The 57,671-nt window shown below is 35.4% G+C and carries 50 protein-coding genes and 1 tRNA gene (2 of these 51 only partly in view); 24 read left to right on the top strand and 27 right to left on the bottom strand.

Annotated elements, in window-relative coordinates:
- From I600_RS11280 to cobA, 3 genes are all read right to left on the bottom strand, one after another.
- Positions 1-595, bottom strand: the 5' portion of a protein-coding gene (locus I600_RS11280; protein WP_058104635.1) for a Crp/Fnr family transcriptional regulator. The gene continues 164 nt to the left of window position 1, outside the view; only the first 595 of its 759 coding nucleotides appear in the window; its start codon is at positions 593-595; the stop codon falls past the left edge of the window.
- A gap of 12 nt (positions 596-607) precedes the next feature.
- Positions 608-2,035: an MFS transporter gene (locus I600_RS11275; protein WP_058104634.1), complete on the bottom strand. Its 1,428-nt coding sequence runs from the start codon at positions 2,033-2,035 to the stop codon at positions 608-610.
- Positions 2,036-2,280: 245 nt separating this feature from the next.
- Complete coding sequence (cobA, locus tag I600_RS11270; RefSeq protein ID WP_317038731.1) at positions 2,281-3,054, bottom strand: uroporphyrinogen-III C-methyltransferase; 774 nt, start codon at positions 3,052-3,054, stop codon at positions 2,281-2,283.
- Positions 3,055-3,177: 123 nt separating this feature from the next.
- Here cobA and nirB point away from each other — a divergent pair, with 123 nt between their 5' ends.
- The 5 genes from nirB (at position 3,178) to I600_RS11245 (ending at position 9,221) form a co-directional block, all read left to right on the top strand.
- Positions 3,178-5,694 carry a nitrite reductase large subunit NirB gene (gene nirB, locus I600_RS11265; RefSeq protein ID WP_058105121.1) on the top strand — a complete coding sequence of 839 codons (2,517 nt, stop codon included), beginning with the start codon at positions 3,178-3,180 and terminating at the stop codon, positions 5,692-5,694.
- 91 nt (positions 5,695-5,785) lie between these two features.
- Positions 5,786-6,166, top strand: coding sequence for a nitrite reductase small subunit NirD (nirD, locus tag I600_RS11260; RefSeq protein ID WP_058104632.1), 381 nt, complete (start codon positions 5,786-5,788; stop codon positions 6,164-6,166).
- 20 nt (positions 6,167-6,186) lie between these two features.
- Positions 6,187-6,777: a DUF4202 domain-containing protein gene (locus I600_RS11255; RefSeq protein ID WP_058104631.1), complete on the top strand. Its 591-nt coding sequence runs from the start codon at positions 6,187-6,189 to the stop codon at positions 6,775-6,777.
- 22 nt (positions 6,778-6,799) lie between these two features.
- Entirely contained in the window at positions 6,800-8,650 is a 1,851-nt protein-coding gene (locus I600_RS11250; RefSeq protein ID WP_058104630.1) for a sensor histidine kinase, read from the top strand.
- Positions 8,637-9,221 carry a precorrin-2 dehydrogenase/sirohydrochlorin ferrochelatase family protein gene (locus I600_RS11245; RefSeq protein WP_058104629.1) on the top strand — a complete coding sequence of 195 codons (585 nt, stop codon included), beginning with the start codon at positions 8,637-8,639 and terminating at the stop codon, positions 9,219-9,221. Before I600_RS11250 ends, I600_RS11245 begins: the two co-directional genes overlap by 14 nt.
- Positions 9,222-9,223: 2 nt before the next feature.
- Here I600_RS11245 and I600_RS11240 read toward each other — a convergent pair whose 3' ends face one another.
- Complete coding sequence (locus I600_RS11240; RefSeq protein ID WP_058104628.1) at positions 9,224-9,778, bottom strand: hypothetical protein; 555 nt, start codon at positions 9,776-9,778, stop codon at positions 9,224-9,226.
- 191 nt (positions 9,779-9,969) lie between these two features.
- Here I600_RS11240 and I600_RS11235 point away from each other — a divergent pair, with 191 nt between their 5' ends.
- A complete protein-coding gene (locus I600_RS11235) occupies positions 9,970-11,022 on the top strand; it encodes a phosphotransferase enzyme family protein (RefSeq protein ID WP_058104627.1) in 1,053 nt (350 codons plus the stop codon).
- On the opposite strand, the gene I600_RS11230 is transcribed toward I600_RS11235, so the two are convergent.
- The 4 genes from I600_RS11230 to I600_RS11215 form a co-directional block, all read right to left on the bottom strand.
- Positions 11,003-11,728: a TVP38/TMEM64 family protein gene (locus tag I600_RS11230; protein ID WP_058104626.1), complete on the bottom strand. Its 726-nt coding sequence runs from the start codon at positions 11,726-11,728 to the stop codon at positions 11,003-11,005. The genes I600_RS11235 and I600_RS11230 overlap by 20 nt on opposite strands.
- A 4-nt stretch (positions 11,729-11,732) precedes the next feature.
- The gene (locus tag I600_RS11225) at positions 11,733-12,617 is read right to left on the bottom strand and encodes an SdiA-regulated domain-containing protein (protein ID WP_058104625.1); all 885 of its coding nucleotides are present in this window, start codon (positions 12,615-12,617) and stop codon (positions 11,733-11,735) included.
- Between the two features lie 94 nt (positions 12,618-12,711).
- Positions 12,712-13,986, bottom strand: a complete 1,275-nt coding sequence (gene porY, locus I600_RS11220) for a PorY family sensor histidine kinase (RefSeq protein ID WP_058104624.1) — start codon at positions 13,984-13,986, stop codon at positions 12,712-12,714.
- Between the two features lie 12 nt (positions 13,987-13,998).
- Positions 13,999-14,676, bottom strand: coding sequence for a response regulator transcription factor (locus tag I600_RS11215; RefSeq protein ID WP_058104623.1), 678 nt, complete (start codon positions 14,674-14,676; stop codon positions 13,999-14,001).
- 160 nt (positions 14,677-14,836) lie between these two features.
- Between I600_RS11215 and I600_RS11210 the strand changes: the two genes are divergently transcribed.
- Positions 14,837-15,283: a PepSY-like domain-containing protein gene (locus I600_RS11210; RefSeq protein ID WP_058104622.1), complete on the top strand. Its 447-nt coding sequence runs from the start codon at positions 14,837-14,839 to the stop codon at positions 15,281-15,283.
- A 67-nt stretch (positions 15,284-15,350) separates the two neighbouring features.
- On the opposite strand, the gene I600_RS11205 is transcribed toward I600_RS11210, so the two are convergent.
- The 10 genes from I600_RS11205 to mce all read right to left on the bottom strand — a co-directional run bounded on the left by I600_RS11205 (position 15,351) and on the right by mce (position 22,669).
- A complete protein-coding gene (locus I600_RS11205; protein ID WP_058104621.1) occupies positions 15,351-15,917 on the bottom strand; it encodes a TlpA family protein disulfide reductase in 567 nt (188 codons plus the stop codon).
- A gap of 107 nt (positions 15,918-16,024) precedes the next feature.
- A complete protein-coding gene (locus I600_RS11200; RefSeq protein ID WP_058104620.1) occupies positions 16,025-16,213 on the bottom strand; it encodes a hypothetical protein in 189 nt (62 codons plus the stop codon).
- 106 nt (positions 16,214-16,319) lie between these two features.
- On the bottom strand, positions 16,320-16,562 hold the full coding sequence (locus I600_RS11195) for a hypothetical protein (RefSeq protein ID WP_058104619.1): 243 nt from the start codon (positions 16,560-16,562) through the stop codon (positions 16,320-16,322).
- 41 nt (positions 16,563-16,603) lie between these two features.
- Entirely contained in the window at positions 16,604-16,873 is a 270-nt protein-coding gene (locus I600_RS11190; protein WP_058104618.1) for a hypothetical protein, read from the bottom strand.
- An 8-nt stretch (positions 16,874-16,881) separates the two neighbouring features.
- On the bottom strand, positions 16,882-17,058 hold the full coding sequence (locus I600_RS19205; protein ID WP_156894545.1) for a hypothetical protein: 177 nt from the start codon (positions 17,056-17,058) through the stop codon (positions 16,882-16,884).
- A gap of 438 nt (positions 17,059-17,496) precedes the next feature.
- Positions 17,497-18,258: a hypothetical protein gene (locus tag I600_RS11185; protein WP_058104617.1), complete on the bottom strand. Its 762-nt coding sequence runs from the start codon at positions 18,256-18,258 to the stop codon at positions 17,497-17,499.
- A gap of 255 nt (positions 18,259-18,513) precedes the next feature.
- Positions 18,514-21,129: a M14 family metallopeptidase gene (locus I600_RS11180; RefSeq protein WP_058104616.1), complete on the bottom strand. Its 2,616-nt coding sequence runs from the start codon at positions 21,127-21,129 to the stop codon at positions 18,514-18,516.
- Positions 21,130-21,511: 382 nt separating this feature from the next.
- Positions 21,512-21,811: a GIY-YIG nuclease family protein gene (locus I600_RS11175; protein ID WP_058104615.1), complete on the bottom strand. Its 300-nt coding sequence runs from the start codon at positions 21,809-21,811 to the stop codon at positions 21,512-21,514.
- A gap of 55 nt (positions 21,812-21,866) precedes the next feature.
- Positions 21,867-21,940, bottom strand: a tRNA-Ile gene (locus tag I600_RS11170).
- A gap of 324 nt (positions 21,941-22,264) precedes the next feature.
- Entirely contained in the window at positions 22,265-22,669 is a 405-nt protein-coding gene (gene mce / locus I600_RS11165) for a methylmalonyl-CoA epimerase (protein WP_058104614.1), read from the bottom strand.
- Positions 22,670-22,734: 65 nt separating this feature from the next.
- On the opposite strand from mce, the gene rbfA reads away from it, so the two are divergent.
- Together rbfA and I600_RS11155 are read left to right on the top strand one after the other, a co-directional pair.
- The gene (gene rbfA, locus I600_RS11160; protein WP_058104613.1) at positions 22,735-23,127 is read left to right on the top strand and encodes a 30S ribosome-binding factor RbfA; all 393 of its coding nucleotides are present in this window, start codon (positions 22,735-22,737) and stop codon (positions 23,125-23,127) included.
- Between the two features lie 4 nt (positions 23,128-23,131).
- The gene (locus tag I600_RS11155) at positions 23,132-24,337 is read left to right on the top strand and encodes an ABC transporter permease (RefSeq protein ID WP_058104612.1); all 1,206 of its coding nucleotides are present in this window, start codon (positions 23,132-23,134) and stop codon (positions 24,335-24,337) included.
- Here the strand turns inward: I600_RS11155 and dusB are convergent.
- Positions 24,334-25,332, bottom strand: coding sequence for a tRNA dihydrouridine synthase DusB (gene dusB, locus I600_RS11150; protein ID WP_058104611.1), 999 nt, complete (start codon positions 25,330-25,332; stop codon positions 24,334-24,336). The two genes, I600_RS11155 and dusB, sit on opposite strands and share 4 nt — an antisense overlap.
- A gap of 210 nt (positions 25,333-25,542) precedes the next feature.
- Here dusB and I600_RS11145 point away from each other — a divergent pair, with 210 nt between their 5' ends.
- Genes I600_RS11145 through I600_RS11135 form a run of 3 tightly spaced genes read left to right on the top strand, consistent with a single transcriptional unit; the run spans position 25,543 to position 27,885 of the window.
- Complete coding sequence (locus I600_RS11145) at positions 25,543-26,325, top strand: prolipoprotein diacylglyceryl transferase family protein (protein WP_082642956.1); 783 nt, start codon at positions 25,543-25,545, stop codon at positions 26,323-26,325.
- Entirely contained in the window at positions 26,297-27,691 is a 1,395-nt protein-coding gene (locus tag I600_RS11140) for a radical SAM protein (protein WP_058104610.1), read from the top strand. The genes I600_RS11145 and I600_RS11140 overlap by 29 nt, the downstream gene beginning before the upstream one ends.
- Complete coding sequence (locus I600_RS11135) at positions 27,688-27,885, top strand: hypothetical protein (protein WP_058104609.1); 198 nt, start codon at positions 27,688-27,690, stop codon at positions 27,883-27,885. The genes I600_RS11140 and I600_RS11135 overlap by 4 nt, the downstream gene beginning before the upstream one ends.
- Before the next feature lie 6 nt (positions 27,886-27,891).
- Here the strand turns inward: I600_RS11135 and I600_RS11130 are convergent, their stop codons facing one another.
- A complete protein-coding gene (locus I600_RS11130; protein ID WP_058104608.1) occupies positions 27,892-30,291 on the bottom strand; it encodes a TonB-dependent receptor in 2,400 nt (799 codons plus the stop codon).
- 111 nt (positions 30,292-30,402) lie between these two features.
- The gene (locus I600_RS11125) at positions 30,403-32,805 is read right to left on the bottom strand and encodes an outer membrane beta-barrel family protein (RefSeq protein WP_082642974.1); all 2,403 of its coding nucleotides are present in this window, start codon (positions 32,803-32,805) and stop codon (positions 30,403-30,405) included.
- A 203-nt stretch (positions 32,806-33,008) separates the two neighbouring features.
- Here I600_RS11125 and lepA point away from each other — a divergent pair, with 203 nt between their 5' ends.
- The gene (gene lepA / locus I600_RS11120) at positions 33,009-34,805 is read left to right on the top strand and encodes a translation elongation factor 4 (protein ID WP_058104607.1); all 1,797 of its coding nucleotides are present in this window, start codon (positions 33,009-33,011) and stop codon (positions 34,803-34,805) included.
- A gap of 121 nt (positions 34,806-34,926) precedes the next feature.
- Here the strand turns inward: lepA and I600_RS11115 are convergent, their stop codons facing one another.
- Entirely contained in the window at positions 34,927-36,792 is a 1,866-nt protein-coding gene (locus I600_RS11115; protein WP_058104606.1) for a cation:proton antiporter, read from the bottom strand.
- Between the two features lie 636 nt (positions 36,793-37,428).
- Between I600_RS11115 and I600_RS11110 the strand changes: the two genes are divergently transcribed.
- The 7 genes from I600_RS11110 (at position 37,429) to I600_RS11080 (ending at position 49,029) form a co-directional block, all read left to right on the top strand.
- Positions 37,429-41,997, top strand: a complete 4,569-nt coding sequence (locus tag I600_RS11110; protein ID WP_058104605.1) for a PAS domain S-box protein — start codon at positions 37,429-37,431, stop codon at positions 41,995-41,997.
- Complete coding sequence (locus I600_RS11105; protein ID WP_058104604.1) at positions 41,978-42,397, top strand: response regulator; 420 nt, start codon at positions 41,978-41,980, stop codon at positions 42,395-42,397. Before I600_RS11110 ends, I600_RS11105 begins: the two co-directional genes overlap by 20 nt.
- 135 nt (positions 42,398-42,532) lie before the next feature.
- Positions 42,533-43,393 (top strand): MBL fold metallo-hydrolase, encoded by an 861-nt coding sequence (locus I600_RS11100; RefSeq protein WP_058104603.1) that lies wholly within the window; start codon positions 42,533-42,535, stop codon positions 43,391-43,393.
- Positions 43,394-43,444: 51 nt separating this feature from the next.
- Entirely contained in the window at positions 43,445-45,094 is a 1,650-nt protein-coding gene (locus I600_RS11095; RefSeq protein WP_058104602.1) for a S8 family peptidase, read from the top strand.
- A gap of 15 nt (positions 45,095-45,109) precedes the next feature.
- Positions 45,110-46,963: a M1 family metallopeptidase gene (locus I600_RS11090; RefSeq protein ID WP_058104601.1), complete on the top strand. Its 1,854-nt coding sequence runs from the start codon at positions 45,110-45,112 to the stop codon at positions 46,961-46,963.
- Positions 46,964-47,036: 73 nt separating this feature from the next.
- Positions 47,037-47,420 (top strand): ribonuclease P protein component, encoded by a 384-nt coding sequence (gene rnpA / locus I600_RS11085; RefSeq protein WP_058104600.1) that lies wholly within the window; start codon positions 47,037-47,039, stop codon positions 47,418-47,420.
- Complete coding sequence (locus I600_RS11080) at positions 47,401-49,029, top strand: S41 family peptidase (protein WP_058104599.1); 1,629 nt, start codon at positions 47,401-47,403, stop codon at positions 49,027-49,029. The genes rnpA and I600_RS11080 overlap by 20 nt, the downstream gene beginning before the upstream one ends.
- A 2-nt stretch (positions 49,030-49,031) precedes the next feature.
- Here the strand turns inward: I600_RS11080 and I600_RS11075 are convergent, their stop codons facing one another.
- Positions 49,032-49,907 (bottom strand): 3-keto-disaccharide hydrolase, encoded by an 876-nt coding sequence (locus tag I600_RS11075; RefSeq protein ID WP_058104598.1) that lies wholly within the window; start codon positions 49,905-49,907, stop codon positions 49,032-49,034.
- 180 nt (positions 49,908-50,087) lie between these two features.
- Here I600_RS11075 and I600_RS11070 point away from each other — a divergent pair, with 180 nt between their 5' ends.
- Positions 50,088-51,593: a S10 family peptidase gene (locus I600_RS11070; protein ID WP_058105118.1), complete on the top strand. Its 1,506-nt coding sequence runs from the start codon at positions 50,088-50,090 to the stop codon at positions 51,591-51,593.
- A 105-nt stretch (positions 51,594-51,698) separates the two neighbouring features.
- Here I600_RS11070 and I600_RS11065 read toward each other — a convergent pair whose 3' ends face one another.
- Complete coding sequence (locus I600_RS11065) at positions 51,699-52,340, bottom strand: hypothetical protein (protein ID WP_157490889.1); 642 nt, start codon at positions 52,338-52,340, stop codon at positions 51,699-51,701.
- A gap of 109 nt (positions 52,341-52,449) precedes the next feature.
- Positions 52,450-53,643 carry a C40 family peptidase gene (locus tag I600_RS11060; protein WP_058104596.1) on the bottom strand — a complete coding sequence of 398 codons (1,194 nt, stop codon included), beginning with the start codon at positions 53,641-53,643 and terminating at the stop codon, positions 52,450-52,452.
- Positions 53,644-53,698: 55 nt separating this feature from the next.
- Here I600_RS11060 and dcm point away from each other — a divergent pair, with 55 nt between their 5' ends.
- Both dcm and I600_RS11050 read left to right on the top strand, forming a co-directional pair.
- Entirely contained in the window at positions 53,699-54,928 is a 1,230-nt protein-coding gene (gene dcm / locus I600_RS11055; protein WP_058104595.1) for a DNA (cytosine-5-)-methyltransferase, read from the top strand.
- Between the two features lie 159 nt (positions 54,929-55,087).
- On the top strand, positions 55,088-55,462 hold the full coding sequence (locus I600_RS11050; RefSeq protein ID WP_058104594.1) for a hypothetical protein: 375 nt from the start codon (positions 55,088-55,090) through the stop codon (positions 55,460-55,462).
- Positions 55,463-55,509: 47 nt separating this feature from the next.
- Here I600_RS11050 and I600_RS11045 read toward each other — a convergent pair whose 3' ends face one another.
- Positions 55,510-55,953, bottom strand: a complete 444-nt coding sequence (locus I600_RS11045) for a GNAT family N-acetyltransferase (RefSeq protein WP_058104593.1) — start codon at positions 55,951-55,953, stop codon at positions 55,510-55,512.
- A 109-nt stretch (positions 55,954-56,062) separates the two neighbouring features.
- Complete coding sequence (gene rpiB / locus I600_RS11040) at positions 56,063-56,494, bottom strand: ribose 5-phosphate isomerase B (RefSeq protein ID WP_058105117.1); 432 nt, start codon at positions 56,492-56,494, stop codon at positions 56,063-56,065.
- Between the two features lie 647 nt (positions 56,495-57,141).
- Between rpiB and rnr the strand changes: the two genes are divergently transcribed.
- A protein-coding gene (gene rnr, locus I600_RS11035) for a ribonuclease R (RefSeq protein WP_058104592.1) crosses the window boundary here: on the top strand, positions 57,142-57,671 show its start. The gene runs 1,663 nt beyond the window's last position; only the first 530 of its 2,193 coding nucleotides appear in the window; it begins with the start codon at positions 57,142-57,144; its stop codon lies off the right edge, out of view.

Here is a 57,671-nt window from a genome sequence, read left to right as displayed (position 1 = left end):
CCCTCCTACTTAATAAAAGTGAAGAATACCCATTTACCTGTCCAAATTTGCGGTTAATATATAATAGTGTGTCTATAACCCGTTCACGAACCGTCATTTGAGATAAGGATTTTACCCTTATTTCACTACGATTAAGTTCATTGGCATAAAACAACATAAAATCATACGTAAGCCCAGGTGTTTCCCTTAATGTTTCTTGAAGTAACTCTTTTGAAAAATAACATAAGGTGCAATCTACCAAAGCAATGGCACTAATAGGATAGGTCTCTTCTGTGCCAAAACCTCTATGCCCAATGATTTCACCTGGAGATGCAAAACGAACAATTTGTTCTTTACCATGTAGCCCGGTCCTTAAAACTTTAACCTTACCACTTAAAAGAAAGAAGAGTCCGGTTACCGAAGCTCCTTCCATAATAAATTGCTGTCCTTTTTTACACTTTATTTCTTTTCTTGCCTTTACTAGTTTGCCAATACTAGAAGTGTGAATGTTCTTTTGAATAAGACAATTTTCATTGGAGCATAATCCACAGGCACTATCTAGCAGCTCCGATCGATCGGATATACGTGTTGATATATGATTAGCACCTGCTCGCATAGCTACATGAATTTAGATACTACTTGGCGATAAATTGATAACGGACTTATCTGCCTTTTGTAATTCTTCCTTAACTAGTTTTTCATCTTCGGCGGAGAATTTAATGGCCAGCGTAACAAGTGCCGTGACTATAACAAAGCCACCTATAAGTAAATATCCACTTGAAACAGCCCCCGATGCCGCAGCAGATTGAGCCGCCTTCATTGCTTCTTCACCTAAATTAGCGTTAGCTGCCAAGGCATTGGTTTCTGCCAAAGCGGATTTTGATTTTAATAATAATGCCGCCAAAAAAGCACCTACATTACCACCTGCACCAACAATACCAGAGATAGAACCAATAGCTTTTTTATTTATAAAAGGCACTACCGAAAACGTTGCCCCTTCTGCCATTTGTACCGTTAAACTAAAGGTAATTAAAAATATAATTCCCATGGCAAAGCTTGTTGCCATTGAAAAAACGGAGAGCATAACTCCTTCTAAAGCCAATATGACCGTTAAGAAAAGTACCCTACCGCGCAAGCCTTTTAATCTACCGAAACGATCTCCGAAAAAGCCGCCCAAGGTTCGGGCAAATATATTCATCAGGGCAAAAGAAAGTACTAAATTACCCGCAGTGGACCTTGTTAACCCAAAGGTGTTTTGCAAGTAATCATCCATGGTACCATACACCGTAAGTTCCATTCCAAAAGATGCTGCGTATACAATGAAAAGAATCCACACCCTATAATCTTTTAAAACACTTAAAAACGATTCCTCATCTTTTTTTAGCTTCGGCATTTTACCTGCCTCCTTTAATTCCTTAAAATTACCTTCTGGTGTGTCTTGGGTAAAGAAATAATATACAAGCCCCATTAGCATGGCAATGATACCTGCAATGATCATTGAATATCTCCATGCAATTTCATCGGCAACCCCAAAGCTTACCACTGCAGCAGCAATTAATGGCATACCTAAACGGTTGGCACCACCACCCAAATTACCCCATCCGGCAGAAGTTGCATTTGCGGTACCAACAATATTGGGTGCAAACATGATAGATGTATGAAACTGGGTGATTACGAATGAAGCACCTATAAAACCAATAAACAATCTGCAAATTAAAAATTGAAGCGGCGTTTGCACAAAACCGATAAGGATTACAGGAATGGCACCTAGTATCAATAAATAGGTATAACATAACCTAGGACCATATTTATCACAAAGCTTTCCTATTAATAGTCTAGCGAAAACGGTTCCTGTAACCGCCAATATAATTGAGTTCCATTTTTGATCGGGAGTCAACCCTAAATCTTTAACAACATCTGGCATGAAGGGCACAATACCGAACCATGCAAAAAAGCAAATGAAAAATGCAATTGAAGTTATCCAAAAAGTACGAATGGGTAAACTCTTTATATTCGTTAAATTTAAGGTGGTGGACTTTTTAGATTGATTTTCCATAATATAGCAGATTGCGTTATTGAATGCATACAAACCTACTATAAATAATACGTAATTATACGTAGTTTTTAATATAATTTTAAATTACTACGTATTTTTGAGGAATTAAGGAAATGAGCCTGTTACAATTATTCGATTCTAAATAAATGCTCAAAAAAATTGAAATAGTGTAATTTCTGTCACTAAAATACCTTGCCGTTTACCTTTTATTAGACTACTATAAAGGTGAAATCTCCTTTATTTGATTAAATAGCATGGTGTAGAATACGCTGTACTTCTTCTTCAAAAAATGATGGATGATCAGCTACCACGTCTCCAATGACAATAATTCCCGGTTTGGTAACATCAACCTCCCTTATACTATTGTTCAATGTATCTAAAGTAGCTACATAACATTTTTCATGTTGGGTAGTTCCGTTTTGAATTACCGCAATAGGCGTCATTGAACCCCTATATTTACTAACTTCTTTCACTATTTCATCAAGTTTTCTAATGCCCATTAAAACAACCATAGTGGCAGAAGATTTTGCTGCATATTGCAAATCTTGCGAAAACGTACCATCTCTTTTAGTTGCCGTCATCACCCAAAAACTACTACTTATTCCTCTTTTGGTCATCGGTATGCCTTGACTAGATGGTACAGCTATAGCACTGGAAATTCCAGGAACTACACTAACAGGTATGCCAAATGACTCTACATATTCTATTTCCTCATTTGCCCTGCCAAATACAAAAGGATCGCCACCTTTTAAACGTACCACATGACCGTATTCAAAGGCATATTTTACTATTAATTCATTGATTTCATCTTGGGAATGCGAATGTTGACCACATCTTTTACCCGTAAATATCTTAGGTATATCAGTACGTATTTCAGATAATAGATCATCACTGATCAATGCATCGTACAAAATAATATCGGCTTGGTTCAAAACCTTCAAACCCCTTATAGTTATTAGGTCTTTAGCTCCTGGACCCGCACCTACTAAACTTACTTTTGCCGTTTTTTCTAATTCCATCTTCATAGTATTTAGCATTATTAATTATCGATTCTTCAACAAGAATACGTAATTATTTTCATAAAATCAGTATTTATATACGTATTTATACGTAATATTGCTAAGTAGCTAAACAATATGGGTATGAAAACAATAATTGTTGTCGGTAACGGAATGGTAGGATACAAATTCTGTGAAAAATTTGCCGCAAGGGAAGAAAGCAAACATTTTAAACTAATTGTTTTTGGTGAAGAACCACGCGCAGCCTATGATAGGGTTCACTTAAGCGAATTCTTTGAAAATAGAGATGCCAAAGCTCTAGAAATGGCTCCCTTGGAATGGTACGCGGACAATGATATAGAATTAGTGGTCAATGAAAGGGTCACCGATATCCACAGAAGTAAAAAGACCATTACTACCGCCAGTGAAAAAGAATTTAAATATGACTACCTGGTATTGGCTACGGGTTCTGCTCCATTTGTTCCTCCAATACAAGGCGTAGAGAAAAAAGGTGTCTTTGTTTATAGAACCATAGAAGACCTAGAGGCAATGCTAGCATATGCCGAAGAAATTAAAAAAGCTAAACCTAACGGTAAAGCGGCTATTCTTGGTGGCGGACTACTTGGCCTAGAGGCAGGAAAAGCTGTCATGGACATGGGGCTAGAACCGCATGTGGTTGAATTTGCTCCAAAATTAATGCCTAGACAACTAGATTCCAGAAGTAGTAACGTACTACAATTAACATTGGAATCCATAGGTATTGCCATACATACAGGAAAAGCTACCAATAGTATTATGGGCAATGGCGCCATTACAGGTATGGACTTTGGCGAAGATGATAAACTAGATGTAGATATGTTGGTCATTTCCGCCGGTATACGTCCAAGAGATGAATTGGGCAAAACCTGTAATCTAGAAATGGGCGTGCGTGGCGGTATAGTGGTCAACGATAAAATGCAAACCTCTGACCCAACTATATTTGCCATTGGTGAAGTAGCGTTATACAACCAAATGATCTACGGTTTAGTGGCTCCGGGCTATGAAATGGCCGAGGTGGCCGTAAATCAAATTCTTGAGCAAAACGAGGTTGTCATGAAACCGGAAATAGATATGTCTACCAAACTGAAATTAATAGGTGTTGATGTTGCCAGTTTCGGTATTCCTTATATGCCTGCGGAAAAGGGACTTTCCATTATCTACGAGAACAAAACAAAGGGTATCTATAAAAGAATAAACGTAAGCCATGACGGTAAAACCCTTTTAGGGGGAATAATGGTGGGCGATGCAGAAGATTATAGCATTTTACACCAAATGTATTTGAACAATATGCCACTGCCCGATAACGCTGAAGAACTGATCTTTGGTTCTAGAGGTGAAGGCGGCTCTGCTTTTGGTAGTGCCATGGACCTGCCCGATACAGCAGTTATTTGTTCTTGTGAAGCGGTTACCAAAGGCCAAGTTTGCTGTTCTGTATTAGAAGATGGCAATGAAACCATGAAAGATGTAGCCAAAGCCACAAAGGCAACAACAGGTTGTGGCGGGTGTAAACCTATGGTGGCAGATTTAATCAAGGAGAGCTTAAAGACTTTAGGGAAAACGGTAAAAGAGCGCTTGTGCGAACATTTTGATTATTCTCGCCAAGAGCTTTTTGATCTTGCCAAATTAAAGGGAATTACTGATTATGATACCCTATTAGATGAAGTAGGTACCGGGCATGGTTGCGAGGTATGTAAGCCTGCAGTTGCCGCAATATTTGCTAGTCTATATAATGAAACCGCCAACAGGCAAGAAACCATACAGGATAGTAATGACCGTTATTTGGCCAATATACAACGTAACGGTACCTACTCTGTTGTACCTAGGGTTGCTGGCGGAGAGATTACACCTAAACAATTAATGGCCATTGGAAGAATAGCTCAAAAATATGACCTCTACACCAAAATTACCGGTGGCCAGCGCATAGATATGTTTGGAGCAAAACTGCACGAATTACCTCCTATTTGGGAAGAATTGATTGCCGAAGGATTTGAAACAGGCCAAGCTTATGGAAAATCTTTACGTACAGTGAAAAGTTGTGTGGGATCTACATGGTGCCGCTATGGTATGGATGAAAGCGTAAGTTTTGCTATTGAAATAGAACACCGATACAAAGGCATACGATCACCTCATAAATTTAAAGGTGGCGTTTCGGGTTGTATTCGTGAATGTGCAGAAGCAAGGGGCAAAGACTTCGGATTCATTGCCGTTGAAGGCGGATGGAATGTTTATGTAGGCGGTAATGGCGGTGCTACGCCTAAACATGCCCTTTTACTTGCTGAAAAAGTTGACAAGGAAACCGCCATCAAATACGTAGATCGTTTTATTATGTTCTACATAAAAACAGCGCAACCTTTACAAAGAACCGCACCTTGGTTAGAGAAATTAGAAGGTGGTATTACCTATTTACAAAACGTTGTTATCAACGACTCTTTGGGCATTGTTGATGAATTGGATGCTGAAATGCAAGCCTTGGTAGATTCTTATGTATGTGAATGGAAAGAAGCGGTAGAAACTCCAGAAATAAGAGAGCGCTATACACACTTTGTCAATTCTGAAGAAACGGATAACAATATTGAATTTGTGTCTTTAAGAGAACAAAAAATGCCAAAGGAGTGGGCGTAAAGGTTGATGGTTGACAGTTGTTGGTTATTTATAAACCATTATTGCAATCATCTAAGTGTAGAAATTTATTAAAAATCAAAAAAACGAAATTATGTCTTTATCTGTTTTGAATACGTATGCAAGTGTAGCTGCCAGTGATGTTAAGGTTTGGTTCAAGGCCGCGCCAATTTCCAAATTTCCTAAGAATGGCGGAGCTTGTATAAAATATAAGGACAAACAGATCGCCGTATTTAATTTTACAAGAGAAGGTACTTGGTACGCCTGCCAAAACCTTTGTCCTCATAAAATGGAAATGGTACTTTCCAGAGGTATGATCGGTGAAGAAAATATGGAAGCTAAAGTGGCCTGCCCACTTCACAAGAATACATTTTCCTTAAAAACCGGAGAAAATTTAAATGGGACTTTAGATCCCATTGCTACATATCCTGTAAAAATAGAGTCGGACTTTGTGTATGTTGGCTTTTCTGAATAGCTTTGAGTAAATAAAAGACTATGGCGACCACAGATAAATTACTACTAGCATTTCAACAATTTGACGAAGCCAATAAGCAAGATCCTAATACCGAAGTTTTTGAAGGTGCTACCTACCCAAAAGAAGTTTTGTACGGTATACGTATGACAGAAAGGCTAAATGCCTTTGACCCCAATGCATCTGAAGCATTACGCCTAACCGCAAGATGTCAACATATCTGTAGATGGGAAATTCCTAGGGAGTCTTACGAGATGAACCGTGAAGGGTATTTGAGATGGAGACAAGAATTAAAAAAATTTCATGCCACAAAAGCCGCTTCTATTTTAGAAGATATAGGCTATGACAAGGAAACCATTAACAATGTCAAATTTCTTTTACAAAAAAAACAACTAAAGAAAAACGAAGAAACCCAAACTTTGGAAGATGTTATTTGTTTGGTCTTTTTAGAGTTCTATTTTGAACCCTTTGCCCATAAACACCCAGAGGACAAAACTATTGATATTCTTCAAAAAACATGGAGAAAAATGTCAACCAAGGGTCAAGAAGCAGCTCTAAAACTTCCCCTTTCTAAATTCTCTTTAGACTTAATTACCAAGGCCCTACACGCCTAGTTTAATATACGATTGCTTTTTTATGGACCATAACGAGCGTAACATACCATTGGACACCGCTACGTTTATACGTATACGTAAATGGTACCTATTGGCATTGGCAGCTATTGCGCTTACGGTAATTATTGCCCAAGTACTTATTCAACTACATTTAAAGGCACAATCTGGAGATTCTCAACTTATAAACATTGCGGGTAGGCAACGTGCCTTTAGTCAAAAATTGACTAAAGAGACTTTGCTATTAAAAGCACTGAACAACCCTGAGGAGAAAAAATTAGTGCTTTCAGAAATTGCAAAAACCCTAGAAATTTGGAAAGTTTCCCATATGGGCCTTCACTTAGGCGATGCCTCCTTTAACCTGCCTTATGAAGATGACCCCAAAGTACAATCATTGTTCAAAAAACTTGATCCGCATCATAATGCCATGGTCAATGCCATAGAACATGTATTATTCACTCATCAACAAAATATTAATGCACCGGTAGAGCAAGCAGATTTAGACACCTTATTAAATAATGAGCGTCAGTTTTTAAACCTCATGGACCAAATTGTTAATGAGTATGATGCACGAAGTAACGAACAGCTTCAAAAATTAAAACGAAAAGAATATTGGCTGCTTGCTTTTTCGCTACTGATTCTTCTACTTGAAATCTTTGTTATTTTCAGGCCCTTATCCATCCAAATCAAAAATACCATTGGCCATTTAATAGGAAAAGATGCGGAGTCTAAAAATCAGCTCGAAAAAATACAAACCCTCTATGACGAAAAAGAACGCTCGCTAAAAGAACTACAAGAGCTGAATTTCGTAATTGACAATGCCGCCCTTTTTGCCAGTATACGTAAAGACGGTAGCATTGTATTTATCAGTAAAAAATTTCTTGACCTATTAGGGCACACGAACACCCCGGTAAACAAGCCGATTTCAGAAATTCTAACGGTAGAAGAGGGTCAGCAATCGTATCTAAAAGAGGTTCTAAAAATCAACAGAAAAAATATCATTAGAAAAGAGGAGTTGCAGGTAGTGACCACTAAAGGCACAACCATATGGTTGGACATGTCTATTGTTCCCATGCACCATTCTACTCTAGAACAGGATATTTTAATTCTATGTTCAGATATCACAGAACGAAAAGAAAACCAGCTAAAAGTACAAGAATTGACCCAGCAGAATTTTGAGGAGCGTATGCAACAGAAAAAACTGCAGGCAAGTCAAATCGTAGAGGGACAAGAAGAAGAACGCAAACGTATTGCAAAAGATATTCATGATGGTATTGGACAAATGTTGACCGCTCTAAAGTTCAATATTGAGTCCATTGACACTGAGGATAAGACCAAGACAAAAGAAAAAATCGCCTATTTAAAGGCACTGACATCAGATTTAATTAAAGGGGTGAGAACCGCTACTTTTAACCTTACCCCACCAGAACTTGGTGATCATGGTATTTTTCCCGCTTTACAGAAAATGACTGCCGAACTGTCTAAATTGACCGGTAAGACCATTCTCTTCAAAAATAAGACAGATGCCAACATTAGATTTGACTCTTTGGCAGAAACCAACATTTATAGAGTAACACAAGAAGCGGTGAACAATGCTATAAAGTATGCCGAATCTAATTATATTTTGGTTACCTTAAATTACTCTTATCCTATATTAAGTGTGGTTATTGATGATGATGGAAAAGGTTTTGATGACACTTTATTAGCTCAATTGCCAAAGAACAATAGTGAGGGTGGCATGGGGCTTTTCTTTATGAAAGAACGTATAGATTATATCAACGGACGCCTTTTTATAAATTCAGAAATAGGTAGGGGCACACGTGTTACTATCAATTACAAAACAGAAGAAAACAAAATTTCATATGGAACGGAATGAGCTATATCCCATATTTTTAAAAGTATCTAACCTGCATATCTTAATAATTGGTGGGGGCAATGTGGCTCTAGAGAAACTCACTTTTCTTCTAAAGTCTAGCCCTAATGCACAAGTAGAAATGGTGGCACCTATGTTTAGGGACGAAACCATTGAACTTGCCAATAAATTCAATATTAAGATGCACAATGCTACTTACGATGCATCATTTTTAAAAGGAAAACACATTGCCATTGCCACTACCGATAACGTACCCGTAAATGAACAGGTATATCATGATTGTAGAGAAAGGCAAATTTTAGTAAATGTTGCGGACAACCCACCATACTGTGATTTTTACATGGGCGGTATTGTTACCAAAGGGAATGTGAAAGTGGCGATTTCAACAAACGGTAAATCCCCAACCACGGCCAAAAGGCTACGACAGTTTTTTGAAGATGTTATACCGGAAAATATTGATGACCTGGTTAAAAACCTCAACGAATTTAGAAAAACCATAAAGGGCGATTTTGAAGAAAAAGTTGAAACCCTAAATGAATTTACCAAAGGTCTGGTCAACAAAAAAGAGAAGTAAAATTACTTCTCTAAACTTGCGTGATCCTGATCATGGCTACAACTGTAATGTGCATTATCCGCAGCGTAAACAGAAGCATCTGCAGACTCTTGCGCCTCTTTTATTAAGCGTTGCGCAATGCGCATATGATATTGTAAATTTCCTAGGTTACGCGCTTTTGCGGCACTCTTTACATTTTCAAAAGCTTCTGCAGAAAAGTCTCTCGTATCTATAGCATGCTTTTCAGCATCTATGGTATAGCTAATGGCTTCTGCCAAACCGCAACTTTCAGAATCGTATTGCGCTTCAGATGCTAAAATTACTGCCTCATCCGCAGCGTTCACCGCTTGTCCCATTAAAAGCATTACAGTTTTGGTGTTCTTTCTTGCTTTGGTCAAAGAAGCATCAAAAGCGGCAATTTCCGCAGAAGTACTGAGCGAATCCGAAAGCTGACTCACTTGCTGCATATAATGCTGTACATCGCTAATTTCACTCTTAAAAACTTCACATTGGGCGTGTACATATGTAGAAGTAATACATAATACAGCCACCTTTAAACAGGTTTTAATCTTGTTCATTCTTGGGGGAATTATAATTGGTTATGATACTAACTACTTTATTTTCAAAATCGTATTATTATTAGGCCAACTGCATAAATTATAGAATATTCTTACTAAATATTCGCGCCTCATCATCAAACAAGTATATTTATTATACCGCAAAAGCCCCTTTTTCTATACCTTTAAATGCTTAAACTTGTTTCATATAAATGACTTCGGCATCTATCAAAAAAATACTGGTTGAATTCAACCTCAACGGAAATTCTACCCAGTGGACACCGCTAAATAACGGACTTATCAATGACACTTATTTAGTAAAAGAAGATGATGGTGAGCAGTATATCCTTCAGAAAATCAACACACAGGTATTTAAAAATGCCGGTATTTTAATGGCAAATATTCAATTTACATTGCCCGTTCTAAATGCTGATGACTATGAACAAATAACTTTTCTAAAAACGAGAAGCGACAAAAATTATCTTGTTCAAAACGATGAGTTTTGGCGAATGATGACCTTTATTCCCAACAGTACTACGTATAATACCACTACCAACCCAACTACCGCATTTGAGGCGGGTCGTATTATTGGTAAGTTTCATCAACTATTACAACATATTGATACAACTCTTATTGAAGACACGTTGCCAAATTTTCATAAGCTATCTCACAGAAAAGATGAGTTTAAACAAGCCTTGCAAAATGCTACCAAAGAAAAGCTTAATGTTGCCGATAAAGCTATCAAAAAATCACAGCATTTTATAACCGAGCTTGCCCATTTAAATACAGGTAGCCTACCCACTAGAGTTTGCCATAATGATACAAAGCTTAATAATATTCTCTTCTCAAAAACATCTGAAAAAGCATTGTGCCTAATTGATTTGGACACTATAATGCAGGGATTTTTCTTTTATGATTTTGGTGATGCCATTAGAACCATTGTCAATACTGCTGCCGAAGATGAGCAAGATCATAGCTTAATTACATTTAACGAAGCATTGTTTACTTCATTTGTAGACGGCCTGGCATCTAACGGACCCATTTTATCATCAGCCGAAAAGGAAAGTCTTCCGCTTGGTGCTGTATTTATGCCCTTTATTCATGGCTTACGGGCGTTGACCGACTATTTGAACAACAATACATATTACAAAGTCAGCTACGAAAATCAGAATTTAGACCGTTGTCTTAGTCTCTTTAATTTTGCGGAAAAAGCACTGGACCGTAAACACTATATGGCTAGGTACATTAAGAATGCTCTTGGCTAAATTTCTTGCTTTTCGGTTTTTTCTTTTTATCATACCAAATGTAAGCTATAAAACACAGCAAGCTCACTAATGAACCCCATAGCAACCCCATTTTTAAGTTGTCTATATTTTTACCAAAAACGGCTATGAATATGGTCAATGGCAATATACCTGCCAACGTTGCCCCCATGAACCTCCAGTACCCCATACTTAGAACTCCACCAACAAAACTTATGGCATCATTTGACAAAAAGGGATTCAACCTGGTAATAATTACGGCCCAAAACCCATAGTCATCTAAAAATGATACTACTTTTTTTTCAGATTTCTTTCCTATAATTTTCTTCACGAATGCATCGCCAAAATAACTACCTATAAAGTAACCTACCGTAGAAGCGGCAAATACGGAAACAATGATGATTACACTGCCCCAAACGGGACCATATGCCAATACCGAAACAACCATTAGCAAAATACTGGGCACTACCAAAAGAAACAGTTGGGCTACCATGGCCAACACCAGTACTACCGGACCAAACCATCCAAATCCAGATACCCATTGCTGAATGCGCTCTTCATTATCACTTGTTAAAACAGACCATGCTTCATTTAAAAAATCTTGTACACTGGGCACTACAAAATAAGCTATTACCAACGCCACCAAAATACCTATAGAGATATATAATGGTAGCTTACTTTTAGATGTATCGGCTTCTTTGTTTGGCATATAATTAAAGCAACAATTTTAATTTTGTGATGGTGCCCACACCATCTTTTTTTCCTTCACTTGAGATATACAGGTCTCCATCTGGGCTAAAAGTAATGCCTTCTGGTTGCGGAAATACTTTCTTGCTTAAACTATACCCATTCTTAGCCACTCCGTTTTTATCCAATATCAACAGTTTGGGTTTAGCCCCTTCTAGCATGTATATTTCTTTTGTTTGCGGATGAATTGCAATATCAGATGGTCTAAAATTATTATAAATCTTTTTCTCCCTAAAGTGTTTTAATACCTCATCATCCATATCTAGTTGCATTACTGGATTATAACCCATAGTGAACTCGCTTAATGAGAAGGCATAAACACCTTTTGTATTATCAGCATCTATATCACGGTCTTTGGGGATCATCAATAGTTGATTTGCGGATAAATCCAACCAAAGACTTTCCATGTTGTTCTTTTCATTAAACCTGGTTTTATACTCGGTAACCTTCCTATCATTATTTTGAAAATTCTCAATAATGGTTATTGTACCATCACTTTCAAGCGCATAGGCATTGTTTCCTTTTACGGCAAGGCCTTCATAATCACCTGCGTTGCCAAATTCAATTTCCTCTACTACTTTTCTCTGCTCAAGATCATAGATATAAATAATACCGTCTTCATCTTGTATTGCAGCTATTTGATGTTCACTTACCCATGAAATACCTGAAACTTCCCGTAATTCTGCCGGCAACTCCCATCTTTCTGAAATTTCATATACTGCCTTATTAGCACTATCATAGGGTAACCAATCTCTAAAGTTCATAAAAAGGAAACCCATACCTAAAACAATGGCTGCAATGGTCCAAAATTTTACTTTAGCCATATTCAATGTTGCATTCTTAGTTGTCATAATTCCTTTATTTAAAACTATTTATATAAAAATAGCCTTCAAATCTGTAAAGAAATAGGAACTAATGCGCTTTGATCCGTTTTTTATAAAAACCTTAACCCTTTACCTTAAATAGAATCCTAAAATGGTGTTGCCGGCTATAGCTATACCTTAATTGTAGGTTGTATTTATCAGCTATAGCTTTACTAATGGCAAGACCCAACCCTGTAGAACGGCTATCTGCAGAAACCTTTTTAAATCGTGAAAATAATTCGCCGGAATCCAATGCTTTCTCTTTACCATAATTTTTGATGGTTACACTATTTTCATCAATTACAATGGCTACTTCCTTACCTTCTTCGCCATGGATTATGGCATTTTTAATGAGGTTGGTGACCATTATAATTGCCAAATCGGTATTCATGGTATACCGGATTTTGGCATTAGATATTACATTGACCTGCATGTTCTTATGGGTGGCAAAATCTAAAAAATCTGCCGCGACTTTCTCTATAAGTGCATTAAAATCAATATCCTCCTCTTCCAAATACTGACGGTTATCTATTTTAGACAGTAATAATAGCGACTTGTTCAGGCGTGTTAAACGGGTGAGGTTATCAAGAACTCCTCCTATTTCTTGGGTCTGATGCCCTGTAAGTTCATTTTTCTCCAATAGAAGTTCTAGTTTATTCATTGCAATGGCCAACGGGGTCTGTAACTCATGTGCGGCATTTTCAATGAACTCCTTTTGTGCAATATAACTATCGCGAGATTTCTTGGTTAACTTTTCTACACTTTGGTTCAGTAGGTTAAACTCATCTATATCCGTGGGCTCTTGTTGGATTGGTTCGTCTTTTTCAATTCTAAATCCTTTTAATTTATCAATTAAGGAATAGAATGGTTTCCACACCTTTTTCAAGACCAAATTATTAAGGACCACAATACTCAATACCAACGCCAAATACAGCCCCACTAAATAAGTAAACAGGTTCTCTATCTGATCATCTTCTTCCACCATTGACGTTATAAGCTTGATCTTATAATAGGTGTCATCTTGCACAAAAGTACTTTCAAGCATTCTAATGGGCTCAAACTCATCTTCATTCTGCATGTACATTAAAGTATCGCGATAACTATCCTTATTGATGTCGTGACTAACTGGAGCTACCCTTTTAATGGTATAGTTGTTTACCCCAAACTCCGTATCCTGCAATAAACTGGGATCTATTTTTACCGCATCAATAATTAGTTCTTTTTGGTTTTCCAAGCCATCATCTAAACTGTCGTACACCTCATCTATCATGGCAAAATAGAAGATAACCGCCCAAACGGAAATAAGAACTATGAGTAGTAAGGCAAAATATTTTGTGGTGTGGTTTAGAAGTTTCATAGTACCTGCTGATTATAAGACCAGTAATTTGTAACCCACACCATAAACCGCCTCAATTTCAATTGTGGCAGCTGCATCTGACAGCTTTTTACGTAAATTCTTTATTTGCGAATAAATAAAGTCGAAACTATCGGTTTGGTCAATATGATCGCCCCAAACATGTTCTGCCAATGCGGTCTTGGTCACCAGCCTTGTTTTATTAGCTACCATATACCATAGTACATCATATTCCTTTCTGTTAAGTACTACTTCATTTTCATTGATATGTACACTTCTACTGTCTGGATCAATGTTTATATTGCCTATCTCTATAAATTTATTACCGTCAAAAGTTCTTCGACGAACTATGGCGTTTACACGTGCATGTAACTCAGCCATATGAAAAGGTTTTGGCAAATAATCATCCGCTCCTAAATTAAGGCCCTTAATACGATCATCTAAAGAATCTTTTGCCGAAACAATGATTACACCATCATCTTTGCCAAGTTGTTTTACAAGTTTTAACAATTCTAGTCCGTTCCCATCGGGCAAGGTGATATCCAACAAAATACAATCATAATCGTAAATGCCAATTTTAGATTTTGCCGTTTCATAATCAGAAGCCGTTTCTACAGTATACTGTTCACGCTCTAACGTTTGGCGCATATTCTGTAGCATTTGGGGTTCATCTTCTATAATTAGAATTTTCATGGCATCATTATTTGCATCAATAATATAAAAGAATTCTAGAAAGATATGGGAATAATGTTGCAGTACTAAATAGTTGTTAAAATTGAGCACATCAATTCCATTCCCAATTTCTTCTAGATTTGGTTCTTTTCTTTGAACTGAATTTAAAAATTATCTGATTATGAAGAATAGAAATATAATAACTGCAGCTTTTACATTACTTGGTGCATTCTCAATATTTGCGCAGGATATGAACCCTAGTAATGTACCATCAAATTTAAAACAGAATTTTCAGAAAAGTTTTCCTCAGGCTACCGATGTGGAGTGGGAAATGGACGGACAGTCTTATAAAGTAGAATTCGATATGAATAAAAATGAACATGAAATATGGTACGCTACAGATGGTACTACTACGAGAACGGAACAAGAATTGACCGAGGCAGAATTACCACAAACGATTAAAACGGCCATAAGCGGAAGCTATGCCGGGTATAAAGTAGATTCCATTGAAAAAACTACGGTAAACGGAAGTTCAACATATGAAGTAGAACTTGAAAAAGGATGGAACAACGAAAAGGACGTTGTTTTCAATGAAGATGGAAAAGTACTTAGTGAAATGATTGATTGATGTTTCTTTGATTGGGAAATGTGGGAAAGGCCGGAATTCAGTTTTCGGCTTTTTTTATTTTAAACTATTACTTTGCCATCAACTCATTCAGCAAATTTCTCACTTTAGAACTGTTCCAATCCGCTGCTCCGGTCTCCTTAATGATGATGGTACCTTGAGCATCAATTACATAATTGGTAGGTATACTGTTTTCTTGTAAAATTGCCGGAGTCTGCATTTGTGGAAAATAGATAGGTAGCTCATAACCTTTCTTACGAACAAACCGCTCCACTTTTTCTGGTTCTTCTTGGGTCAATAGTATAAAATTGACTTTGTCCCCGTAGTCTTTATACAACTCTTGAATTCCTGGTAATTCTGCAATACAGGGCGGACACCAAGTTGCCCAATAACTAATGAAGGTAACCTTGCCTTCACCAACGGCAATATTTCTTGAAGCGCCTTGCAAATCTGTAACCGCGTATTGAAATGGCGCCACTTGATCTTGGTCATTGGCGTCTTCTAAACTGGGCGACCAAACCGCTACTTTTAGTTTATTGACCGCTACTTGAATAGGTGTTCTGGTCTGTGGTATTAATAGTAAAACAATAAACCCCACAAATATGACATCACTAATTTTGAACTTCCTCTTTTTCATATGGGTGTGAGTCGAAAAACATAGTGTTTGCTAACAGTTAAACGTAATTACCTCTTTGCGTCAGATTAAACTATAATTAGGTTAAATTTGTACAAATTCTTAAGGAGTTATCCATTCTTGCTTTCCTTAAGATACCCGTTAAATACCACACCAAATAGGGCAACCCAAATTAAACGGAAAATCCAGATATTCATGTCAATTCCAAAAAACTGACCTGTTTCACTGTTGCTAACAAAGCTATAGGCTATTTCAATTATTGCTATAACCATACCAATAATAAAAATTGCTTTTCTCATATTACTTTATTTATTGGCACCGCCAAAGGGTATAATATCCCGAGGCTTGCCTCGAATTTAATAGTTTGTTTCCTTTGAATGCCTCATGGGCTTGCTCTGAGGTGTTTTACAATCTGGAATCCAATTCCTTTTTAAAGGTATTCATATGCTTTACATTCAATGGAATAATTGCCGACAATGCAAACGGAACTGCCAATAACGGAGTTAAGCCATCTTGTATAGATACGTAGATCAAAAAGAGTAAAATTCCGAACAATACAATTGCCAAGAGCCATACCATAGTTTTGGCTGCTGTATGCTTTTTAAGCAGTTCTTGGGTACTTAATTTAGCTAAGGCTTCTTTGGTCATTTCATTTCTTTTTTGGCAAGTCCATGATTTAGGTATAACCGCTATTCTTCAACATCGTCCTTAGACTTGTTGTATTTGGTAAACTCTACTTTTTTATCTTCCAATATTTTATAAAACCTACGATGACTTATTTTAAGGTCTTTGGTAATTTGCGCCACCTTTTTAGTTTTCTTTTTGTAGTGTTTTATTTCTGCCGTAACGGCTTTATTGAAGTAGTATTTATGTAGAGCATCAACCACTTCTAACTCGGTCTTATTGCTATTGTTCGCCAGCTGATCTATTTCAGATTTAATTTGTTGTAAGCCTTTCATATCTTATCCTAATTTTCTGGCACTGGGTCAGAGAACCTTGATTTTAAATGCGCATACTTATCTAAATCTTCTAAAGAGTGGTTTCCGTAATCATTGACAATATCAAATTTTACGTTATTGTTTGCCAAGAAAGTGGCTACTCTTTCTAGCTCTTCGGGGGAACCTTTAATTTCAATTTTTGCCATTGTTTACAAATGCATTTATTTTAGTGTTTGCCTAAATTTAGGAATATTCTTTTGAATTTGGGAATTGAAATACCTTACCCAACACATATACCTATTAAAGTTAATTGAAAAATTATTTATTACGCCAATGAATTGTCAATGCTAAACCTCTGCTATATTTACTTCTAGCAGCATTTTCTTTATTGAGGTAAAGGTGAAAAGATTATGCTAAAAAGTTTTTGTGCAATCAAAGGGTAAAAAAAGCCCATTAATAAAGAGCAACACTAATAGATTCTGGGGGAACTTTAGTATACTAATATTAAGGGCAGCCTCAATTTAACATTTAATTAGGAAATACAAAAATTGGATATAAATTCTATGTGATTTTAGTCCCAATAATTATAAAAACAAAAAAAGCAGCCTTATCGGCTGCTTTTTAATTTATCCAATTTATTTTATTTATTCACCTATATAAGAAAATGTGGTTACGTAAGTTTCATTCTCATCTGAATGCTCAGATACTGTTGAAACCGTTGCAGTTGTAGGGTAATCACCGTCATAAGTATATGACATGTTGATGGTGTACTCTATTTCACCTTCCTCATTTTTATATAGTACTTGTGACGGATTGTTGTTTGGGAACAATGCTTTGGCCCTTACAATTTCTTCTGCTTGTGGTGCTGCCGCAAAATTTAATCTAATTTGATCCATAACATCGATCAAACCTGCTGCTTCTGCAGTTTTATAAAATGGGTTTGGCTTATCATCATAAGAGATTTCAGCGGTGTAATACACTACTTCTTCTTCACCGGTCATGTAATCATAGTCATATTCTATAAACTTGATCACTGATGGATTGCCATTTTCATCATATTCCTCAACTTGGCCAGTTTCAAAAGCATCATACGGTGATTCGTATAATTCTTCTACATTACCATTGTCTACATTACCGGAAACATTGGCTAAATTTCCATCTTCGTAAATGAAATTAGTGGTTTCTGTTCCATCAAAAATAGAATTCAACTGTAGCTCGCTATTATAAGAAAATATAATACTGCTGCTATCATCTGAATTTTCGGCAGACGCCACATCTATTGAGCTTATTAGCTTTGTTTCTACTTTACCGTTTACTTCTTCAAACTCGTCTGAGGTAGAATCATCACAACTAAAGTTAAGGATTGCAACAGATGAAAATAATAATAAGTTTTTAATTGATCTCATGCTTAAATTTTGATTTTATTTATTGTTAGGTCTATACTTAACCATTAGCTTTTAAAAATATTGTAATGGATTTATTACGGAAATCCGTAATAATTTAACAAGGTCAACTACCACGGTGTTTGTAGGAATATTTTGATTCAAAAAAAAATTAAATAAAAAATGCCCACCGAAATTCGATGGGCATTTTTGGTACTTAACCTTTCTGTTATTGAAAGATTATATCACTTTATCCTATGTTAATTCATATACTTAATACTATTCTGCGGCTCCTTCAAAAATAGTATTGAATATTAGTTTATAGGTACCTCTTGGTTGTGCTCTAAATTGTGGCCTAAATGCGAACAACACAACAGAACCCTTACCGTATGTTGCTTTGACCATAGCTGGTTTTTTAGCAATGTACTTTTTCTCGCCCATTGCCCAGCCACTCATTAAAAGGTCTTTCTCCGCATAGGTGGCAATTACCTCAACTTCTGGAGCAGGTGCATCTTTTATATCTTCTGTACCACCTTCGCCTTTTTTACTTTGCTTATCAATAACAAAGGCACGACTTTTATTGAAGGAAACAGCAACGGTATCTTGCATACCAAATGCCAACGGATGCGTGGTATCTATACCTGTCTTGATCAATGAACCTGGTATAAAAAATTCTTTGCTATCTGTGTCTTCGGTAGCGTCTTTTAGGGGTAAACCAAATTGCTCTATCACATAATTACTGGCAGCATCAAAAGCCATTAAAGTCCCGCCATTTTCTACATATTTGCTCAAGGCAAGCGAACCTTCTAAACCGATACCACCTGTAAACTTCTCTGGCATTTTTAATGGTGAGTTACCATGTAAAATTGATTTTGCGCGTTGTGATGGTATGATCAGTACATCATACTGCGACAAATCTTTTGTTTGTATGTCTGTATCGTGAAGCGTATCGGTCTCGAACGAATATTCATCCATGATAAAGCGTGTCCACCCTTCATCCATATTGGAAACCCAAGATTTATACAATCCTACTTTTGGCGTATGTACCTTGGTCATTTCCACTTTTGGTTCGGCAGATAACCCAACAACTTCTAAACCATATTCTGCCGCTAAGTCATCTATAGATGCACTACCACCCGAAACAATATATGACCCAGCAGGATACTCAGTTTTACCCGATTTAAACGCTGCTTTGGTTTTATGTGCCGTCCCGCCTGCTTTTAATACTTTATTGGTCACAGCAACAGATGCATTACTATTGGCACTTAATAGATATCCAAAGGAAGCATTCCCCTTTACACCACCTTCATAATACGGTGCAGATACAAGCACTTTTTCTGTACTTACCTTGAACGGTTCTGCAATTTTATCTACTGCAATACCCATTTGCATGGGCAATGTCCAACCGGCTAGATCATAAGGAGTGTCCGGTGGACCACCTGGATATTGAAAACGCGTTGGGTAATTCTGCTTTTCCATCAAATCCATTAAATACGGTCTAAAGGCTTGTGCAGTGTAAATTACATACGAACCTTTCTCATATTTTTTTCCGTTGATCTCAAAATTCTTAGTGGCTTTTTCAATTTCAATTCCGCCTTTTAACAATACGTTTACCAGGTTTACAGATTCAAAAGCATCCCACTGCTCTTTTGCTATTACATATGCGAACGGACCTTCCTCTTTTGATTTCTCAATTGTCGAAGCTCCCATTTTATAGATATTGTACAAGTAGTTGCTCTTACGATCAGCTGCTAAATCCAGAGTTGCCCAAGTTGCGGTCAGCATATAGTCTACGGCATCTCGAAAATGAGATTCGCCACCTTTCCAAGGGTCTGGATACATAATATCGGTACCATCTGTTGGTGTGCCACCGGCAACGGTTTTAGGTAATTTTTCAGGATCGTAAAATCGCGGCGTCGGACTCGTATGACCAACTTCAGTTAAAATACCGATCATATTGTGATAGTAAGGCACGGTACGCCCACCGCCGTTCCAGAACATGGTATAAAAATTATCGGCAATGGCACCTGGCATATTCTCCAATGAAAACCTTTTGGTCATTGCAGAGCCTACTTCACTTACACCGGCAGTGATTGCTGGATGTATTCTTGGGTTTACAGGATCTGCATATGGTGGTAAAGATATTTTTGTCCAAGATGGTGAAGATTGATGGTGGTTATATACTATCTGTGGATACCATTCATTGTACAAAATCTTAGTTACGTTATAGGTTTCTGGCATGGTATTCATAAACCAATCCCTATTATTATCATGCCCCATGTAGTAGTGATATAAAATTGGAGGTCTTGATGTCTCATATGCCGTACCCAAATTCTTCTTGTACCAGTCTACAACAATATCCAACCCATCAGGATTCATTACCGGCATTAATATGGTAATCACATTGTCCCTAATTTTTTTAATCTCGGTAGTTTCTGCAGTAGCCAAGGTATATGCAAACTCAGATGTCATTTGTCCGTGTGCCAACTCAGTAGAGTGCATACCGCCGTCTATCCAAACTACAGCTTTTCCTTCCTCAGATAATTTCATGGCTTCTTCGTCAGAAACCTGAACACGGGCAAGTTTTGTACTAATGTCTTTCCATTTATCTAAATCTTTTAGGTTTTCCTCACTAGAAATAAACAGAATGTACATTTTTCTACCTAGTACCGTAGTTCCAATTTCTACTTTTTTGACACGATTAGATGAAGCGTCTAGTTTAGAAAGATAGTCTTCAATTTGGCTGTAGTCTGCCAATTTATAATCGGCACCGACTTTAAAACCAAAAACGTCTTCAGGTGAAGGTACGGTTTGCGCCATGGTCATGGGCATACACGAAATGGCCAGTACAAGGGTCAGCAATGCCGCCTTGTACCATGAGTTTTTTGTAGTCATTTTTTGAATTAGTTTGTTTGAACTAGGAAATTAAGAAATAGAAAAGAGTTGCGTAAATCTTACAAACAAAGATTATGTTAAAAGAAATGTTAATTTCAGAGTTCGTGATTTGATGGGGGTGTTTTTGAGGAAATGGTTTATCCAAAGATAAAATCTACTTACATGTGGGAAGATTGATATTGTTAAAATCACTTTATTTCAACAATTCTTCTCAACAAGAACCGAAACAATGCACCTATTAGTAGTAGCTCTAAGTGTAATTTATGTTTGTGATTTGTCCATAAATGAAAAAACTCCATTAGATCATTTGATTTAATGGAGTTTTATATGTGGTCCCACCTTTCCAAAAGTTGACCACCTGTCCCGATAGCTATCGGGAGCGTCAGCTGCTCTTGGTTTCATTAAATATCTTGTCTCGTAGCTCGGCATATGTATTCAAGTTCCGAATGTAAACACCGCTCCTCATTGATTTTATTTTTCGTTCTAGGCGAATTGCATGGGCATAATCATCACAATCAAACTTCAAGAATAAGACCCAATCATTTGTATTCGAGGTAAAGCTTTTTGAACCATAAGCACCTGCGTTGTGATTTTCAATACGTTGGTCTAAATCTTCATGACACGCACCAATATAGAATTTGTTAAGTGTTGTGCTGTATAGAATGTAAGTATGTGAAGACATGGTTGGAAATAAAAAAACTCCTTTAAATCTAGTGATTTTAAAGGAGTTTTATATGTGGTCCCACCTGGACTCGAACCAGGGACCACCTGATTATGAGTCAGGTGCTCTAACCAGCTGAGCTATAGGACCGGTTATAATTCAATATTTCAATTCTTAATCTTTTCACCACCTGTCCCGATAGCTATCGGGAGAGTCAGGTGCTCTAACCAGCTGAGCTATAGGACCGGTTATAATTCAATATTTCAATTCTTAATCTTTTCACCACCTGTCCCGATAGCTATCGGGAGAGTCAGGTGCTCTAACCAGCTGAGCTATAGGACCGGTTATCATTTTGTAAGGCGTAACCCGAATTTAATCGGTTAAACTAGTGCTCAAACCAGTTGCATTACAAAACCCGCAAATTGCGGATGCAATATTACTACTTATTTTTAACCAACACAAACAATTTCATCGCTACTTGACAATTTCTTGGCACAACTCTACCAACACCCCATTTGCAGTCTTTGGGTGTACAAAGGCAACTAGCTTATTATCTGCCCCTTTCTTGGGTTTTTCATTCAGTAAAGTAAAGCCTTCAGCTTTTAAACGTTCCATTTCAGCAAAAATATCTTCCACTTCAAAAGCTACATGGTGTATGCCTTCTCCCTTTTTTTCCAAAAACTTGGCAATGGGTCCGTTAGCCGTTGTGGCGGCCAACAACTCTATTTTGTTAGGTCCGTTTTTAAAGAAGGAGGTTAGTACACCTTCCGATGCAACTTCTTCTTGCTTATAGGGTGCCACACCAAGTAATTTCTCAAAAAGGGCATTAGAATCTTCCATGTTCTTTACCGCAATACCCAAATGTTCGATCTTTTTCATGCCTTATTTGCTTCAGAGTGCATTATATAGGGGTTAAGATACATTTTTCTATGTATTTTTGCAGTATGGAAACGCAAAGACAACGTAAGATAGCGGGAGTTATTCAAAAAGATATTGTAGACATTCTACAAAAAGCTGCCATTGATGGTGGGTTACGTAATACCCTTATCTCCGTATCTAAGGTTTCGGTTACAACAGATCTTTCTATTGCCAAAATATATTTGAGCATTTTTCCTAATGAGAAAGCGGGAGAGTTAATGGAGGGCATAAAATCTAACCAACCCCTAATTAAACACGAACTTTCTCAACGTACACGTAACCAATTACGTAGAGTGCCTGAGCTATTGTTCTATTTAGATGATTCTCTAGATTATATAGAGAACATTGAAAAATCACTGAAGCGCGAAGAAAACCCAATAGAGAACAGAGATTTATTACCTAAACGTAAAAAGAGCTGATCGGTTGAATTTTCCTCTCTATATCGCTAAAAGATATGTGCGTTCTAAAAGTACCCAGAACGCGGTCAACATTATTAATTTTATCACCTTTTTAGTTATTGTCATTGGCTCTGCCGCACTATTTATTGTATTATCTGCCTTCGCCGGTTTAAAAACTTTTAGTCTTTCTTTTACCGAATCTTTTGACCCACAATTAAAAGCGTTACCCGTAGCTGGTAAGACCTTTACCTTATCCCCAGAACAGGAAGAACGTTTGCAATCGGTCAACGGATTGGCATTTTACTCTAAAGAAATAGAAGAGAAAGTTTCTCTTGAACACCGAGGAAAAAACCATATTGCATACATAAAAGGGGTAGATAGTAACTACACTAAAGTAACTGGTGTAGATAGTACGCTTTATATTGGCGACTGGACATTAAATGAATCTCAAGTAGTGTCCGGTCTGGGTATTGCCAATATCCTAGGTGTTACCATCAATCAATATAGAAGCCCTATGCAGATCTATGCTTTTAAACCGGGCAAGGGTTCTATATCGCAACAAAGTATTTCATCGCTCTACAATCAATTGCCCATGGTCATTGGTGGCGTGTATGCCGTAGAAGCTGATTTGGATAATAAATACGTTTTTGCCGATCTGCGATTGACACAAGCTTTATTGGAAAAAGATTCGCTCTCCATTTCCGGTATAAATTTTAAGATGGATGAAGGTGTTGAACCTAGCGCCGTGCGTGATGAAATTCAAACAATTTTGGGTGATGGCGTACAACTAAAAAACAGACAGCAACTGAACAGTACACTCTACAAAATGCTGAATACCGAAAACATAGCCACGTATCTCATTTTTACTTTAGTACTTATTATTGCCTTATTTAATGTTGTCGGCGCTATTATCATGATGATTTTAGACAAGCAACAGAATTCTAAAACACTCTACAGCCTAGGTACTACGATCAAAGAATTGCGCCGAATTTATTTTGTACAAGGCATTCTAGTAACTGGTTTTGGTGGATTAATTGGCGTATTGCTTGGCGTATTAATTGTTTGGTCGCAGCTTGCTTTCAGTTGGCTAAAAATAACGGCTACTTTGGCTTACCCGGTAAAGTTTGAATTTATCAATATTGTCATAGTACTGGCAACCATTCTTGTATTGGGCATAATTGCCTCTAAAATTGCAAGTAGCCGAATCAATAAAAAGTTGGTAGACCTCTAAGCATTGGTAAACTGGTGATCGCCGAACTTTTGCAACACCTCATCAAAAGCAGCGAATACCGAAGCAGAATCATCACTGGTTACCATTTTCATACGATACTCCTTAAAATTAGGAATTCCTTTAAAGTAGTTGGTATAATGTCTTCTTGTTTCAAACACGCCCAAAGTTTCCCCTTTCCAATCTATGGACATCTGCAAATGACGACGCGCAGCTTCTACACGTTCTGCCATTGTTGGTGGTGCTAAATGGGTTCCTGTTTCAAAAAAGTGTTTTATTTCCCTAAATATCCAAGGGTAGCCAATACTTGCACGACCTATCATGGCGCCATCCAATCCATATTCATCACGCATTTTCATGGCTGCTTCCGGTGAATCTACATCTCCGTTACCAAATACGGGTATATGCATTCTTGGATTGTTCTTAACCTCTCTAATAGGGTTCCAATCTGCACTTCCCTTATACATTTGTGCACGGGTTCTTCCATGTATTGCAATTGCAGCACAGCCCACATCTTGTAAACGTTCTGCAACCTCAACAATTTTAATGGAACTATCATCCCAACCTAATCTGGTCTTTACCGTAATGGGTAAATTACTATGCTCTACCATAGCCTTGGTCAAGGAGACCATTAAGTCTATATCCTTTAATATTCCGGCTCCCGCTCCTCTAGATACCACTTTCTTTACAGGGCAACCAAAATTAATATCAATGATATCGGGCTTTGACTTTTCTACAATCTCTACAGATTGTAACATACTATCCAAATTAGCGCCAAAAATTTGAATACCTACAGGGCGTTCCTTCTCATAAATATCTAGCTTCATAACGCTTTTTGCGGCATCACGAATCAATCCTTCCGAAGAAATAAATTCTGTATACACCACATCGGCTCCTTGCTCTTTACAAAGGGCTCTAAATGGTGGGTCGCTTACATCTTCCATTGGCGCTAAAAGCAACGGAAAATCAGGTAGTTGTATGTCTCCTATCTTGGGCACTGCTGTCTAATTTTGGGTTGCAAAGTTATATAAAAATACGGGAAGCGCATTACTTAAGCTTTTTGGTAAATTCTATGGTTTTTACAGGCTATTATTACTTGTTAAAAACACTTGTTTGTAGAAACGGCGTAAATTAGTGTCCAAATGACCTCTTTATTTACGCTTCGAAATATATTTCAAATTTTGAAATAAAGCGCTTACAATAACTTCATGACCCATACGCTACTTATTGTCTCGCTACCTTTTGAGCCTATTGTATTTGGTGTAAAATTAAACATGCACCTTATTCTTGAATACCTAGCGTTTTTTGTAGGGTTTAGATACTATGTTTTTCTACGGAAAAAGAGCGCTGATGTCATTTCTTCCAATAACCGACTCTCCATTATCATAGGTGCTATTTTTGGGGCGCTGTTTTTATCAAGATTAGTGGCGTTTTTTGAAAACCCTATAGCCCACTTAGATCAAGGTTTGCTTTACAACCTAAACAACAAAACCATAATTGGCGGACTCTTTGGTGGCTTGCTGGGTGTGGAGCTTGCGAAGAAGATTATTGGCGAAAAACATTCGTCTGGAGACTTGTTTACACTGCCTATCATCTTAGGCATTATCATAGGCAGAATTGGTTGCTTTTTAGCAGGTGTTAAAGAGTTTACCTACGGAAAAGAAACTTCCTTATTTACCGGTATGGACTTAGGTGATGGTGTTTTAAGGCATCCCATTGCACTATATGAAGTGCTGTTTTTATCCGTGCTTTTCGTCATCATCAAAAGGTTACAAAAGTTGAATCTTACTTTTAAAAACGGAGATATTTTTAAGCTCTTTATGGTTACCTATTTCTCCCTTCGGTTCGGTATTGAATTTCTAAAACCCAACTCTTTTTATTTCTTAGGGCTAAGTAGTATTCAAATATTATGTCTAATTTGTTTGGTGTACTACCAAAAATTCATCCTACGGGGAATAACATATGTCAGAAAAAAACTATACCTATTATGATTTTACATTAAGCCTATGCCCAGAATGTTTACGTAGGGTAGATGCCAAAATCGTTTTTGAGAACGAGAAGGTGTATATGCTTAAAAACTGTAGAGAGCATGGTAGGTCTAAGGTGCTTATTGCAGACGATATTGAGTACTATAAGAACATAAGAAACTATAATAAGGCTTCTGAATACCCAAAAACCTTCAATACAAAAACACATTATGGATGCCCTTATGATTGCGGACTTTGCCCTGATCACGAGCAACATTCTTGTCTTACGGTTATTGAACTGACCGACCGCTGCAACCTTACCTGCCCTACTTGTTATGCGGGGTCATCTCCCACTTATGGTAGACACCGAACATTAGAGGAGATTAAAAAAATGTTAGATGTTATCGTTAAGAACGAGGGCGAACCAGATGTGGTTCAGCTTAGTGGAGGTGAGCCTACCATACATCCTAACTTTTTTGAAATTCTTGATTACGCAAAATCGCTCCCTATTCGGCATTTAATGTTGAATACCAACGGAATTAAAATTGCAAAAGATTTTGATTTTGCGAAACGATTGGCAACTTACGCACCAGATTTTGAAGTGTATTTACAGTTTGATTCTTTGGATAACCATGTACTACAAACCTTAAGAGGTGCAGACCTGGCAGATATTCGTCTACAAGCGTTAGATCACTTAAATCAATTGAACCTTTCCACAACATTGGTAGTCACATTACAAAAGGGGCTGAACGACCATGAAATGGGAAGCACCATAGACTTTGCCCTAAAACAAAAATGTGTGCGCGGCGTAACTTTTCAACCCACACAAATTGCTGGTAGATTAGAAAATTTTGAAGTAGATGAAAACCGTATTACCTTAACTGAAGTACGTAGAAAAATTTTAGAGCAATCGCCCATTTTTGAACCAGACGATTTAATACCGGTACCCTGTAACCCCGATGCCTTGGTGATGGCATATGCTCTAAAATTAGGCGATGAGGTAAATCCGCTAACTAGGTTCATTAACCCAGATGATTTATTGAACGAAGGGAAAAACACCATTATTTACGAGCAAGATGAACAACTGCACGGCAAAATGATCGAGCTTTTTAGTACAGGCAATTCTGTTGAAAAAGCATCGGAAAATTTAAAAAGTATTATGTGCTGCCTACCTGAAATTGATGCTCCAGAACTTGGATATGATAACCTGTTTCGTATCATTATCATGCAATTTATAGATGCCCATAATTTTGATGTACGTGCCATTAAGAAATCTTGTGTGCACATTGTAAACAAAGATTATAAAATTATCCCTTTTGAAACTATGAACTTATTTTATAGAGATGATAAAATAGAACGATTAAAGGAATTACAAAACGAAATGATATGATTTTAGAGGTTGGAAATCTTGATGGGCTATTTACTTTAATACTTCTTATAATGTTTGGTCCGGCATTATTGTTTTTAATTATTGGAGTTATTCTATTTTCTCAACAAAAGAAAAAAGCCGGTAAAGTTTTTTTGATTTTAGCAGGTATCTACCTACTAGTTAGTTTAGGTATTTGTGGATCTATGATGACTTAAGCAAATCTATAATCGATTGTTTTCATCTGTGCTTTTACTCTTAGAGTTATCTCTAATTTTTGTGTTACCAAATTTGTACCTAAAACCCAATACAAACAGTCGATTTTCGCGTCTAGTACTTGTAGAATTATTTTGTTCAAGATAGTTTCTTGTAGAATAAATATTTCCCTTATTAAAAATATCTTCTACACCTATTGAAATGCTAGCATCTTTGTTCCAAAATGTCTTTCTGAAATTTATACCCAATTTACTATAGGCTCTAAAACTGGCATTACCTTGTACGTATGGCGAAATATAAGTGAATGCCATGTCCGCATACAATGATTCATCTTTTAATAATGTAAAATAATTATTAACTCGTAGGTATGTGGTCCAAGTAGAGTTGTCAATAATAGCGTTGGTAGTTACATCAACAAATTTATTCTGATTGTAATATTGGCTCACTAAAAAATAAAAATACCAATACGAGGTAAAATATTTAGATACGCTAGCATCTGCACCAAAATTATAATTGGTTTCTAAATTTATATACTGCGCTATTAAAAAATTGGTCGTATTGTCTTGAATAAATTGTTGTACCTGTTGGTCCGATTTTATACTCGTAAATAAAGCAAACTTATAGTCTTTATCATACACATAATCAACTTCTATATAGCTACGATAAGCTGGTTTTAAATTAGGGTTTCCCTCAAAAATAGAGTTTGCAGATAAATAATATTGAAAAGGGTTAATGCTGCTATATCTAGGTCGGGTAATTCGCCTGTAATATTTAACCATGAAAGCATTTTTGTCTTTCGTATAGGACATAGACAAGTTTGGAAATACATCAAAATAAGAATTTGTATTTGCTGATGATAAAATATTTAATTCTCCCTTTGTGTCTGTATATTCTGCTCTAAGACCTACATTTAATTTCCATTTTTCCCAACTGTTGCTAAGGCTTACGTAACCTGCATAAATTTGTTCGTCGTAATTAAAAATTCCAGATTCTGAAGGGTTAATGTTGGTAATGGTCTCATCAAAACCAGACTGTAGAATACTTGACACTGAGTTTATATTTGCAAATTTTAAGCCTGTCTCTAAAGTAGACTGTTTTGATAACGGTAATGTTAGGTCTGTTTGGGCGCTGAAAAGGTTTATAATCTGGTCTGAACTTATATTTAACGTATTCTCAGAAGTATTCTCGGTAAAACCTTCTACAATGTCATTATTTAATTCTTGATTATCCTTAGAATCATAATAGGTAAAGTGGGCGTTTGTTGCTATTTCTGCCCCTTTATCATCCAACTTATGTACCCAATCTAAATAATTAGACGTGTTATAGGTATCATCACCTAATGTATTAAGACCTTTTAAACGCGCTATTATATCTGCATTGGTACTTTCAATATCGGTTGATGAGGTATATATTGTATTGTTATCGGGTGATAAACTTGAGGTAGAAGAAAAGCTTAGTGCATTTTTTTCATTTAATTCAATATCTAAAAACAGATTTAGATTATGACTTTTTCCTTTAGATATAGATTTTTGCTCTGCAGTCCAAATCTCATTTTCTTGTCCGTCTTCAAAAAACGTGGTAGCATCAGAATATCTGGTCCAATCCCTATCATGACTAAAACTGTAGTTCGTTGAAAAATCTACTCTTTTACCTTTAAAAAAGTGATCTGTACCTACTGTATGTTTTGGTAAAACACCTTGCGTATATCTGTTAAAAACAGCACCGTTATACCCTGCAACAAGGTTTTTCTTCATTTTAATATCAATTAACAAACCACCCTCTGCACTATATTTTGCCGGCGGACTCGTAATTACTTCTATAGATTGTACATTACTTGCAGAACTACCGCTAAGTAAATTGATAATATCCTCTTCCGGTAAGTTGACCAGCTTACCATTGATCATAATATTTACCTTAGAACTACCATTTACATACAAGCGATTATTCATTACCATTACGCCTGGTGTACGCTTTAAAACATCCCAAATAACGCCATCAGAAATTGCCGTGTTTTCAACGTTGAAAATATGACGATCTGCCAATTGTTCTAATTTTGGTTTGTTCTGGGTTACTACGACCTCATCTAATTCTTGAGCGCTTTGAAGAACAAGTGGTGGCATCTCAATACTACCGGTTATGGAAAGAATTTCACTTTCTACGGTATTTGCTATATAACTAGCTACTATACGGTAGTTGCCAGTGGTGACGGACTTAATTTCATAAGCTCCTTGATCATCGGTAACCGTACCTTTAATGAATTCACCTTCTTCACTCAACAAGATTACATTGGCCAAAACAACGGGAGTATTGCTCTCGTCTACGACCAAACCGTTGATGGTAAAATCTTGTGCAAACGCTAAAGAAAACGTAAGAAAAAATATAACCGTTAAATAAGTACTCCTAATCATTTAATAAGCGGTAATTCTAACTAAATGTAGGAAAGTAAAATTGAATTATCTTACAGTGCTCTTAATATTTTCTTAACAAAAAAATAAGATGCTGATAGTTAACATTTTATCTTACTCCAATCTGTCCAGTTCTAATTTGTCTATGCTTCTTTGATTGTCCTCTAAACGGAAATTTCCAAAATTGTAGGTAAAGCCGAACTTTACATATTGGGTTTCAGGAACGGTTAGAAATCTGTTGTCTTGATTCAGATACTGCGAAGAAACATAAGAATTGTAATTACCTAATAAGTCATTGGCACTTACACTTAAAACCGCTCTATTATTGAAAAAAGACTTTCTTAAACCTACTGTTAAATTTGTGGATTCTTCTTGAATATAAGAACCCTGCAACCAGCCTGATAAATATACAAAACCTAATTCCCCCTTAAAACTACCATCGTTGGAAAGCGTTACGTAATTGGTTAAGTCTATATAGGCCCCATTATACTCATTCTTAAAAGAGTAATCATCGCTTTGTAGGGCTATGAATGTTTCATCTTCATGAAACAGTGAAATGTAACTATACAAATACCAATTGTTGGTAATGGATTTTCCATAGGTAAAATCAATCCCATACGAAGTACTTTCCAATACATTCTGTGTGATATCCCTTAAAACGAAATTATCATTGTCTTGAAAAGTAAGTGTAGAGATATACCTACCATTATCTCGATAATAGAAATCAAAATAATACTCCTGATTCAGTGTATAATTCAAATTAAAATTATGACCAAAACTAGGCATTAGATTAGGATTACCTTCTTCAAAAGTACGTTCATTGATATAGGTTCTAAAGGGATTTAAATCTTCATACCTAGGGCGTTGTACTTTTCTAGCATAATCAAAAGATAAGCTGTGATTGTCATTAATGTTATGTAATAGGTAGAAAGAAGGAAAAAGTTCAAAATAACTAAGATCATTGATAGTCGATACATTTACAGATACCCCAGAACTTTCTGTTTGTTCTGCACGTAATCCTGTTTTTACACTCCATTTTTCCCAGTCTTTAGAAAGGCTAAAATAACCAGCATACACACTTTCATCGTATGTGTAATCATCGGATAAATTTGGAATAAACTCGGTACCATTATTCTCCAAAAAATAATCTAGTTTACTTTTAGAGTCTATAAAAGAACTTTTGATTCCTGTCTCAAAAAAGACACTGCCCAGGTAATCGTTGTAATCTATTTGAGCGGTTTTAATTTCTATTTGTTGATCGGCAAGCGTAGAAAAGTTAAAATCGCGAATAAATGATCCATTGGGTTCAAAGTAGTCAGAATTGACATCTTGATTTCTATCTAAATCAAAATTCGTGTAATGTGCGTTTACGGTCAAATTACCCTGATCCTTAAATTGATGTTTAAAAGTAAGGTCGCCAGAAATATTGTTCTTTCTTTCACTTAAAAAACTATTTGTGGTAAATAGGGAATCCAAAACACCAGATGCATCTTTAATGGTAGTTTCCTGAAAGAAATCTGCATCTCTCTTAGGTTGTATAAGGGCATTACTTGTAAAACTTAGTACATTTTTATCGTTAAAATCATAATCTATTACTAAACCTGCACTATGTGTATTGCTACGTATTACTTGGTCAAAATCTGTATCCCAAACAGAAACAATACCACTATCGCCCATAAAATTAGTATTGTTCAACGTGTTTTTATACTCCTTTTTGGGTGCATAATTATAACTGGCGTTTACGTTTAACCTTTTGGTTTTGTAAAAGTGAGAGGTACCAAAATTATATTTGGGAAACACACCTTGCGTATAACCGGCATTGACATTTCCCTTATAACCAATAGATACATTTTTACTGGTAATAATATTTAAAATAGATCCCCCCTCGGCATCATAACTAGCCGGTGGATTATGTATTACTTCAACGGATTTAATATTCTCGCCTTGGTAGTTTTCTAAAAGACTTTTGACCTCATCTGAAGATAATTGAACTTTTCTATCATTAATATAAACGGTAGTAGCCTGGTTTCTTACTTTAAGTTCATCATTCATCATAAGTACTCCGGGCGTTTGCCTAAGAATATCCCATGAACTATTCTGAGAGATTACGGTATTCTCTACATTAAAAACAATACGATCTACTTCTCTTTTGACTACGGGCTTATTACTGGTAACGGTTACCTCGTTCAATTGCTCAGCTTCTTGTTCTAAAATTAATGCCCCAATTTTAGTATCCTTCAAAATTTCCAAAGGCAAATTCTCAGAAACCTGACCTATATAAGATGCTTTTAAAAAATATAGACCTTCTGCAATATTAGAGAACAAAAACGCTCCGTTTTCATCTGCAGATGTACCTGTTACCAATGTGGAATCTGTAACCGTTAGAAGAAAAACAGATGCAAAAGCAACGGGTTCTTGGTATTGGTCTTTTACTTCTCCGCTAAGTTCAAAGCCTTGCCCATATGAAAAGTGTGAAAAGCCTAGCGTAAAACAAAAAATAACAAGTAGAGGTTTCAACAGAAATTTGGGGTTTTTTGTCAAATCTAAATATAATATTGTCGTAATTCTTTACAATATATGTAATACAAAGTTATAAATACAATAAATAAATAGGTAAGCCCACTAAAGTTTAGCGCTATAAATTAGATTATATTTGCAATTGCTCTTTTGTACCGAGTATAATTTATGGTATAAAAAGCATCAATATTACTGTTTCCGCTATGAAAAACATTAGAAACTTCTGCATTATTGCACATATTGACCACGGTAAAAGTACCTTGGCAGATAGGTTATTGGAATATACGGGATCTGTTACCGATCGAGAAAAAAAGGAACAGCTACTAGATAGTATGGATCTTGAAAGAGAACGTGGTATTACCATAAAAAGCCACGCCATACAGATGGATTATATCTATAAAGGCGAAAAATATATACTGAACTTAATAGATACCCCTGGTCACGTAGATTTCTCTTATGAAGTTTCTAGATCTATAGCAGCTTGTGAAGGCGCATTGTTAGTAGTAGATGCTGCACAAAGTATACAGGCACAAACTATTTCTAACTTATACCTTGCACTAGAGAACGATCTGGAAATAATACCGGTATTGAATAAAGTAGATTTACCGAGTGCCAATCCAGAAGAGGTTACCGATGATATTGTTGACCTATTAGGTTGTAAGGCAGAAGAGGTTATACCCGCCTCTGCAAAAACGGGCATTGGTATAGAAGAAATTTTAAGTGCAATCATTGAAAGAATTCCTGCCCCTAAAGGCAATTCTGATGAAGCCTTACAAGCTTTGGTGTTCGATTCTGTTTACAATCCGTTCAGAGGGGTAGAAACTTACTTTAGGGTCGTTAACGGTTCTATTAAAAAAGGACAAAAAATAAAGTTCGTTGCAACCGATAAAAGTTACTTTGCAGATGAGGTAGGTACCTTAAAATTGACCCAGCACCCAAAAAAGGAAATAAACACTGGTGATGTAGGATACTTGATTACAGGTATAAAAGATGCCCGTGAAGTAAAGGTTGGTGATACCATTACAGACTCTGCAAACCCAACAAAAAATGCTATAGGTGGTTTTGAAGATGTAAAACCAATGGTATTCGCAGGTATATATCCTGTAGACACCGAAGATTTTGAGGAGCTACGTTCTTCAATGGAGAAATTACAACTTAACGATGCCTCTTTAGTATTTGCGGCTGAGAGTAGTGCTGCACTTGGATTTGGTTTTCGTTGTGGATTCTTAGGAATGCTGCACATGGAGATTATTCAAGAGCGTTTAGAGCGTGAGTTTGATATGACCGTAATTACTACGGTACCAAACGTTAGCTACCATGCGTTTACTAGAAAAGACCCAGAAGTTCCGTTAATTGTTAACAACCCAAGCGATCTACCAGATCCATCTACCATAGATCGTGTAGAAGAACCATATATTAAAGCAACCATTATTACCAAGTCTGATTTTGTGGGTAATGTTATGTCTCTTTGTATTGAAAAAAGAGGGCAGATTACCAACCAAACTTATTTGACAACGGAACGTGTTGAACTTAATTTTGATATGCCTTTGGCAGAAATAGTATTTGATTTCTATGACCGCCTTAAAACAGTGTCAAAAGGATATGCTTCTTTTGATTATACACCAATAGGTATGCGTGAATCTAAACTGGTTCGTGTAGATATTCTTTTGAATTCGCAAACCGTAGATGCATTGTCCGCTTTAATACATTTTGATAGTGCTACCACAATTGGTAAAAAGATGTGCGAAAAATTAAAGGAGCTAATACCAAGACAACAGTTTGATATTCCAATTCAAGCAGCAATTGGTTCAAAGATTATTTCCAGAGAAACGATCAAGGCCTTACGTAAAGACGTAACAGCTAAATGTTATGGTGGAGATATCTCTCGTAAAAGAAAGCTTCTAGAAAAGCAGAAGAAAGGTAAAAAGCGTATGCGCCAAGTGGGTAATGTTGAAATACCACAAGAAGCATTTATGGCCGTATTAAAACTAAACGATTAGTAATTAATTAATCTTACAATTATAATAGCCTATCTCTGGATTCAGAGATAGGCTATATTTTTTTAACGCGTTGTAGTTCTCACAATACCAAAAAGGGGCATTATTTAAAACAGTAAACCCATTATACCTCATCGGTTTCCGATTGAGCTTCTTTATCAGGATCCTCATTAGGGAACATTTTACCCAAATATGCCAATTTATAGCCTTTTTGAATATCTGTAAAGTCCTTACTGAATGCAGTGATAATATGTATGTCGCCGTCTGGATCTAAAAGAAATAATGGTACAATATCGGCATCGGCCTTGGTAATTTCAATTAACCCTTCATAATGCTCTGTATCATGAAGTTCTATTTCATGTATCGCAGGGAATTTTCTAGCAGCTTCGGTCAACTTAATAAAGTCATCGGTATGCGAGAATAACCCTTCTTTTGGGTTGTTTTCCGGGTCAGACATTTCATCGGCATCTACCAACCTAAAGGATCCATTTTCACCAAAGGCATCTTGAAATTTGTTGATTGCGTATTTGTTGATATCCGAATTGGGGGTCAAGGCCATTAAATAGCCAATGTCATTGAGTTCTATATTATCTGTCAAATTATCAGAATATATATTTGCAGATATAGCTTCTAAACCCAGTTTGGTGGCCTTATCAATATTGGATTGATTATTGTCAATTAAAACCACATGCCTATCGTTTTTATGTAAATAATCACCTATTAAACGTGAAACCTTAGAGGCACCCAAAATTAAAATACCTTCAGATTTATTTAAAAAGACTCCTATTAATTTAGCGAATACACGGGCCGTAGTTGCGTTTAACAAAACGGTACCCAAAACAATCATAAAGACCAAGGGTGTAATATATTCTGCGCCAGCTTCGCCCTTAGATAAAAGCTTTGATCCAAATAATGAGGCAATACCCGCAGCAACAATACCCCTAGGACCTACCCAGCTAATAAAAAGTTTTTCGTTGAATTTTAAATTAGATCCTATTGAACTTAAAAATACCCCAAGAGGCCTTATAATAAGTACTATTGATAAGAAAAGGGCTATGGTCTTCCAGGTGAATATCAATTCTAAATCGGCAATATCAATATTTGCAGCCAATAAAATGAATAATATGGATATTAAAAGAATACTTAAAGACTCTTTAAAGTACAGCAACTCCTTAATGTTGGGTAAATCTGTATTTCCCATGACCATACCCATAACAACTACTGCCAATAAACCAGATTCATGTGCAAAAACATCGGACATTACAAAAACACCTAGTACCACAGATAAGGACACTACATTTAAAAGATAATGTGGTATAAAGTTCTTTTTGATTAAAAATGTAAGTGCATGTGCAAAGGTAAACCCGAAGGTAAACCCAAATAACAGAATTTTTCCAAACTCTATTAACGCCGTCACGGTGTATGCCTGGCCTTCACCGACACTTATAAATTCATATACCAATACTGCGGCCAAGGCTCCAATGGGATCTATAAGAATACCTTCCCATTTTAAAATTGCAGATACATCTTTTTTAAGCGGAATATTTCTTAAAATAGGGGTTATTACAGTAGGTCCCGTAACAATGATCAATGCCGAAAAAAGGAAACAAAGTTGCCATGACAATCCAAAAAGAAAGTATGCGGCCAATGCAGCCCCAAAAAAGGTGGTTAAACTACCCAGTGTAATCAGTTTAGTAATTACCGGTCCTATGTTCTTTATTTCTGAGCGCTTTAAGGTAAGTCCGCCCTCAAATAAAATAATACTTATGGCGAGTGATACAAAATAGTATAGTCCCTCACCAGGAAAAAGTCCTTTATCACCGTTCCAAATTGGTTCAATTATTTTAGACCCATCTTCGGTATATAGCGTGGACAAAGGTCCCACAATCAATCCTATAAGTATCAAAGGTAAAATTGCAGGCAGTTTTAAGCGCCATGCTACCCATTGAGCAAGTATTCCTAAAATTATAATTCCTGCAAGCTCTAGCATTTAATTTGTTTTGAGATAAAAATAACAATTCTAGACCAGTAAACGTCATAATTTACAGCCCATAACACCTATTTTAATATCATTTGTTTTTTCGATTATTATAAAACACGGACGGAAAGCATATAATTTGATTTGTAAAACATTTCAGTTGTTTGTTCTACATCTAAAATTAAGATACCTAAAAGCTATACAACGCTAATCGCCTTTCCCTTTTAACCCTATTTTATGCTCAATTATAACTACACCATATGGAGCAGTTTAATTCTCCTTAAATTCCAAACTAACTAAAATCATAGCTTGTAATTAACTCATAAAAAGAAATAAATATCCAACTAATGTTTAAGATAATTGCTGTATTTTATAGGTAATTCTAAAATTCCATTGTGTAAAGGTGTTACGTTTAACAAAAGAGAACTATAGCACTTTGGTACGTATCATGCAATTTTTAAAAAACTGTATTGCTTTCAATATCAATTATTAAATGTGTTTTATACACCAAGTTTAATCTTACAAAAGTATCAGAAAAAACATCATAATAGGCGAGACTTTTATAACTTCGTAATTATCATTATGGTTAAATCAATATCCTTAAAATCTAAAATAATAAGCTAGATCAATTAACTCATATCAATAAAAATGTCTGTTCCAGAAAATCGTAAAATTTTAAAAAGCCCTTTATTTTATGGCTTTTTATCATTTATACTGGTTCTGGTTATTACACAATTTATTGCGTATCAAAAATATCAATTAGACCAAAAGACAGATCAGCAAGAGATTGAACAACGGGTATCAAATTTAAAAGTTGATTTACAGAACGTTCTGGGTCAAAGCTACAATGCTACACAAACTCTGGCATTTATTGTTGATCAATATGGTATTCCAGAAAATTTTGATAGTGTAGCCCAATTACTTTTAAATAGTAACAAGGCTCTTGACGCATTGGAATTGGTAAATGAGAAAGGTATAATAACACACGTTTATCCACTTAAAAACAATGAGGTTATTGGATTAAATATCTTGGACGATCCTGATAATAAATATGGCGCCATAACCACCTTAGAAAGAAAAGATTACTATACTGCCGGTCCTATTTATTTAAGACAAGGTGGATCAGGTATCATCGGTAGAAGACCATTATATAAAAATGGAGACTTTAATGGTTTTGTTGCAGCTGTTGTACGTTTATCTACCGTAGTAAATGCGGTAAAATTAGACTCAATAGGTAAGTCTGATTTTTCATATGAACTTGTAAAAATAAATTCTGACAACTCTGAAGAAACCTTTTATGTTTCTAAAAATATTTACAAAGACGGAATTACTACATTACCACTAACCACTAGCCAAGGGGAGTGGAAACTATATGTATATTCAAATAAGACAGAATCATACGCTACCGCAATTCTTTTTTCTATTCTAGGCTTTTTACTTGCTTCTGTTTGTGGCTTACTTTCTTGGTTTTTAATGCGTCAACCTGCTAAACTTGAAAGATTGGTAGATGAAAAAACAGCACTTTTAAACGAAAGTAAAAAGCGATATAAACAATTGATCAATGAGGCCTCTGACGGTATTTTTTTAAATGACTTTAATGGAAATGTGTTAGATGCCAACCCGTACGGTATAAAAATGTTCGGTTATAGTGAGAAAGAACTATTGAACAAAAACCTTGCTGATCTATCACTAAAAGATGAGTCTCTAAATATGCCTTTGACCTACACAAGAATACTTGAAGGACAAACGCTACGTACAGAAAGTAAATTACTGAAAAAAGACGGAACACTATTCTATGGTGAAGTTAGTGCCAAAAAGTTGAGTAACTCCACTATTTTGAGCATAGTTAGGGATATTACCCAAAGAAAACAACTTGAGCTAACAGCCCAAGAAAATTTGGCAAAATTCAGTAAAGCCTATAACAATCCGTTCGTGGGTATGGTTATTAAAAATCAGCACAAAAAAATTGTAGATGCCAATTGTTATTTTCTCAACTTGATCGGTTATTCATTAGAAGAAATAAAATGGAAAACAATTCAAGACCTTAATTTAATTGCCCTAGAAAAAACGAAAGAAGAAAATACTCCATACAATGCCTTTATTAATTCTGATAGAATTGATAAGATTGAAGTTGAGTTTACCTCTAAAAATGGTAAAAACCTACACCTAATAACATCCATTGAACCCTATGAATACTTAGGTGAAAAATATAGTCTTAGCATTTATATTGATCAAACAGATTCTAAGAATGCAAACTTGGCCATTGCCGCAAGTGAAAAAAGGTATAAACAATTTACTGAACGTATTTCTGATGCATACGTAAGCTTCGATGCCAATTGGAATTTTATGGATATTAATGCAAAGGCTGCCAAAGTGGTTGGTATGGATGCCAAGGAAATGATCGGTAAAAATCTTTGGGACGAATTTCCCACCTTTAAAAATTCCGAAGCTTATGCCATCTTCATGGGAGCTATGACCAGGCAAGTATATACACATTTTGATCAATATCATGAAAGTGTGGACAGATGGGTTGAAAATCATCTATACCCATCTTCAAACGGTCTATCTGTATTTTTTAGAGATATCACCCATAGAAAAAAAGCAGATGAAGAAAAGCAACAACTTATCTCTGTAATAGAAAATAGTCCTGGTTTTATAGGTTTGGCAACTTTAGAAGGTAAACCATTATTTTTAAATGATGCTGGAAAAAAATTAGTGAACCTACCTAAAGATGTTGACCTAAAAAACGGTACTATATATGATTTTTTCGAAGACGACTATAGAGATGTCATAGCAAATGAACATTTGCCGACCATTAGGGAAAAGGGACTATGGACCGGTGAAGTTCCCCTAAAAAACTTTAAAACCAATATACCTACCCCCTTAGAATTTTCTGGTTTTTCTATAAAAGATAAAACTACGAACAAGCCAATTGCTATAGGTGCCATAGGATTTGACCTCACAGAACGTAAAAAAACTCAAAAAGAAATTCTTGCTCTACAAAGCAAAATGGATGCTGCCATAAGAATAGGTAAAATAGGTTATTGGGATTTTGACATGGAATCTAAAGTATTTATTTGCTCCCCATTGATGTATAATATATATGATTTAGAACAAGATGCTGTCATAGACATTCCATTATTAGAAAGTCTGATTCATCCGGATGATCTAGAAATGCATAGAAAAAATGTAAGGCAAGTTTTAAAAGAAAAAACAACTCATGCCTTTACGTATAGAATCATCATAAAAGATGGATCTATTAAGCACTTAATGGTAGAAATTGAAGTAGAAAGGGATACTAACAATAGGGCCATCAATATTCGTGGAACAATTTTAGATATTACTAAACAAAGGGAAGCTGATTTTGAGATTCTTGATCTTAAAAACAAAATGGAATCTGCCATTAGAATTGGTAAAATTGGATATTGGGATTTTGACTTTCAAACAGAAAATATTAACTGGTCTCCAAGAATGTATGAAATTTATGATGTTAAACCAGATACCATAATTTCCATCCCACTCATTGAAAGTCTTTTACACCCAGATGATATAGAAATGCATAGAAATGTGATAGAGAACGAAAAACAATCACATTCATTTTCCTATAGAATTTTTCATAAAGACGGGTCTTTAAAGCATTTGTTTATACAAATGGAAGTTGAGCTAGATAAAAAAGAATCTCCTATTAAATTTCGAGGCACAGTTATAGATATTACAGAACAAAAGGAGTCTGAAAAAGCGATTCTAGAACTACAGAACAGAATGAATGCCGCAATACGAATTGGTAATATTGGGTATTGGCATTGGGATATGTCTGGTGATGTTGTAGAATGGTCTAAAGAAATGTATGCCATACATGAAATAGACCCAAGTACTAAAATGACCGTAGACTTAATTAGGAAAACTATATATCATGAAGATTTGCATTTAATGGATCGTATTTTGTCATCCAAACCAGGCGAAAAACACCATTCTCCAAACATATACAGATCAAAATTAAAAAATGATACGTTCAAATATTTTTTAGCATCATCAGAAGTAGTTTTTGATGATAACGATAAACCAATTATATATAGGGGTACCACAATGGACATTACCAAAAATGTACTTGCGGAAGAAGCACTTAAAGAAAGTCAAGAGAAGTTTGCCAAGGCTTTTGAAAATAAGTTTATTGGTATGCTCATTTTAGATGAGGAGGAAATAGTAATAGAGGCAAACACTACTGTTTGTAATATATTGAATGTTTCAAAAGATGACCTGATAAATAAAAAAATAATGGATTCAGGAGTTGTTTTTCTTAATGAACACTATATTGAGAAAAGACACCAAACAATAAACCAGCTTCAAGAAAAAGGAAAAGTAACCAACGAAGAATTTAGAATTACACTTAAAAACGGACAGGAAAAAACTGTATTGGTTTCTAAAGAATATTTAAAGATAAAAGATCAAACAAGAGTTTTGGTCACCATAAATGATGAAACAAAAAGAAAAGAAACCGCTGAAATCTTAGCATCGCAGTTTAATGAACTCCAAAAGACCAACTCAGAACTAGATAGTTTTGTATACAGTGCTTCTCATGAATTGAGAGCTCCATTATCTTCTGTATTGGGCTTAATACAACTAATTAAAATGGAAGGGGTAGATCCAAAGTTATATCAGCATATAGATATGATGGAGATTTCAATAGAAAGACTGGATAGTTTTATCAAAGATATTATTGAATACTCAAGAAATAAACACAAAAATATTGATCTTGAACCCATTAATTTTAATACATTAATTGAACAATCACTTGAAAGTTTCTGGTACTTAGAAAACAGTAAAAAAATTAAAATTGATATTAATATAGATGATAAAGAACAATTTGTATCTGATAGTAAGAGAGTTTCGGTTTTATTGAATAACTTTATTTCAAATGCTATCAAGTATCATGATCTTAATAAAGAATCACCTTTTATACGTATAAATGTAAAGACATCTAAAAAAGAAGCTATCTTAGTTGTAAAAGACAACGGTGTTGGTATTGAAGATGTTGAATTAGAAAGAATTTTTGAAATGTTTTATAGGGTATCCTCTAAAGTAATGGGCTCTGGTATTGGGCTGTTTATTGTTAAAGAGGTAATCGCAAAATTAAAAGGAACAATAGACGTAACATCTAAAATAGGACAAGGTTCAACGTTTACGATAACAATACCAAATGAATCAGGTAAATTATAATATGAGCAAGGATATTAATATTTTGTTGATTGACGATTCTGACGTAGATAACTTCATTAATAAAGCCGTTATCTCTAAAGAGGATAATATTTCTCAAATTACCACTATGACCTCTGGGCAAGAAGCTTTAACGCACTTGAATGGGGTAATTGATAAACCTCAAGCATTTCCAGATGTTATATTTCTGGATATTAAAATGCCGGGAATGAACGGTTTTGAATTTTTAGATGAATATTTAAAACTACCGGAAACACTCGTAAATCATTGTAAAATTTACATATTGAGCTCATCTATAGATTCTATAGATTCTGAAAGAGGAAAAGAATATGCTATTGTTAAAAAGCATTTGACCAAACCTCTAGCACATCATAAAATTAGCGATTTACTGGCTGAAGATTAAACTTTTGGTAAAAACATATTTTCTACCTTTCACAACTCAGTGAAAACATCAGAAAAACACCCTTTATCTAGGGTTAAATTATAATATCTTCTTAATAATCATAAGATTTGGTACACTTTTACTATTTTGCCCCTTATGAAAATTTATCCCATTGAAACTGGTAATTTTAAGTTGGACGGTGGTGCAATGTTCGGGGTGGTTCCTAAAACCATTTGGCAAAGAACGAATCCTGCAGATGAAAACAATTTAATTGATATTGCCGCCAGAAGTCTTTTGATAGAAGATGGGGACAGGTTAGTTTTAATTGATACCGGTATGGGCAATAAACAATCTGATCAGTTTTTTGGTTACTACTACAGATGGGGAGATTTTAATATAGACTCATCTTTAAATAAATATGGTTTTCATAGAGATGATATTACCGATGTTTTTTTGACCCACCTTCATTTTGACCATGTTGGTGGTGCAATTCAATGGAACAAAGATAGAACGGGGTATGAACCCGCTTTTAAAAATGCCAAGTTTTGGACCAATGAAAAACACTGGAAATGGGCTACCGAACCTAACCCTAGGGAAAAAGCTTCTTTTTTAAAAGAAAACCTATATCCCATGAAAGAAAGTGGACAACTAACTTTTGTTGACCCAACGGATAATAGCTTTTTAAAGAACAGTCCGCTTGGTTTTGATATCCGTTTTGTAGACGGCCATACGGAGAAACAAATGTTACCACAATTTACCTATCAAGACAAAACCATAGCCTACATGGCAGATCTTATACCAACGGTAGGTCATATTCCCTTGCCCTATGTTATTGGCTATGATACCAGACCATTGGTTACTATGACCGAAAAAGAAATATTCTTAAATGAAGCTGTGGAAAATAACTACTACTTATTCTTTGAACACGATGCACACAATCAACTTTGTACCTTAAAACATACAGAAAGAGGAGTTAGGTTGGATCAAGTATATACTTTCAACGAGCTCTTCAACTAACTTTACACTTTAAATTCTAACGATAAACATTAACTAAACGTTTTCCCTTATATGACAAATACATCTCTTAAATCAATCTTTGCCCTTTCATTAGCGGCCGTAATTTCAGGATGCGGAAGCACAAATACAGCCACTAGCAGCGGTTTAATTCTTACTCCAGTAGAAAACATTGATGCTACCCCTTTAAAGATTTCAGATTTAACAACAGCTGAAAAAAATAATTGGGGACACTTGGATCTGGTAACAGATACCATACCGGGTATGAGTGTAGATAAAGCTTACGCAGAAATCATTAAAAACAAAAAGGGAACAAAAACCATAGTTGCCGTCCTAGATTCTGGAATTGACCTCGACCATGAAGATTTAGACGGAGTTTTATGGACCAATACAAAAGAAAAACCCGGTAACGGTATAGACGATGATGGTAATGGTTATATAGATGATATACATGGCTATAATTTCTTAGGAGAGTCATATAATGAACAATTGGAATATGTTCGTATGCTTCGTTTAAACATAGGCGATGCAGCAACTTTAGCCAAGGCAAAAACCAAACTTGATTCTAAATATAACGAAGCTCTTCAAGGTAAAGAACAATATGAATCTATATATCAGACAGTAAAAGATGCCGATGCGGACGTAAAGAAATACTTGAAAAAGGATACATATACTAAACAAGATTTAGCCACAATTACCGCTACCGACGAAACCATGCAGCGTAATATTGCCATTCTAAATCAAATGTTCGGTATAAAAGATACTATACCTGAAGTTCTTGAAGAATTGAACAACGGTATCAAATATTACACAGAGCAACTGAACTACAATCTAAACAAAGATTTTAACGGTCGTGAGAGCGTTGGTGATGATCCTTATGATTTTACAGATGTAGATTATGGTAACGGCAACCCAATGAACAGGGTAGATGATGAGAGCCATGGTACACACGTAGCAGGTATTATTGGTGCTGAACGTAATAATGGAATTGGGGTTAACGGTGTTGCCAACAATGTAGCTATTATGAGCATAAGGGCAGTACCTAACGGAGATGAATATGATAAAGATATCGCTAGAGGTATAAGATATGCCGTTGACAATGGTGCACGTATTATAAACGGTAGTTTTGGAAAGTCTTTTTCTCCAAATACACAATGGGTTTATGATGCCATAAAATATGCTGCAGATAATAACGTACTTTTTGTACATGCTGCCGGTAATGATGGTGCCGATCTTGATAATCCTGTTAACGCCAACTTCCCAAATGACCAAGTTAACAACGGACCTGAAATTGCAGATAACGTAATTACGGTGGGTGCTTTAAACCCTAAATATGGGTCAGAGCTTGTAGCTAGCTATTCTAACTATGGTAAAATAAATGTCGATATTTTTGCCCCGGGTACAGATATCTATTCTACTTACCCAAACAATGATTATGAATATTCCCCAGGTACTTCAATGGCCGCACCTGGTGTTGCAGGGGTTGCCGCCTTGGTTATGTCTCAATATCCAAGTTTAACGGCTGCGCAGGTGAAGAAAATAATTTTACAATCAGGACTTCCAATTAAAACAAAAGTGGTTTTAGGTAAAAATACCGGCAAAAGTGCTTCTTTAGATGAAATCTCTACCTCTGGTAAAATTGCAAATGCGTATAACGCCTTGGTAATGGCGAGTAAAGTTGCAGCAGGTCAGATTAAACTTTAATTATAAATAACTCAGATGACTAAATCATTTTTCACATTTTTTACGGCTTTATGCTCTATGGCAGTATTTGCCCAAAATACTACAAATTACTGGCAACAACATGTAGATTATACCATGGCCGTAGACATGGATGTTGATAATTTTCAGTATACCGGTACACAAAAACTAGTGTATACCAACAACTCTCCAGATGAGCTTAAAAGAGTATATTTTCACTTGTATTTCAATGCTTTTCAACCAGGTAGTGAAATGGATATTCGCCTGCAGAACATTGCCGACCCAGATGGTAGAATGACAACGGCTGATAAGAAAAGTAGAATAGCTTTGCTTGCAGAAAGTGAACAAGGCTATTTACATGCAACTTCTTTGACACAAGATGGTAGCGAAGTTTCTTTTTCTGAAGAAGGTACTATATTGGTGGTTGACCTTGCAAAACCCATTCCTGCAGGTGCCAAGTCTACTTTTAATATGGAATTTAAAGGTCAAGTGCCGTTACAGATTAGACGTTCAGGAAGAAATAGCGAAGAAGGTGTTGCCTTATCTATGAGCCAATGGTATCCAAAATTAGCGGAATATGATTTTGAAGGTTGGCATGCCGATCCGTACATAGCTAGAGAGTTTCAAGGTGTTTGGGGAGATTTTGATGTAAAATTGACTATTGATAAGGATTACACCGTTGGTGGAACTGGTTATTTACAAAATGCCGATGAAATAGGGCATGGATATGAAACTCCCGGTACAAAAGTTAAAAAGCAAAAAGGTAAGACCTTAACTTGGCACTTTAAGGCACCAATGGTACATGACTTTATGTGGGCGGCAGATCCAGATTATATTCATGATATACAACAAGTGCCTAACGGACCTGTGTTACATTTTTTGTATAAGGATGATCCTAAAATATTAGAGAACTGGAATAATCTTCAGCCTAAGACCATTGAGGCAATGGAGTTCTTCAGTAAGAATATTGGTAAATATCCATATGACCAATACTCTGTTATTCAAGGTGGTGATGGTGGTATGGAATATGCTATGTCAACTTTAATTACGGGTGATCGCAAATTTGGTAGTTTGGTTGGTGTAATGGCTCATGAACTTGCACATTCTTGGTTTCAACATATATTGGCAACAAATGAAAGCAAGCATGAATGGATGGATGAAGGGTTTACTTCGTTCATATCTAAACTTTGTATGAGTGAAATAATGGATTTGGACAAGGAAAATCCGTTCGAGAGCACTTACAAAGGTTATAGAAACTTGGCTTTGTCTGGCAAAGAACAGCCACAAACAACACATGCCGATCGTTATGCACTTAATTTTGCATATGGCATTTCTGCATACAGTAAAGGATCTATTTTCCTTTCTCAACTAGGTTATGTAATTGGTCAAGATAAATTGATGCAAACCATCCGCACCTATTACGATGAATTTAAATTTAAACATCCAGTACCAAACGATGTTAAACGTGTTGCTGAAAAAATATCCGGTGTTGAGTTAGATTGGTACTTAACAGATTGGACACAAACTACCAATACTATTGATTACGGTATAAAAACGGTTACCGCTGAAGACAATGTTACAAAAGTAACTTTAGAACGTATAGGCTTAATGCCAATGCCTATAGATATATTGATTGTGTATAATGATGGCAGCAGAGAAACTTTCTATGCTCCATTACAAATGATGCGCGGTGAAAAGGAAAACCCTTATGAGGGTATTAAAAGAACGGTTATCAAAGATTGGGCTTGGGCTTATCCAACTTATGATTTTGATATTCAAAAACCAATATCTTCTATTCAAGCCATAGTGATAGACCCTTCTCAATTAATGGCAGATGTTAATTTAGAGAATAATGTTTGGCAAGCAGAATAGTAAGTTCTTGTAAAGTTTAAGATATTTATGCCCCCAACTTGGGGGCTAATTCTTTTTAAATGCATTTTTTATAATGGATCAATCCTTCGGAAAAAAGGAAAAACTTAAAAGCAAAATACTCATCACCCAATTATTTGGAGAGGGTAAAGGTATTTCTGTATACCCTTTGAAATTGATTTATTTATCTACGGAAAAGCAAGAGATTTCTATTAAATCAGCAGTCACCGTATCTAAAAGAAATTTTAAGAGCGCAGTGGATCGAAACAGGATCAAGCGCTTACTTAGAGAGAGTTATAGACGTAATAAAGCAGAGGTTTTTAACAATACAGATGCTAACTTTGCGTTTCTATTTTTATACCTTGGTAAGGATATGCCCACCTTTGAGCAGTTAGATCATAAAATGAAGCTCGTTTTAAACAAGTTTAAGCTACAAATTGATGAAAAAAATAGTAAGTAAAAAAGTACTTGTACCCATAATAGCCATTGCCTTTCTCTTCATTGGAAGTAGTTATAAAAGTGATTTTTTCGAAATAGCTAAGCAAATTGAAATCTTTACCACCTTGTTCAAAGAATTGAACATGAACTATGTGGATGAAACCAACCCGGCAGAATTAATGGATACCGCCATTAAAAATATGCTGAATGAATTGGATCCCTATACCAAATTTTTGAACGAACAAGATGTTGAAACGTATCGTATAAACAATGCCGGTGAATATTCTGGTATTGGTGCCATGGTACGTTCGTTTGATGATAGATTATTAATCATTGAACCACATGAGGGCTACCCGGCAGATAAAGCAGGATTAAAGGCTGGTGATGAATTAATACAGATCGGAGATATCAAAGTAGCAGATTTTGAAAATAACGCCAGTGAGCTTTTAAAAGGGGCTAACGGATCTACGGTTACCGTTACTTACAAAAGACAAGGCAAATTAAAAACTACCAGCATAACCCGTGAAGGTATAGAGGTAGATGCCGTACCGTTCTTTAAAATGATAGATAATAAGACTGGATACATTGTTCTTGCAAAATTCAATGCGAAAGCTACCGATCAAACTAAAGCGGCATTATTGGACCTTAAAGGAAAAGGTGCCGAAAAAATCATCTTAGATCTTAGGGATAACCCAGGCGGATTATTATCTGAAGCTATAAATGTGACCAATTTATTTGTTCCAAAAGGTGAGCTTGTGGTGACCACAAAATCAAAGGTTAAAAAATTCAACCGAGAATACCACACCAACAACCAACCTGTAGATGAAAAAATACCACTGGTTGTTTTAGTAAACGGTAGCAGCGCCTCTGCCAGTGAAATTGTATCTGGTAGTTTACAAGATTTAGACAGAGCAGTGATCATGGGTGCAAGAAGCTTTGGTAAAGGTTTGGTACAACGCCCATTAAAATTAACTTACGGTACACAACTAAAAGTTACCATTTCTAGATATTATACTTCGTCTGGTCGTTGCATACAATCATTGGATTATTGGAACAGAGATGAAAGTGGCAATGCCGTTCGTAATACTACGTTCAATGATTTTACTACGCGTAATGGTAGAAAAGTACAAGATGGCGGTGGTATTTTGCCAGATATTGAAGTAGCCACTTCTAAAACCAATGATCTTACCTTGGCACTTTTACAGAACAATGTCATTTTTGATTATGCCACAGACTACCATTACACCCACAGTTATGCAGATGTAAACGATTTTAAATTTACAGATGCCGATTTTAATGCTTTTAAAAATTATGTAAAGCAAAGTAGCTTCTCTTTTGAGACTAAGGCGGAACAAGCTATTAAAAAAGCACTCTCAGGCGACGAGAACGACTTTTTAGGGTCAGATGTTAAGGATAGTTACAAAACGTTGCTAGCCAACATTGAAAAAGGCAAACTTAATGCGTTGGATAAATACCAAAGCGAAATTCAAAAGAATTTAGAAGATGAAATAGTAAAGCGCTATTTTTATAGAGATGGCCTGTACCAATATTACTTGAATAATGACGAAGCTATTTTGGCAGCAACAGAACTATTAAGCAATAACTCAAAATACAGTGCTATTTTAAAATAGACCTATTCATAAGTACACGCCCCTTTATCTGAAATTTTATAGTACTCCTTATAGTTCAAAGCCTTAGGGTCTGTGCAGCCTTTTAAGTTGCGTATTTTAATATTCTTAAAGTCAATTGGTTGACCCTCGCTTTGCAATGCTATAAATCCTTCTTTTAAAAGTTTACCATCTTGTTTCATCTTAGGATAATAACCGGTTGCCACACCACCCCCTATTTGTGGTTTTGTGTATTCCAATACTGTTTTACCATTAACAATATGTTTAACCAATGAATCATGATATACAACTAATTCTGCGGTTACCCATTGATCTCCGTAAAAGGTATCCGATGTAGAATTTATACAATGCCTTGGGTCTATTCTACCTTCAAAAACTACATCCGTACCTGGTGAGCACATATTACCTGTTGGTCGTTCTACACCTTCTTCCACTCCCGCTAAAAATTGCATTTCAACACTAATAGGCCAATCTTGTTCTTTCAACATGGTTCTTGGGTCTTGTGAATGAAACATGACACCACTATTAAGAATAGTATAATCTGGTGCTCCTTTATACTGCTCTCCAACAAAACGATATTGCATAGTTAAATGAAAATCGGAAAATGGACGATCATAATAGAGATGAGAATATCTATTATTAAAATCACCCTCATACTTATCATATCTTACTTTTATGATCTCATCCTCTACCCTAAAGGTATCAGCATAATTATCACCAACTTCATAATGATGTACTTTTGTGGTCCATCCTTTTAAATCATTACCATTGAACATGGTTTCCCAACCATCATTTAATTGTTGTGAGCTGGCAATACCACATCCGATCACAAAGAATAATATTGACATCATGGTATGTTGTTTACGTAACGTTGTTTTCATATAGTTGCTATAAAAATTGATATAAAACAATACTATTCTATTTCTAAATATACTCAATGTTAAGTTGTTAGAAATGTAGGTTTCATTAAAATACATTTGATTTTTAATAAGACGATCATACGTAGAAATATTATGCTACTTTTAAAAGAGCTAATAAAACTACTTTTACTACAATATATCATGAGAAATCTATTCTTTCTTACCGTTTGTTTTTTACTAATTCCATCGCTTTATGGACAAAGTTCAAAAAATGAGAAAAATATAAAACCTATACCCCCAACAAAATCTTTTGTTACCAAACACCAAGGGGTTTTTGGCGGTAAAAACATTGAATACACCACTACAGCAAAAGAAACTTACTTGACCAATAAAGAAGGAGATTCTATAGCTACATTTTGGTCTGTTACCTACACTAAAACCAATATAGGAGATGTTACCAAAAGACCGGTAACCTTTGTCTTCAATGGCGGACCAGGTTCTGCTTCAATGTGGTTACATATGGGATTCTTTGGACCCAAGGTTGTAAAAGTAGATTCTGATGCCAAATCAGATGATGGTGCGGCACCTTACCATCTAGTAAATAATGATCATGGTTTATTAGATATTACAGATTTGGTTTTTATAGATCCAGTAGGTACCGGTTACAGCAGATTGGTAGGGAAAGGTGAAGGAAAAGACTTTTACGGGTTAAAGGAAGATGTAAATTCCTTTGCCCAATTTATTAGAAAATGGGTTACCGAAAATGAACGTTGGTTCTCACCTAAGTATTTAGCTGGTGAAAGTTACGGAACAACACGTGCCGCCGCTCTTGGAAAAGCATTAGAAGGTTCTGGTCAAAATATGGCGTTAAATGGAATGATTTTAATTTCCCAAGCTTTAGATTATGCAGGCTCAACATCTATATCTAATAACATAACTTCATTCATTACCTATTTACCAAGCATGGCGGCAACAGCATGGTACCATAAAAAAGCGGGGCAAGGCAAAACATTGGAAAGTTTTACAAAGGAATGTAGAGATTTTACATACAATACCTATGTGCCAGCTTTATACAAAGGCAATTCTTTAAGTGATCTGGAAAAGAATAGTTTGGCAGAAAAACTCTCTTATTTTACTGGATTGGATAAAACATATATTCTACAATCTAATTTGAGAATTCTAATGGGCCGTTTTCAGAAGAAACTATTAGAAGATAAAGGTTTGGCAATTGGTAGACTTGACGGAAGATTTATGGGAAATGAAGAGGATAAAGTATCTGAAAAACCACATTTGGGCGATGCAGCCAGTTATCAAATAAGCGCTGCCTATACCGCAAGCTTAAATCATTATTTTGCATCAGAATTAAAGGTAAAAATGGATAGACCGTATATTACTTCTGGTGGAGGTTCTAATTGGAGATGGAGAACGGTACCAGATGGTCAATACTGGGAACCCATGCCTGTTAATACGGCTCCTGACCTAGGTGAAACCATGCGTAGAAATACTGCTATGAAAGTAATGGTAGCCAGCGGATACTATGATTTGATTACTCCGTTTTTTGATGCTGAATATACTTTTGATAGAAACGGAATTGTTAAGGAACGTGTTGAAATGAAGTATTATGAAGCAGGTCATATGATGTACACCCATGAACCAGATCTAATAAAGTTAAGTAAAGATATTCGTGCGTTTATAACTAAGAATTAACCTGTTTGTACGATATTATTTATTGGCACCGCCAAAGGGTATAATACCCCGAGGCTAGCCTGGAATTTAAAAGTTTGTTTCCTTTGAATGCCTCATGGGCTTGCCTTAAGGTGTTTTACTTTGCTTTGTTAAAACCACATGTTGTCCATTACATTTAAGATTGTAAAAGTGTACAATGTCTTTTACATGTTTTTTCCTGTATTCTTTATTTTGAATTTTTGCCACCAATTCTGGGCAATCGGCAAAGTAATCTGAAGCTGCATTCTTAAAGTTTTTACTAAAGAGCTGATTAGAACCTAAATGGGTTATTTCACCATTTACTCCTTTACTTACATATAGATTTTTAATATCATAGTAATTACCATGCATCATGTTCATTTGCCCATTTGCACCACCTACGAACATTGGAGAAGAATACCCTGTTTGTTCAAGAACATATAGATTAACAGTACCTATCTCCAATTCCCGCACCACATTGAAATAGCCTTTACGGGTTTCTAAATAGATATAGGTAGAGGCTTTTTCCTTATCATTGATTACTACTTGTTCTAGATTATCAAAGTGAAATTTTTCCGCTTTGTCACTTTTACTTTTTTTGAATTTTACTTGATCACCATTAATAAGCTTAGCAAAACCTGTAAGCTTTTTACCATCTTTAAAATATAAGGTAGCAACATCTTTTTGGGCAATGCCCATATATGACCCTACAAAACAACTGATTAAAACTAAAAGAAACGTTTTTTTCATGACACGTAATTGATAGATATCTATCATAAAACGGGTACATAATTACTATGTTATACTTTTTCCCTTAAATTCGATGAACCACCTATTTCGGTATTTAGTAAACTTCTTATTAATCTTTGATCGGTTGGTTGATCTTTAAATTTTGAAGTAATGGGTCATCTTCATTTAATAATCTTTGAGTTCTTAAATACCTACCTACATTAAAGGCATCATAATTTGGAGATTCTTTATCTACACTACTTATTCTTACCATTTCAGAAGAATGTATAAATTGTTTGTCCCCGATCCACATACCTACATGTACAACTTTTTCTGCGGTTGAGTCTGTAGCTTTTCTTCCAAAGAACAATAAATCTCCCTTTTCCAATTTGCTGAAATCTGCTATAGAATCTACTGGCTTACCAGCATGTACTTGTTGAGAAGCATCACGTGGTATAACCATACCGTTTAAAAAATAAATGGTTTTTGTATAACCACTACAATCTACACCTTTTGTAGAAGTACCGCCCCACAAATAAGGAACACCCATTAATGTTTTAGAGGTTTCTATCAGCGAATTTGCCGTATAATCCAAACTAGATAACCAAGTCTTATATTCTTGCGCTTCATCTTTTGAAATATAAGCTTGTCTACCATCTGGAAATGCTATTTTAAAATGGCTTTCATCACTACCCACTAATTTTAAAATACTTCCTGCAACTACATCAGATATTCTATTCTCAGCATCTATAGAACTAAATGCATGCCCATAGGTATTGGTATAAATAATCTTTTCTGATGATTTCCATGCTGTAATCTCAGCGTTGTTCATTAACTGAATTCCACCGGGATCTACCCATGCCAAATACTTATCTGGCGTTTGTATCAAATACCAATCTCCTTCTTTTTTAAGTACATTGACCACTGTACCCAAAGTAGCCTGAGTTGCCAATTCTGCTGAATGTTTAGGGTTACTTCTTAGATTGGCGGCAGAAATGTTTATCACTGCCTTTGTCATACCCTCTAGGTTATCTGCAGGTAATACGTTAACTTCATTGGTAGCCACTATCCCCTTTTCACTTAAAACAGCTTCTAAAGAATCAATTGCCCTGGGTAAATTTGTTTCACCTATTAAAGTAAATCCTGAAGGACCATCTAAAACATCTATATTAAATAACGCAGTTCGTTTATCTGGAGCAAACGTATTCTTAATTTGTTCTATCTCACTGGCAAGAACTTTCTTTTGACCCATACGAACTCCACACGAGTTATTTAAAGTAATCAAAATCAATACAAAAGCCTTTGTTAGCAATATTCTCTTCATCCTTAAACAATTTCTAATAGTAATAGCCTTGTGAAATTATGTAATTTTATCGCAAATGAAGAAACTAAAGGTCATAGAACTTTTTGCAGGTGTAGGTGGATTTCGCTTAGGATTAGAAGATACTGACAATTTTGAGGTAGTTTGGAGCAATCAATTTGAACCCAGCACAAAAATGCAACATGCATCTAAGGTGTACGAAGCTAGGTTTGGATCAAACAACCACCGTAATCAAGACATATCGGAAGTTCCTACAAAAGAAATTCCAGATGCCGATATTTTGGTAGGAGGTTTTCCTTGCCAAGACTATTCGGTAGCAACTACCCTTCATAATTCTAAAGGACTAATTGGTAAAAAAGGAGTGTTATGGTGGAGTATTCACCGTATTTTATCTAAAAAAAAACATCCTCCTAAATACCTGTTTTTAGAAAATGTAGATCGCTTGCTGAAATCTCCTTCTACACAACGTGGTAGAGATTTTGCCATTATGCTAAAAAGTCTTGATGACTTAGGATATGCAGTAGAATGGAGGGTTATTAACGCTGCGGATTATGGAATGCCACAAAGACGAAGACGTATTTTTTTCTTAGGATACCATAAATCTACTCCGCTTTATAAACAATTTAAAAAAGCTGAAGCCGCAGAGTGGATTTTTGAAAAAGGAACTATAGCAACAGCGTTTCCTATTACCAGTACTTCCTCTAAAATGCAATCTTTTGATATTAAAGATAATCTGGTAGCACTGTCAGAAAATTTTAATTTGGGCGAAAAATTATCTCCATTTCAAAATACCGGGGTTTTTATAAAAGGAAAGGTTCATACTACCAAAACAACAGCCAGCTATGTTGGAAAAAGAACTGTCTTGGGAGATATTCTACAGAAAGAATCTATTTTAAACGAATTTTACATTCCAGAAGAAGACCATGATAAATGGCACTATTTAAAAGGTGCTAAAAAAGAAACCAGAACTTCAAAATCTGGATTTATATATCATTACAATGAAGGTAGTATGGTTTTTCCAGATGCATTGGATAATGCTTCAAGAACCATTATTACCGGTGAGGGAGGTAAAAGCCCATCACGGTTTAAACATGTTATCAACACTAAAAATGGTCTTCGTAGATTAACTCCCATAGAATTGGAACGCTTAAATATGTTCCCAGATAATCATACATTACTAGAAGGTATTTCTAATACTAAAAGAGCTTTTTTTATGGGTAATGCTTTAGTGGTAGGTGTGGTTAAAAAAATAGGAAAAGTATTATCTGAAAAAATTATGGAAGCATAATTTAAACGTGCATATCTAATATTTTAGTGCTCTCTTTTAATTTTATTCCTCATTTCTACATTTCCCTTAATTCCTAAATATTGATGTTGATAAACATAACATATTGTTAATCAACGTTTAAAATTAGGAATTGTCACTTTTTTTATTATCTTATTAGGTATGGTAAAAGTAGAAAAGTCAGAAAACACAGCATTTTTAGAAAAGTCTATACAACATTTAGAAGCCACTGGTTTTGAAAATATTAAGGCTGATATTGAAGGTTATGAAACTCCAAAATCATACGTTAGAAAAGGGAAAGATGACAACGTTACTCCAGACATAGTAGCTATTAAAAACGGTAGAAAATATTATTTCGATATTAGTTTAAAATCACCAAAAACTAGGTTATTAAAATCCAAATGGTTGTTTTTAGATACCTTGAGTAGAATGAACTCTAATCGATTTAGAATTATAACCACCAAAGGTCATTATAAGTTTACGGATAATATGTTAGAGGATATTAACCTAAGCAACAAAACTCCTATCAAAATATAATCACCTTAAAAGAATTATTTTAAATAAGTCCGCTATGAGCGGACTTATTATTTTTTGATCATTGCTATATGAGGTATACCGTCTTCCAAATAATCTTCTCCTGTTGCGGTAAAACCCAAATCTGAATAAAACTTAGTTAGATATTTTTGAGCGGAAATTTTTATTTCAGTACAATTAAAATGCTCTTTAACCGCCTGTATAGAGGATTGCATAATTATTTTACCATACCCAAATTTTCTATAATCCTCATGAACGGCTACCCTACCAATACTAGCTTGTTCAAAATAAATACCTGGCTTAAATATGCGTGTGTAAGCAACTACTTTGTTATTACTTAGCCCTATTACATGTAATGCCTTATCATCTTTACCATCAATATCTAAATAAACACAATCTTGTTCAACTACAAAAATTTGACTTCGTAACTGCAGCACATTATAAAGTTCTATACTATTAAATTCATTAAAACCTTTTACTTTAATATCTAGCATAAATCTATTCAATTAACTTCTTATGTTTATATCTATTACCATGTAACATATTAATTTTTAGATACTTATAATAGCTTATTTAGGTTATCAACATAGTTATAATAACTATTTATTGAATAGGAATCTTTTCAATTCTTCGTTCATGTCTACCCCCATCAAAAGAAGTATTTAAAAAAGTAGATACCATTTCAAGTGCTTGAGGTAGTGCTATGTACCTTGCGGGCAGGCTTAATATATTGGCGTCATTATGTTCTCTTGCCAACTTCGTAATTTCCTTTGTCCAGCATAACGCCGCTCTAACATTTTGTTGTTTATTTGCCGTCATACATGCCCCATTACCACTACCACAGATCAATATTCCAAAATCTACATTACCTTCCTCAACATCTAAAGCAACCGGGTGCGCAAAATCTGGGTAATCAACACTATCCGTACCATCTGTTCCATAATTAATAACTTCTACTTGTAAAGATTTTAGCAAACCTATAATAGCTAACTTATAAGCTGTACCCGCATGGTCATTACCAATAGCAATTTTCATATGCATAATAGTTTAAGGTTAATTATTCAATGTTTATTTGCTGTGGGGTAGTTAATAAACTAAGCTAAAGGTACAATAATCAGGGGTTCACAACAAAAAACAGGGGGTTCACAACAATTGTTACCAACTAAATAATAATAGTTGTTAATTAGTATGTTATAAACGAGTTTACCCATTGCATAAATTGTTTAGAAAAAGTTGCTAAAATATTTGCTTTTTAATGTTGACATCTGCTTACACTTTTAATCTTCTTAACACGAATTTAAATATTAGAAAGTTTTAGCTCATTTTCATCAAAAATCTAATCCTAGTTAACATTAAAATTACATTTAGTTATTAATAAATTCATGTTAATAGCACTTATAAACTGTGTTTAATAACTTCTCAAAATACTGATATTCAATTATAGTTTTATAAAAGTTATTGTCAACAACTATTAGTATCTCATAAAGTCAAGTAATATCTAAATAAGTTATTCTAGATATTAACAAGCTATAATAATCATTAATTTTTAATTTAATTTAAAAGAAAAAATGCCTAATATGATATATATGTTAATAACAACTAGTTTGCTTAACTTTTCAATAAATGGTTGTGTAACAGGTAGTGGATTATAATTCGTAATTTTCCAACAAATTAAAAGTTTAATGTCGAAAAGAAATAAGAAGGCGAAGAATCATAGAAAGAACGAAATTACTAAGGGAATTTTTACCGTTCTTGAAAAGGAACCGAATAAAAGTTTCAACTATAAGCAAATTGCCGCTAAGATAAATATTACCGATGCTCAAGATAGAAATACTCTTATTAAAAGGCTTACGCAGCTAAAAGAGAAAAAAAGAATTCAAGAAGTAGATCGTGGTCAGTTTAAAGTTTTAGAGAATACAAAGACCTATTATGAAGGTACCGTAGATTTAACCGGTAAAGGTCATGCCTATATTGTTGTAGATGGTATCGATGATGACGTGTTTATACCTTCAAATAAATTGAACAAGGCTTTTCATAAAGATAAGGTAGAGGTTTTTATATATCCTAGAAAAAAGAGTAAAAAACTTGAAGGTGAAGTAGTTAGGGTACTTGAAAGGTATAAAACTACTTTTGTGGGTATTGTTGATATGCAGAAAACTTTTGCTTTTGTAAGACCTACAGATTTTAGAATGTATACAGATATCTTTGTTTC

This window comes from Maribacter dokdonensis DSW-8, assembly GCF_001447995.1.
Classification (GTDB): domain Bacteria; phylum Bacteroidota; class Bacteroidia; order Flavobacteriales; family Flavobacteriaceae; genus Maribacter; species Maribacter dokdonensis.
This window is presented reverse-complemented; position numbering and strand designations above follow the sequence as displayed.

Coding starts and splice junctions, on each gene's coding strand:
- I600_RS11275 (WP_058104634.1), bottom strand. CDS start 2,035: ATGGAAAATCAATCTAAAAAGTCCACCACCTTAAATTTAACGAATATA.
- cobA (WP_317038731.1), bottom strand. CDS start 3,054: ATGGAATTAGAAAAAACGGCAAAAGTAAGTTTAGTAGGTGCGGGTCCA.
- nirB (WP_058105121.1), top strand. CDS start 3,178: ATGAAAACAATAATTGTTGTCGGTAACGGAATGGTAGGATACAAATTC.
- nirD (WP_058104632.1), top strand. CDS start 5,786: ATGTCTTTATCTGTTTTGAATACGTATGCAAGTGTAGCTGCCAGTGAT.
- I600_RS11255 (WP_058104631.1), top strand. CDS start 6,187: ATGGCGACCACAGATAAATTACTACTAGCATTTCAACAATTTGACGAA.
- I600_RS11250 (WP_058104630.1), top strand. CDS start 6,800: ATGGACCATAACGAGCGTAACATACCATTGGACACCGCTACGTTTATA.
- I600_RS11245 (WP_058104629.1), top strand. CDS start 8,637: ATGGAACGGAATGAGCTATATCCCATATTTTTAAAAGTATCTAACCTG.
- I600_RS11240 (WP_058104628.1), bottom strand. CDS start 9,778: ATGAACAAGATTAAAACCTGTTTAAAGGTGGCTGTATTATGTATTACT.
- I600_RS11235 (WP_058104627.1), top strand. CDS start 9,970: ATGACTTCGGCATCTATCAAAAAAATACTGGTTGAATTCAACCTCAAC.
- I600_RS11230 (WP_058104626.1), bottom strand. CDS start 11,728: ATGCCAAACAAAGAAGCCGATACATCTAAAAGTAAGCTACCATTATAT.
- I600_RS11225 (WP_058104625.1), bottom strand. CDS start 12,617: ATGACAACTAAGAATGCAACATTGAATATGGCTAAAGTAAAATTTTGG.
- porY (WP_058104624.1), bottom strand. CDS start 13,986: ATGAAACTTCTAAACCACACCACAAAATATTTTGCCTTACTACTCATA.
- I600_RS11215 (WP_058104623.1), bottom strand. CDS start 14,676: ATGAAAATTCTAATTATAGAAGATGAACCCCAAATGCTACAGAATATG.
- I600_RS11210 (WP_058104622.1), top strand. CDS start 14,837: ATGAAGAATAGAAATATAATAACTGCAGCTTTTACATTACTTGGTGCA.
- I600_RS11205 (WP_058104621.1), bottom strand. CDS start 15,917: ATGAAAAAGAGGAAGTTCAAAATTAGTGATGTCATATTTGTGGGGTTT.
- I600_RS11200 (WP_058104620.1), bottom strand. CDS start 16,213: ATGAGAAAAGCAATTTTTATTATTGGTATGGTTATAGCAATAATTGAA.
- I600_RS11195 (WP_058104619.1), bottom strand. CDS start 16,562: ATGACCAAAGAAGCCTTAGCTAAATTAAGTACCCAAGAACTGCTTAAA.
- I600_RS11190 (WP_058104618.1), bottom strand. CDS start 16,873: ATGAAAGGCTTACAACAAATTAAATCTGAAATAGATCAGCTGGCGAAC.
- I600_RS19205 (WP_156894545.1), bottom strand. CDS start 17,058: ATGGCAAAAATTGAAATTAAAGGTTCCCCCGAAGAGCTAGAAAGAGTA.
- I600_RS11185 (WP_058104617.1), bottom strand. CDS start 18,258: ATGAGATCAATTAAAAACTTATTATTATTTTCATCTGTTGCAATCCTT.
- I600_RS11180 (WP_058104616.1), bottom strand. CDS start 21,129: ATGACTACAAAAAACTCATGGTACAAGGCGGCATTGCTGACCCTTGTA.
- I600_RS11175 (WP_058104615.1), bottom strand. CDS start 21,811: ATGTCTTCACATACTTACATTCTATACAGCACAACACTTAACAAATTC.
- mce (WP_058104614.1), bottom strand. CDS start 22,669: ATGAAAAAGATCGAACATTTGGGTATTGCGGTAAAGAACATGGAAGAT.
- rbfA (WP_058104613.1), top strand. CDS start 22,735: ATGGAAACGCAAAGACAACGTAAGATAGCGGGAGTTATTCAAAAAGAT.
- I600_RS11145 (WP_082642956.1), top strand. CDS start 25,543: ATGACCCATACGCTACTTATTGTCTCGCTACCTTTTGAGCCTATTGTA.
- I600_RS11140 (WP_058104610.1), top strand. CDS start 26,297: ATGTCAGAAAAAAACTATACCTATTATGATTTTACATTAAGCCTATGC.
- I600_RS11135 (WP_058104609.1), top strand. CDS start 27,688: ATGATTTTAGAGGTTGGAAATCTTGATGGGCTATTTACTTTAATACTT.
- I600_RS11130 (WP_058104608.1), bottom strand. CDS start 30,291: ATGATTAGGAGTACTTATTTAACGGTTATATTTTTTCTTACGTTTTCT.
- lepA (WP_058104607.1), top strand. CDS start 33,009: ATGAAAAACATTAGAAACTTCTGCATTATTGCACATATTGACCACGGT.
- I600_RS11115 (WP_058104606.1), bottom strand. CDS start 36,792: ATGCTAGAGCTTGCAGGAATTATAATTTTAGGAATACTTGCTCAATGG.
- I600_RS11110 (WP_058104605.1), top strand. CDS start 37,429: ATGTCTGTTCCAGAAAATCGTAAAATTTTAAAAAGCCCTTTATTTTAT.
- I600_RS11105 (WP_058104604.1), top strand. CDS start 41,978: ATGAATCAGGTAAATTATAATATGAGCAAGGATATTAATATTTTGTTG.
- I600_RS11100 (WP_058104603.1), top strand. CDS start 42,533: ATGAAAATTTATCCCATTGAAACTGGTAATTTTAAGTTGGACGGTGGT.
- I600_RS11095 (WP_058104602.1), top strand. CDS start 43,445: ATGACAAATACATCTCTTAAATCAATCTTTGCCCTTTCATTAGCGGCC.
- I600_RS11090 (WP_058104601.1), top strand. CDS start 45,110: ATGACTAAATCATTTTTCACATTTTTTACGGCTTTATGCTCTATGGCA.
- rnpA (WP_058104600.1), top strand. CDS start 47,037: ATGGATCAATCCTTCGGAAAAAAGGAAAAACTTAAAAGCAAAATACTC.
- I600_RS11080 (WP_058104599.1), top strand. CDS start 47,401: ATGAAAAAAATAGTAAGTAAAAAAGTACTTGTACCCATAATAGCCATT.
- I600_RS11075 (WP_058104598.1), bottom strand. CDS start 49,907: ATGAAAACAACGTTACGTAAACAACATACCATGATGTCAATATTATTC.
- I600_RS11070 (WP_058105118.1), top strand. CDS start 50,088: ATGAGAAATCTATTCTTTCTTACCGTTTGTTTTTTACTAATTCCATCG.
- I600_RS11065 (WP_157490889.1), bottom strand. CDS start 52,340: ATGAAAAAAACGTTTCTTTTAGTTTTAATCAGTTGTTTTGTAGGGTCA.
- I600_RS11060 (WP_058104596.1), bottom strand. CDS start 53,643: ATGAAGAGAATATTGCTAACAAAGGCTTTTGTATTGATTTTGATTACT.
- dcm (WP_058104595.1), top strand. CDS start 53,699: ATGAAGAAACTAAAGGTCATAGAACTTTTTGCAGGTGTAGGTGGATTT.
- I600_RS11050 (WP_058104594.1), top strand. CDS start 55,088: ATGGTAAAAGTAGAAAAGTCAGAAAACACAGCATTTTTAGAAAAGTCT.
- I600_RS11045 (WP_058104593.1), bottom strand. CDS start 55,953: ATGCTAGATATTAAAGTAAAAGGTTTTAATGAATTTAATAGTATAGAA.
- rpiB (WP_058105117.1), bottom strand. CDS start 56,494: ATGAAAATTGCTATTGGTAATGACCATGCGGGTACAGCTTATAAGTTA.